Here is a 55,948-nt window from a genome sequence, read left to right as displayed (position 1 = left end):
GGTCGAGCATCTGCTGAGCGGCGGCCTGCGGGTCGAAACGCGGTGTGCCTTCGGCACTGCTGCTCATGGACGTCCTTTGAGGTGGAGAGGGCGAACGGACCCTACGGCAAGGGCGTCGTCGACGATCTTTTCATTCCGGGTCTGCTGCCACGGCCGGGCGTAGCCGGCGACACGGACAAGGCGGTCACGAATGGCGGCGTGGTCCAGATGCCCCGCCCCGACAAGGCCGCCGGCGGTATAGGCGGCTCGGTTCAACTTCTCGGTGAAACCAGTCCCTTCCGGAGCGGCCGCGCATTCGGCGACGACAGCGATCAGAGGCTCGATGAGCAGCTCGGCGGAGGCGGTACGACGCTGTCGGCGAGTGGTGGGGATGAGGGCGGGGGTGGGCGCGGTGCGGGTGCCGTCGGTATCGATGCCGGTCTCTATGCCGGTGTCGGTGGGGTGAGGGTGGGTTGGGACGGGAGCTGTCGAGACAGGGGCTGCGGTGGGCCGGGGCTCGAGCACGTGTCCCGTACGGCGGAGCTCGCGGCGGAGCCATTCCGGCAGGGGGGCGGGGCGACGAGCTGTTCCCTCCGCACGGTAGACGCCCTGGGGGGTACGGGTGCCGGGGGCCACGATGTAGCCGCCGTCGGCGCGTACGTCGACCTGCCAGGCCAGGGCCGTGTGCCGGGCCGACCCGGTGGAACACCTGTAGCGCGTCGAGGGGTTCGGATTGCAGTACCAGACGTGCAGGCCGCCCGAGGGGGTGCGCACGCGCAACGTGGTCTCGTCCTCGGCGGGAGAGGTCTCACGCCGGTAGGCGGCCAGCAGCGCAAGCGTGTCGAAACCTGAGGCGAGGCCGGCCAGCTGGACCTGCGCGGGGATGTCGACACCGGGCAGGAGGCGTCCTCTGTCCGGCACGGGGGCCTCGTGGGCGTCGATGTCGATGACGACGAGGTCGGCAGGACCGCAGGCGACTCCGACTCCCGCGGCCGGAGTCTCTGCCCACCAGCGCTCGACGCGGTCGGGGTCCGTCGTAGCGGCGTGGAAGCCGTGACAGGGGCGTCCTGCGGGCAGGCAGGGGCAGGACGCGGGCTCGTGTCTGCGTCCTGCGCACGCGGGGCAGTTCGCGACAGGAGTCTTCCGCCCGGGAGTGAGGGGGTGGACCGGCCAGCCCTGCGCGGCACACCAGCGGGCGACGGCGCGCGGCGACCCGGGCGCCACTCCGGCGGCACGGCGGCGGCTGTCGTCTTGGCGCGGCACAGGGATCGTCCTCGTCACTTCTCGTCTGCCCGATCACTTCACACACCTGGCACGGAGGTTGGCCCGGCCAGGGACCGAAGGGACTCTGATGCGAAAGGAGTCTAAGGCCCGCTCATCGAAAAGGGAGTGTCTCTCCGACCCGCGTGCCGTTCTATCAGCTCCGTGGGTCCCTTGGGTCCCTGGGGAGGGGCGGGGCGGGTGGAGGGGAGAGCAGCGGGGAGGGACTGACGGTGGATCGGCGCGGGACCGGCTTGGGGCGGGGGCTCAGGGCTGCAAGGGACCGGGGCTCGAGGGACCAAAGGGGCCAGGGACCGAAGCGCAGGGGCTGGAAAATCGGGCAGTCCCTGCGGGGTTGGCGGATATCTGTGCAGGTCAGAGCGTTTTCCTGAGATCAGCCAGGGACTGGAGGGACTTAACTTGGCAATTATGAGCTGTAGTAGAGAGTTGTGTTGTATGCGCGCGCGTGTACGAATACATGTCTTCTCTACGTCATAATTGCGGAGTTGAGTCCCTACAGTCCCTCTCAGTACGTGTCACAGGCCTCTGACCTGCGAAAATGCCAGGGACTGAAGGCCAGGGACGGAAAGAGCCGTAGTCCCTCGGCCCCTGTAGTCAGGCCCTGCCGGACGTTGAGTCCCTCGTTGCCGGGGGGCTTGGTGCGGGCCGGCGCCTGCACATCAGCTCTTGGGGTCAGGGACCGAACTGCTTGGTCCCTGGGGCACAGGTCTCTCGGCTTGGGACTCCAAGCCCCTCCCCTCCCTTGCCGGGTGCACCCTTCGCCTCGCCTAGGGACTGGAGCCTGGTGAGGACTTCGGTGCTCCGGTCCGCCCGCCAACTGCTACCCCAGTTCCCCGCCCGGCGTGAAAACGCTTGGCGGCAGAGTCCTCAGGGCGCTGGGCTATTACGCCGTAATAGCCCAGGGCGGGGGTCTCATGTCTCAGAGGACCCCCGATGTGGGAGCCTGTCCCCCGCCGGTGAGTGCTGGCGTTTCACATGCCGCGGTCTGGGCCGTACCAGGACTCGGGGCGTTCGTTCGCGGACATCGGTAGGTGGCGCAGCTTTACAGGCCCTGGATAGAAGGCGGAGCTGTTGGGGCCGGTCATGTCTTCGCCGATCAGGTAGCGGTAGAGCCATTCGGCGAAGTTCATGCGGTGCTCTGCCCAGGTTTCGTGATAGCTGACCACGAGCCTGGTGTTGTCGGCGGCTGCGTCGAGGAAAACCGTCTCTCCCCTGTCGGTGCACGCGATCGGCCACAGGCCGTTGCGGGTAAGTTCCTCAAGACCGGAGAGCTGGCGGGGATCCTCGTCGTCGTCCAGGTCGAGCTCGTCCCAGGGCACCTCTGACCAAGCCTGAGCGGTGTCCCGCATCCACTGGGCCAGGTTCCACCGCTCGGTCGCGGGATGCGACAAGTAGAGATGTCCGTTGAGTTGGATCGGGGCGTAGGCGTCGACGATCACCCGGTAGTCGGGCGGCAGCCGTATGCCGAGATCGGCGTGGAGGCGGTCCCATGCCGACGGCTCTGCATAGCGGCTCTGGGCCGGTCCGAGCATTGCCATGGTGGCAGCTAGGTAGTCGGTCATGGTGTTACCTCGTTGCGATGGATCGCGCTGAGCAACAGGCCAGCGGCAGGGTGGGATCACCGGAGTGCCTTATGGATCATCGCAGCCCGCCGTCCGCGCCGGTGAGGCCGCCAGCCTGCGTTAGCAGGTCAGCGGTGCGAGGCCGGCTGCTGAGGTACTCCCCGGCCCCGGGGCGCTGTGTGTGCTGGTCGGCCTCGGTGTCTCGAGCTATTACGGCGTAATAGCTCGCCGGTCTTGCATGGTCTTGCAGGAGTCGAGCCTTGCCGGAGCCGTTTGTCGGCGAGGTGGGTAGTCAGTCGAGGCTGTTGGCCCATGCTGTCAGCGTGGTGAAGTCGTCCGTGGTCAGGCCGCGTCGTGGGCCGACGCGGTGTAGGAGGGCGAGGCCGTTGTGGTGGTCCTTCACTCAGGTGCGGTCCGCCTCTGTGACTTCGTCATCGACCCAGGCGAACGCACGGCCTTGCGCCCACGCGACGGTCTCTGGCGTCTTCCAGAACACGCCGCTCCCGGGCTCCGGCCGAGGCGAGGGCCAGGGGATGAAGGGCAACTCGGGCAATCCCAGGACTGGTGCGATGAAGGTATTGGCTTCCTCCTCCCACGTCGTCGCCCACATGAGGTCGAAGGGAAGCGCCTCCAGGGCTGGGCCGTGATTCGGGTTGAGCCATACCCGCAGAGGCTTGACTGGTTTGTTAGGCAGTCCCCACTCAGTCAACCGACGCCGCTCGGCGGCCTCCCAGCGAGGGGTCAGAATGCGGTGCGTCTCGTAGCCCTCGGGCCGGCGATACGGCTTCGCGGCGTACGGGTTCAGCGGTCCGTCGACATCTATCAGCAGTACGGGGCGCACCCGGCTCCTCCTCCCCTGGTCCCGTGTCGCACGGTACCGACCGGCGTCGAGACCGCCCAACGCATTTCTTTCGAGCGTGCTCAGCCAGCGCTGAGGGAGGCCGTCTCGGCGGCTGGAGCTATTACGGCGTAATAGCTCCAGGTGCCTTGCAGAGCGCTTGCTTCCGCCAGAGCTGGCTGAGCCGTTCTCTGTACTGAGCGGCAGTAGTCGCGGGCGTTGTCATTGGACGAGGGCACACCCAGTGCATGAGCGCCCCCTCGTGCATCGCAGTCGGTGCGTCACCAGGCCTCCCTGCCTGGGTGGAGTCCGTGGGCGGCCCTTTGATCGTCGTTCCCGTCTCCGCCCTGGCTGCTTGGAGTGGCTGTGCTGAGAGCGGGGATACGGGGGGAGACGCCCCCGCTCCGGACGACTACGACCGGGCCTGTGCGGTGGACGATCTGGCCGGTGTGATCACCGTGGGCGAGAACGGTGCGCAGGCACTGGTGCTGGCGGATGAACCGGCCACCAGTTGCTATCTGCCCGAGCACCGAGCGTTCCTGCGGTGGCTTGCCGCCGAGTCCGAGGACGGACTGAGGGCTGCGGCAGATGCTCTTCTCGCCGACGTGGCCACAGTGTGGGAGGCGTGCGGCACCTGGGTGTTGGATGGTCCGGCCGTGCTCATGGACTCCGCTGAAGCGGGCTACGAACTCGGGGTGGGGTATCCCGGCGGTGGGGTGCCTGCCCAGGCATTGATCCCCTTGTCGGCTGGCCGTTGGAGGGTCCGCGCCACCAACAGCAAGGTGGGTGAGGAGAACTGGGTCGGTCTGGTCCAGCTGCTGCCCATCGAGTCCTGAACGGGCAGTGCTTCGGCCGGGTGCGGTCAGGGACGGCGGGCCAGGTTGTCCAGATGAGGCAGTGGGGCTATGTGGTCTGGGCGAGCGTCGGCACTCGGCGGCGAGCTATTACGGCGTAATAGGTGGGGGAGGGGGAGGGCCGGCTTGGGGCCGCCCCTCGGGCGTTTCGCGGTCTGCTGCTTGGGCGCGCGTCGGGGGTGGTCCGGTGAGGGGTCCGGATGGGGCGGCCTTGGGGGCGGGCGGTTTCTGTTTCCGTGGTTGAGGGAGTGTCAGCCGCTGTCCCGCAGCTGGGGTCCTGGAGGGGGATGACGTGGCTGGGGGCGGTGGGGGGCTGATGGAGGCATACGCGCGCCTGGTCGTTCGTGTACCGGTGCGTCGTGGCTGACTTTCTGTGGTGCGGGAGCAGTGGGGGAGTGGGGCCGGCCGAGTCAGTTTGGCTGTGCCTTGGACGGGCCTGAGGTGAAGGCGGGACCCCGGTCCGGCGGTGGGTTTAAGGAGAGAGAGCGTCAGCTTCCGCGCGCCTCTGACCTGCGGAAATAGGGGGACCAGCCCAGTTCCTGTGAACTGCCGGGCAGTTCCTGTGACAGCGGAGGCAGCTCTGCGGAACTGAGTGCCCGGTTCTCTTGATCGTGGTGGTCGGTTCTGCGGGACTGCCACCGCTGCTGTAAGAACTGCCAGGCAGTTCCTGGCGACTGCCACCACGTCTACAGGAACTGAGTACCGCTGTTCTGTAGCAGCGGTAGATTGACGTCACGTACATGTCTCACCGGGCGTGTGCCCGAGTGTCAGGGTGAGCGAGTCATGTCTCCGGTGCACGCGACACGGCCGACAGGCGGAGTTGATTGACTTCCTGCTCATGTACGTTAGGTTCATGAAGGCGGCTCAAGGTGCCGCCTTCAACGAACAGTGCGGCAATGACCCATGCACGGAGGGCCTGTTGGGAGCAGCACGCAGACTGGTCGACGCCGACACGGGCGAGCCGGTCATCTATGCGCCATACGCCTTCTCCGGCAAGCACACCCAGGTCGACAAAGCCAGGGTCGAGGCCATCACCGAGTCGACGGCCTTCACGCCCAGTCAGAAGTTCCTGGTGCTCTGGTGGATCGGTGTCTCCCCGGAGGGCATGGAGCCGCTGCGGGCTACGGGGGCGGACATCGCCAAACGGGTGGGCATGTCGACCGATGCCGTGGGGAAAATCAATAGGAAGCTGACCAAGCACCGCATCCTGGTCGTCCGTGGTCGTATCGGTAATTACAACCTCTACCGGATCAGCCCCTACATCGCGTTCCACGGCACAGGCGTGGAACAGCGTGAAGCGGTGAAATCATGTAATCCACCAGACATCCCGGGCTTCGACGAGAACACGCCAGCACGGTGGGAGGCAAAGTGACCAGCGACGACAGGCAGCAGAACCTCAAGCTGCTGGAGGCCACGGCCGGTATGACCGCCAACCAGCGCCTCGTCGTCATGCTCTACGCTCTGCATCCGACCGATCGTTCCGGTGCCGTACTGGAAACGGCCGCGCAGCTGGCCAAGCTGGTCGGCATGGCGCCGCCCGTCTTCTCGCGCACGCGCAAGCAGGTCATCGAGCTCGGTTGGCTCGAGCAGACGGAGAAGATCGGTCACATCAAGTACTACCGCCTGACCCCGGGACAGCTGGGGGAGCGGGTCGTGGTTCCCTTCCGTCGGGCCACCTGAAGCGGTCGGCGGATCGCCCCTCATGTACCTCACGTCAATGAGGGGCGATCCGTGGGACGTCATAGCCTGACGTCCCGGTAACCGCGTTGCTGCGTGGCGAGGCCGGCCTCTCCGTGCCTCCGGGCCTCGCCGCAGCTGGAAATGATCAGTGGCGCCTGCCGAGTGATCTATGCCCGCCTATATGTGACACGTAGGGCAGACACTTCCTTATCGCCGCTCTTTCGAACAGTTCGATTCTTCGCTCAGAACGATTCTCCGGTGCAGCCGCCTTGGCGAGGTACGGAGGATTTCGAGCCGAGACCGTACCGAGTGGAGGTGCGGCCGAGGTGGGGGAGGGGAGTGGTCAGCGTGCGGAGGTGGCCTTCTTGCGGGCGCGGTAGGCCTTGGCTTTGATCTTGTTGCCGCAGGACTCCATGCCGCACCACTGGCGTCGCATGCCGTGGGAGCGGTCGATGTAGATCCGGGTGCACTCCGGGTTGCCGCACTCCTTGAGCAGGGGGACGTCCGGGCCGCTGAGCAGTTCGATGGCCTGCCGTGCGACGGTCGCGAGGGCCTGCCCGGGGGTCGCCTCGCTGTGCCGGCCGGTCAGGGTGAGCTGGGGTGTCACCGGGGTCTCGCGGGCGGCGCCGTTGACGACGGTGAGCGCCTCGGGGTCGAACTCCTCGCCCAGGCGGCGGTCGGTGACGAGGCGGTAGACGGCCTCGCGCACCGTGGTCGCCGCCCGGACGTCTTCGTCGTCGGCGGGCGTGATCGTGTCCACGAGTCCGGACTCCAGGTACCAGGCGGTCAGCCGCTCCGGGGTCGCGAACATCTCGAACCGGGCCGAGCGACGTGCTCGCAGGGTCGCCGCGAAGTCGAGAGCCGGGTGCCCGCATACGAAGACATGGTCGAGGTTCACGTCACCATCCTGACAGGTGACTGTCCCGGCAGGCAAGAATCGTCCGCGGTCCGGAAGCAGTGCCTGGTCAGGCGGGTCGCCGCGCCGGACCTCACAGGTGGGCCGGGTGGTCGCGGGGAGAATCCGGCCGACGTGATCGGTGGTCGGCCCGCGCCGGGCACGGGGACTCGGACGCGGGCCACGTCACATGCGGCGGCTCACACCGCCGGGGCCCCGGTCTCCTCGAGCGTGCCGTCGGCCAGTCGCAGCCAGCGGTCGATCCCGATCCCGGCGAGGAACCGCTCGTCGTGGCTGACCACCATGAAGGCACCCCGGTAGGAATTGAGCGCGCTCTCCAGCTGGCCCGCGCTGACCAGGTCGAGGTTGTTGGTGGGCTCGTCCAGCAGGAGCAGATGGGGTGCCGGCTCGGCGCACAGGACGCAGGCCAGGGTGGCGCGCAGCCGCTCACCGCCGGAGAGGACACCGACGGGCAGGTGTGCGCGGGCGCCCCGGAAGAGGAAGCGGGCGAGCAGGTTCATGCGCTCCGCCTCGGGCCGTTCGGGCGCGAAGGCGGCGAAGTTCTCCGCCACGGTGCGGTCCACGTCCAGCAGGTCCAGGCGCTGTGAGAGATAGGCGATCCGGCCGTCGTTGCGCCTGATCTCCCCGCTGTCCGGGGTGAGATCGCCGGTGATCAGCCGCAGCAGGGTCGTCTTTCCCGCGCCGTTCGGCCCGGTGAGCGCGATGCGCTCGGGGCCGCGGATACTCAGGTCGACGCCCTGCCCGGCGAACACCGCCCGGCCGGCGTGGTGGACCTGCAGCCCCTCGCCGACGAAGAGGTGGCGCCCGGCGGGCACCTGGGTATCGGGCAGGTCCAGCGTGAGGCGCTGCTCGTCGCGCAGGGCACGCCCGGCCTCGTTGAGACGGGCCTTGGCATCGCTGACCCGGGAGGCATGCATCGTGCCGGACCTGCCGGCGGCCTCCTGGGCACCCCGTTTCATGGTGCCGGCGAAGATGCGCGGCAGTCCGGCGTTCTTGAGGTTCTTGGCGGCGTTGCTCGCGCGGCGCTCGGCGCGTTCGCGGGCCTGCTGCATCTCCCGCTTCTCCCGCTTGAGTTCCTGCTCCGCGTTGCGGACGTTCTTCTCGGCGACCTCCTGTTCGGCGCGCACGGCCTCTTCGTACTCGGTGAAGTTGCCGCCGTACAGGCGTAGTTCGTCGCTGCCGAGTTCGGCGATGCGTTCCATGCGGTCGAGCAGCGCGCGGTCGTGGCTGACCAGCAGCAGACAGCCGTTGAAGTCCTCGAGGACGTCGTAGAGCTTGTGCCGGGCCTTGAGGTCGAGGTTGTTGGTCGGTTCGTCGAGCAGCAGGATGTCGGGGCGCTTGAGCAGTTGGGCGGCGATGCCGAGGGAGACGACCTGGCCGCCGCTGAGCGTGCTCAGGCTGCGGTCCAGGGTGAGGTCTGCGAGGCCCAGGCGGTCGAGCTGGGCGCGGGTGCGCTCCTCGATGTCCCAGTCGTCTCCGATGGTGGCGAAGTGCTCGTCGCTCACGTCACCCGACTCCACGGCGTCCAGTGCGCGGATCACGTCGGCCACGCCGAGCACTTCGGCGATGGTGAGGTCCCCGGTCAGGGGGAGGCTCTGCGGAAGGTGGCCGAGGGTGCCGTTGACCGTCAAGGAGCCGGTGGCGGGCACGAGTTCGCCGGCGATCAGCTTGAGCAGGGTGCTCTTGCCGGAGCCGTTGGGAGCGACCAGGCCGGTGCGGCCGGTGGTCACGGTGAAGGACAGGTCGTGGAAGACGGGGGTGTCGTCCGGCCAGGCGAAGGAGAGGGCCGAGCAGACGATGGCAGCGTCGGACATGAGGGCGACCTGACCAGCATCACCGGCTGTACGGGTGACGGTTTCCTGCGGCGGCCCCCAAGGCTGGTAACGTCTGTTACCATCCTGGTATGGCCAAGACACAGCTGGGTGCACGCGTCGACGACGACATCGCGGAGCTGGCCAGGGCCCGCGCCAAGGACCGGGGCCTGAGCCTGGGGGACTACATCGCCTCCCTCGTCCGGGACGACGCCGACGGCATGCGCCGGCGCGGGCTGGACGCGGCGCGCCGCTTCCTCGACGAGCACCAGGCGCTGTTCGACGAAGCGGAAGAGGCCGGCCGGCGTCCCGCGGGACCCCACGCGGCCTGATGGATCTCCATATCGACGTCCCCTGGATCCTTCAGGTCGCCGAACTCGCCGGCGCGGACGACCCGGCCCCCGACGACTACGGCGTCCCCGTGGCTGCCGTCGCCTGTCACCGGGCCGAACTCCTCGACCAGCCCGTCTACGACGGCCCCTACGCCCGCGCGGCCGCCCTGGTGCACGTCCTCGGCCGCTGCCGCTGGCTGGAGCGCTCCAACATGGCCGTGGCCGCGGCGACCGGCGTCATGTATCTGGAAGCCTCCGGCATCCCCGTCAAACCCACCCGCGAGGACGCGATCGCGCTGCGCGACCTGCTGCGCGACCCCGCGTGCACCGCCGGGCGGATCGCCGCGCTCCTGCAGACCTGGTCGCCGTCCCGCTGACGGCGCGAGCGCGGCCTTGTCCACCCCCGGCCGTACGCCGCCCGTACACGTACACCGCCCGTACACGTACACCGTTCGTACACGTACACCGCTCCTACGCCTCTTGTGCGCGTACGACGAAGCCCCGCTCCGGTGTGTGGAGGAGCGGGGCTGACGGTGGTCCACCGGTCAGTCGGCCTGAGCGGCGATCTGGTCGACGAGGCGTTGCGCCAGTTCGCCGAGCCGGGCCGGGTCGCGTTGCAGCGCCTTGACGCTCAGGAAGTCGATGAGGTCGAAGAACGTGTCGTCGCTGGGGATCTTCTGGTCCAGCAGCATCGCGATGTACCCGGGCTCGTCGTACGGCAGGGGCCGGGCGGGCCGGGCGTTGGCGGCCGCCGACTCACTCACGCCGGAAGCGGCCTCGGCCGTGCGCGGTTCGGCGATCGGCTGAGCCGCCTTCGTCGGCACGGGCGGTGACGCGGTGTCGGACGCCTCCAGCGGTGCGGCTTCCCGGACCGGGTCCGCCGCGTCCGTCGGGTCCGTCGGGTCTGCCGCGTCCGTCTCGTCCATCGGCACGGGCGAGGGCTGGGCCGCGGAGGCGGTCTCCGCTCGGGGCTGCGGCTGGGGCGCCGGCACCGGATCGACGGTGTCCGCCTGGGGCGGCGGGGCCTGTACCGGCACCGTCGGTGACGGGGCAGGCACTGTCGGGGCGGCTGCCGCGGCGGCACCGGACGCGGACGTGTCGTCGTACGCGGCCGGGCCGGGACCGGGCGGCGGTTCCGTCTGGGCGGCGGCCTTGCGGGCCGCCTTCTCCGCTTCCTTGCGGGCGCGTTCGGCCTTGAGCGCTTCGAGGGCCGCCTTCTGCTGGTCGGCCGGCTTGTTGCCGACGGCGCGCAGCAGGTCGATGGGCTCCTGACCGATCAGTGCCTGGAGTTCGGGAGTGAGCGTGAGCAGCGCCAGCCGCTGGGAGACCCAGCCCTGGGAGCGGTGCAGCCGCTTGGCGAGGGCCGTCTGGCTGCCGTGGATGGCGAGCAGCCGCTGCAGAGCGCGGGCCTCGTCGAGTTCCTCGAGGTCCTGCCGGTGGATGTTGGCCACCAGGGCGGACTCCAGAAGCTCCTCCGACGTGCTGCCCTGGTCGTCGCTCACCATGACCTTGACGGTGGTGAGGCCGGCTTCGCGGGCGGCGGCGAGGCGGCTGCTGCCGTCGATGACGACATGCGTGGCGTTCGGCTCGAGGTCGTCCGCACGGTCCGGGTTGGCCGCCAGATAGGCATCGCGGTTCATGACCGTGATGGCCTGCTTCTGGCCGTGGGTCTTCAGGCTTCCCGCGAGGTCGGTGAGATCGCCCAGTTGCGAGCGCGGGTTGTCGGGGTTGGGGCTGATGCGGTGGACGGGCAGTTCGCTCGGCGGAGCGACTCCCTCGGTCGGCACGCCGGTCGCCGCGGCCACGGCCTGCCGGCGTGCGCTGACGGGCCGGGCGCCGAAGCGTCCGGCGCCCAGCTGGTCGGCCTTGCTCATGAGATCTCCCGGGCCAGTGCGCGCATTCCGATGGCCTGCTGGGACCTGGGGGCGTAGGACAGCAGCGGCTGCTTCATACGGACCGCTTCCTTCTGTTCCTTCAGGTCGCCGATCAGCCCCACCACCCTCGGATCCTTTATGTCGACCCAGCCCTGGAGCGAGGAGGTGGCGATGTAACCGCGGCGGGAGTCGTAGAGGTTGACGACGATGCCGAGGTAGCCGATGTCGATCTGGAGGTCGTCGCGCAGGTCGTCGATCTGCGTGGTGAGCAGCTCGTAGGCGTCGGCGGAACTGTCCTCGGCCTGCACCACGATGAGGGCGCCGGACTGCCCGGGCTTCTCGCCGTCGCGGCGCCTGCCGTAGTAGGCGGCGGCGTCCATGCTGAGGCCGAGGCTGGGCGGGCAGTCGACGATGATGACGTCGTAGTCGGACTCCAGCGGTGCCAGGGCCCGCTCCAGCGCGGCCTCGCGGGCCCGGACGGCGGACAGGCGCACGTCCAGCAGGAAGGCGTCGTTGCAGGCGGGCAGCAGGTGGAGGCGGCCGCCGAAGGTCTCCTCGTCGATGGGCACGATGAGGTCGCGCAGATCGCCCTTGGGGTCGCCCGCCATGTGGTTGGTGAGGCTGTCGCCGTTCATGGGCAGGGGAGCGGCGCCGAGTTGGTTGGTGAGGTGGCACTGCGGGTCGAAGTCCACGAGCAGGACCCGCATGCCCAGGCCGGGCAGGTTCTCCACCTCCAGGGGCCCGTCCTCGGCCTCCTCGCCCTCGTTCTCGCTCGCGCGCAGGGCCTTGGCGAGCGCCTTGGACACGCGGACGGAGTGCAGGGCGTTCGGGGACTCGGCGAGCGCCTCGCCGACGCCGGCCGTGATGGCGGTCTTGCCGACTCCGCCCTTCTGGTTGCAGACGATGATGCGGCGGGTGACGGTGGGCCGCTCGACCTCGGGTGCGGGGTTGGAGTCGAGCCACAGCTTCACCGACTGGGCGAGTCCCTGGATGAGGGAGACGTTGCGGTCGGCGGCGACCTGACGGAAGGTCTCCCACTGCCCGGGCGGCAGGAAGGTGGAGAAGGAGTCCGCGCCCGCGGTGTCGACGGTTTCGGTGGCCGAGGCGAGCGCGCACCAGTCCCTGATGCCCTGTTCCACGGCCGCCTGGATCTCGACGCCGTGCTGGGCCGCTCTGATTTTCAGGTCTTGCCGGATCTGGCTGGGCAGCTTGGAGACGACCTTGTCGCGATCGCCGGAGGAGGCTGGAGAACTCATGGGGATACCTTACTAACGCTCGTGATCGTTTGCGTCATTGACACGTTAGTTAGGTCGACTTCCTTGTGTCGCGGCGCGGTTGAGACCCCGTAATCGCCGCTGTCGTAGTGTCCGAATCGACACCAGTTGTCCCAACTCTGCGGTGTGCGGCGGGCTATTACGCCGTAATAGCCCGTCCGAGTCGGCCCGGTCGCGGGGTGCGCCGTCGCCGTGGGGCATCTGTCGGCGGTTGAGCCCGGAGGGACACTTTCGCGGCCTGTATTCTCGACGCGGCAGACGTGTGTGAGGGCCTTGCCACATGTGGACGGGTGAGGAGTCGAGATGCCGGATAGAAACATCGAGTTCGGCAGATACGGTGCTCGCGGCATCAAGGGCCACGAGGCAGTCGCCCGCCAGCTGGATGCGCTCGCCAACTTCGTCGCCACCCCTGTCACAGCGCGACGCGGCCTCCTGGCGCGTCTGCACTACCTGACCCGCACCCCGCATGCCCGGCAGGCGGCCCGTGAGGCCGGCCTGACGGTGACGGACCGGACCCTCAAGGCGTGGCTCGACGGCCGGCGCAGTCCGTCGAGGCAGAACCTCGAGCGGATCGAGACGGCGTACCGGACGGTGCGGCGGCACAACGTGGCCCGCTACCTGCTGGCGCGTCTCAACCGTGAGGGCCGGGGCACGAGGGTGGAGTTCCATCCGCTGGACCAGTCCCAGGTGTCGGGGCCCCGGCAGCGTCCGGTGTCCTTCCGCACGCTGAACGTGCGTCACTGGGACCGCATCGTCCAGGCCTGGGCCGACGACGACATAACAGCCCTGGACGACGTCTGGATCAACGACGCGGTGGTGGACCTCGGCTCCGAGTGGGGGCAGTACGAGTACGTCACCAATATCGGCTTCGCCGCGTGAGGTGCTGGCGCGCACGGTCCTGGCGCGCCGATCCGCTCGGTCCTGGCGCGCCGATCCGCTCGGTCCTGGCGCGCCGGGTGTGCACCGTCCTGGCGCGCAGGCGCGCTGAGTCCCGGCGCTTTACGTTCTCAGGCCCCGGCGTTGTGGCCGGCCAGGTCCGTCGCGCGATGCCGGAAGGCGGCTGCGACAGACGGCTCGCCGAGCAGGGTCAGGGCCTCGCCGAGATCGGCGTAGGCGCGGGCCAGTTCGACACGGTCGCCCGAGGCCCGCAGCAGGGACACCGCCCGGGACAGGGTCACCGGCCGGCGCGCCGGTCCCTGTGTGGCGGCGTACAGCCGCAGGGCCACACCGTGGGCCCGGGGGCCGAGCGGGCCGGGCTCGGTGAGCTGCTCGGCGAGCAGTTCGGCGGCGCGTTCCGGCCGTCCGAGGCCCAGCAGGGCCTCGGCGGCGCCGCTGCGCCAGACGGCGGCGTACGGCCGTGCGGGGCCTTGGCGAGGGGCGGACCGGCCCAGCCGTTCGAAGACGACAAGAGCCTCCGCGTGGCGGTGTGCGGCCAGGTGCAGGCGGCCCTGGGCGCCGAGATGCGCCAGGACCGGGGCCGGGCAGCGGACGGAATGCGGGCCGGCCGGGTCGGTGGCCGACGCGTCCAGCGCCAGGTGGCGGGCGGCCTCGTCGAGGCGGCCCTGCGCGGTCAGGGTCTCCGCGAGGACGGCGGCGGGCCGCAGGCGGTGCGCGGGGCCGAGGGGGTCGGCGGTGCGCAGGGTGGCGGCGGCCTGGTGTGCGGCCTTGGGGAGGTCGCCCAGGCGCAGCAGAGCCTCCGCGCGCAGCGCCCCGAAGTCCGCTTCCCAGCCGGGGCATCCTTCCCGGGCGGCGCGCCGCATGAGTCCGGCACTGCGGACGGCGGCCCGGTGCGGGTGCCCGGCGTGCAGAAGGTCGTCGATCTCCCGGAGCCGGGACCGGAACGGTGCCGGGCGCCGGGAGGAGTACGCGAGGCGAGCCATGGCCGTCAGTGAACGCCACGGCCCTCGGACGCGTCCATGTCGCTGAGGCGGGGCTCGAGCGGGAATGCGGCAGGTCCTGAGTGCGCCCAGCCGTGTGTACCGCATGCGGCCGAGATACCGGCTGCTGCCGTCCGCACGCCCGGGGGGCCGTCCGCGCGCCCCGGGCCTATGCCGCTTGGCCGTCGGAGTCAGGCGCTCGCCCGCTTCCCGGGCCGTGTCCCGGCGAGCCGGACGCGGTTCCGCCGCGGCGGTCCGCCGAGGCCCGTTCTCGGAGCTTCGCCCTGTGGGCGGGGGAGTGGCTGCCCGAGACGGGGACGGCGCTGGGGTGGTGCCCGGGCTCGGCCCCGCCACCGCAGGGGCAACGGCCCGCATCAACTCCACTCATCCGGGCAGCGCTTCGCGCCCCGCCGCGGCGCTGCCGAGTCGTTCTCCAGCGGGACTCCAGCGGAACCTGACACCTTCAGTTGCTCATGACCTCCACCGAGTCACAGGAGAGTGAGGCCTTCGTGTCCACCCCCGCACTGGACCGACCGCCGCCCCGTCCACAGCAGCAGGAGCGACCGGCGCCGGAACGTGGGCCGCGCGGTGCGCGCAACGGGAGACGCACGCGGCGTGAGGAGTTCCGGCTCGGCGCCCGGGGACGGAAGCTGACCCTCGCCGTGCACATCACGTCGTCGGTCGGCTGGATGGGCCTGTCCCTGTCGATGGCGACCCTCGCGGTGATCGGCTACACGACGACGGACCCCGGCGTCGCCGAGGGCGCGTACTACGCGATGTACGTCTTCGACGAGACAACGGTGTCGCTCGTCGGACTCACCAGCGGTGTCTCCGGCGTCCTGCTGGGGTACGGCACGCCTTGGGGGCTGCTGCGCCACTGGTGGGTGCTGGTCAAGTGGGTGCTCGCGCTGGTGGTGCTGGTGTTCGCGTGGGCGTACACGCACCCCTTGGTGCTCGCTGCCGCGCGGCGGGCCGGCGAGGCCGGTCAGGACGCCTACCGGCCCGGCTCGGACGCCACACTGCTGGTGTGGACCGTACCGCCGCTGTTCGCGGTGCTGGTCTTCCTGTCCGTGGTGTCCGTGTACAAGCCGTGGGGGCGCACCGCGCGCGGCCGGCGGTACGTGGCGGCGGGCCGGGCCCCGAAGACCCCGGCCGCCGGGGCGGGCCAGGACGTGCCGGTGACGGTCGCCGCCGTCGAACGCCTCGCCGACGGTGTGGCGGGGCTGCGGCTGGAGCCCGTCTCGGGCGAGGCCGTCGCTTTGTGGGCGGCGGGCGCGCACATCGACCTGGTGCTGCCGTCGGGCCGGGTGCGCCAGTACTCCCTGTACGGCGATCCGCAGGACCGCTCCTGCTACCGGGTGGCGGTGCTGCGGGAACCGGCGGGCCGCGGTGGTTCGGTGGAGGTGCACGGGCTGAAGGCCGGTGACCGTATCGCCGTGCGCGGTCCGCGCAACCACTTCCCGCTGGCCGACGCGCAGCGGTACCTGTTCGTGGCGGGCGGGATCGGCGTGGTGCCGTTCCTGCCGATGATCGAGGAGGCCGAACGGCGCGGAACTGACTGGCAGTTGGTGTACGTGGGGCGCGGCCGGGCCTCCATGGCGTTCGTGGCTGAGCTGGAGCGGTACGGCTCCGAGCGGGTGCGGGTGTGCCCGCGCGACGAGGAGGGGCGGCCCGATCTGGCGGCGCTGCTGGCCGGCTTGCCCGCGGGTACGGCCGTTCACTGCTGCGGCCCGGACCGGCTGATGGGCGCCGTGGAGGAACTGATGGGCACCGCCTGCCCGCAGGGCACCCTGCATCTGGAGCGGTTCACGCCCAGCGCCCGGCAGTCCGCGCCCGGCGAGGACCGGCCCGTCGAGGTCGAGCTGCGCGCCACGGGCGAGGTGGTGTCGGTGGGCGCCGGCCAGTCGGTGCTGGAGGCGCTGCGCACGGTCGCGCCGGGACTGTCCGCGTCCTGCGAGGACGGCCTGTGCGGCAGTTGTGAGCTGCGGGTCGTCGAGGGCGTACCGGATCACCGTGACGACGTGCTGTCGCCGGGTGAGCGGGACCGCACCGACGTGATGTATCCGTGCGTGTCGCGTGCGCGCACCGAACGACTGGTCGTCGATCTGTAGGAGTCCTGCGCACGGCTCTTCCACGCCGTGGCACGCCCCGTGAGGGTGTGCCACGGCGCACGTGCGCACGGGCCGCCGGGTGTGCCGGCACCGGTCCCGTAGGAGGCGTGTTCGAGCCATTCTCCAGGTCGATCGGCGACGCTCGGACGGTAGCCGAGGTGGTCGTGACACCTGGAGGACAACTGTGAGGAACAGCCGATGAGACGGGTTGTGATCACCGGTATCGGAGTGGTCGCCCCGGGCGGGGTGGGGACCAAGGAGTTCTGGTCGGTCCTCACCGCAGGCCGCACGGCGACCCGAGGCATCACCCTGTTCGACCCGGCCCAGTTCCGCTCGCGTATCGCCGCCGAGGTGGACTTCGATCCCGAGGCGCACGGGTTCGACGCGGCCGAGGCCGCGCGGCTCGACCGGGCCGCGCAGTTCGTGGTGGTCAGCGCGCGGGAGGCGCTGGCGGACAGCGGGCTGGCCGGGGAGCTCGAACCACTGCGTACGGGCGTCACGCTGGGCAGCGCCGTCGGCTGCACCACGGGCCTGGACCTCGAGTACGCGGCCGTCAGTGACAACGGGGCGAACTGGCTCGTCGACCACACGCGGGCCGTCAGCCATCTGTTCGACTACTTCGTGCCCAGCTCGCTGGCCGTCGAGGTCGCCCACCGGGTCGGTGCGCAGGGGCCGGTGTCGCTGGTCTCGACGGGCTGCACCTCGGGCCTGGACTCGATCGGGCACGCGGTGGAGCTGATCCGCGAGGGCAGCGCCGACGTCATGGTCACCGGCGCCACCGAGGCACCGATCTCGCCCATCACCCTGGCCTGCTTCGACGCCATCAAGGCCACCAGCCCCCGTAACGACGAGCCGGAGACGGCCTCGCGGCCCTTCGACCGCACCCGTAACGGGTTCGTGCTCGGCGAGGGTTCGGCCGTGCTGGTCGTCGAGGAACTGGAGCACGCCCGCCGGCGCGGTGCGCATGTGTACGCCGAGATAGCGGGCTTCGCCAGCCGCAGCAACGCCTACCACATGACCGGGCTGCGCTCGGACGGCCGGGAGATGGCCGAGGCCATCACCGCCGCCCTGGACGAGGCCCGGCTCGCCCCCGGCGACGTCGACTACATCAACGCGCACGGCTCGGGCACCAAGCAGAACGACCGGCACGAGACGACCGCGTTCAAGCGCAGCCTGGGTGAGCGCGCCCACGAGGTGCCCGTCAGCTCCATCAAGTCGATGATCGGGCACTCGCTCGGCGCCATCGGCTCCCTGGAGGTGGCGGCCAGCGCCCTGGCCATCGAGCACAACACGGTGCCGCCCACGGCCAACCTCCATGAACCCGACCCGGCCTGCGACCTGGACTACACCCCCCTGGTGGCGCGTGAGCAGGTGACCGACACGGTCCTGACCGTGGGCAGCGGCTTCGGTGGCTTCCAGAGCGCCATGGTCCTGACCCGCCCGCATCTGGGAGTGAGCGCATGACGACCCGTACGTCCCCCGCCCCGGCCCGTACCGGCGTCGCCGTGGTCACCGGTATCGGTGTCGCCGCCCCCAACGGGCTGGGTGCCGAGGCCTGGTGGGCGGCGGTGCTGCGCGGGGAGAGCGGCATCCGGCCCTTGACGCGGTTCGACGCCTCCCCGTACCCGGCACGGCTGGCGGGCGAGGTGCCCGGCTTCGTCGCCGAGGACCACGTCCCGAGCCGGCTGCTGGCGCAGACCGACCAGGTGACCCGGCTGTCGCTGGTGGCGGCCAAGGAGGCCCTGGACGACGCCGGGGTGGACCCGGCCGAGATGCCCGAGTACGCCGCGGGTGTGGTCACCGCCAGTTCCGCCGGCGGTTTCGAGTTCGGGCAGCGCGAGTTGCAGGCCCTGTGGAGCAAGGGCAGCCAGCACGTCAGCGCGTACCAGTCGTTCGCCTGGTTCTACGCGGTGAACACCGGCCAGATCTCCATCCGGCACGGGCTGCGCGGCGCCAGCGGGGTGCTGGTGACCGAGCAGGCAGGCGGGCTGGACGCGGTCGGGGAGGCTCGCCGCCAGCTGCGCAAGGGCTCCTCCCTCGTCATCACCGGCGCGGTCGACTCCGCGCTGTGCCCGTGGGGCTGGGCCGCGCACCTCGCGGACGGGCGCATCAGCGTCAGCGACGACGCCGGCCGCGCCTTCCTGCCGTTCTCCGCCGACGCGAGCGGGTACGTCCCCGGTGAGGGGGGTGCCCTGCTGGTACTGGAGGACGCCGAGGCCGCACGCGCCCGGGAGGCCCGGGTGTACGGGACGGTCGCCGGGTACGCCTCCACCTTCGACCCGGCCCCGGCCGCCGGGGGAGGGTCGCGGCTCGCGGCGGCCGCCGAGCTGGCCCTGGCCGACGCCGGCGTACGCCCCGACCAGGTCGACGTGGTCTTCGCCGACGCCGCCGGGGACCGGGCGGCCGACCGTGCCGAGGCGCAGGCGCTCACCGAGCTGTTCGGGGAGCGCGGGGTGCCGGTGACCGCGCCCAAGAGCATGACGGGCCGCCTCGCCGCCGGAGGGTCCTCGCTGGATCTGGCGGCGGCCCTGTTCTCGGTGCGGGACCAGGTGATCCCGCCCACCACCGGCACCGTGCGCCCGGCGGACGACTGCCCCGTGGATCTGGTGACCGGTGCGCCGCGCCGTGACGTCCCGGTGCGCACCGCGCTGGTGCTGGCCCGCGGGCGGGGCGGTTTCAACGCGGCCGCCGTGGTCCGCGCCTGAGCCCACGCCGGCGTCACGGCGTGACGTCCGCGCCTGAGCCCTGCCCGGTCGCCGAGCCGTGACGGGCCCGATGTTTCGAGCAACCCCCACCGATGAAAGAGGTATGCCGTGAACCGGCTGGAACTCACCGATCTGACCACGCTGCTGCGCGAGTGCGCAGGCCAGGAGGAGGGCGTGGACCTGGACGGGGACATCCTGGACGTCCCGTTCGTCGACCTCGGCTACGACTCGCTGGCGGTGCTGCAGACCACCGGGCGTATCGAGCGTGACTTCGACCTGGTCCTGGACGAGGAGGCCATCGACCAGGCCGACACCCCGCGTGCCTACCTGGAGCTGGTCAACCGGGCGCTGTCCGAGCGCGCCGCCGTCTGAGCGGGGGAGTGATGACTGCTCCGAACCGCAGGCGTTTCGTCACGGGGACCCTCGCCGCTGCGGCGACCACGGGGGTCGCCGCGGCCGCCGGGAGCGCCGTCGCGGCGCCCGCCCCGGCGCGCGCCTCGTCGACCGCCGGGGCGGGCGGGGCCGGCCCGGTGGTCGTCGGCCCGTCGGACCCGCGCTACGAGGACCTCGCCGTGCGCGGCAACAACAAGAGGTTCTCCGCCCGCCCGGACTCCTTCCACCTGCTCACCACCACCGACCAGGTGGTGCGGGCCGTGGGTGCGGCCGTGCGGGACGGCAAGCGCATCGCGGTGCGCAGCGGCGGCCACTGCTACGAGAACTTCGTGGGGGACGCTTCCGTCCGCGAGGTCATCGACCTGTCCGGGATGGACACGGTGCGCTGGGACGCGGCGCGCGGGGCGTTCGAGGTGGGCGCGGGCGTCCGCCTCTCGGACCTCTACCGGACGCTGTACTTCGGCTGGGGCGTGACCGTTCCGGGTGGCGCCAGCGCGACCGTCGCCGCCGGCGGGCATGTGCAGGGCGGCGGTTACGGCCCCCTGTCGCGGCGCCACGGCGTCTCCAGCGACCATCTCCAGGCGGTGGAGGTGGTGGTCGTGGACGCCTCCGGGCGGGCCCGTGCCGTCATCGCCACGCGGGAGCCCGGCGACCCGAACCGGGAGCTGTGGTGGGCCCACACCGGAGCGGGCGGCGGCAACTACGGTGTCGTCACCCGCTACTGGTTCCGTTCCCCCTCCGCAGGGCGGGATGATCCGGCCACCGCGCTGCCGCGCCCGCCGGGCTCCGTGCTCACCTCCAGCGTGATGTTCCCGCGCGAGGGCATGACCAAGGCCGCGTTCCGCACCCTGGTCGGCAACCACGGGCGCTGGCACGAGCGCAACAGCGGCCCGCGCTCCCCGTACCTCGGGCTGTTCAGCGGGCTGGTGCTGCTCGGCCGTCAGGCGCAGAACGACCAGGGGCTGAGCGCGATCGCTTTCACGCACCTGGACGCGACGCTGCCCGACGCCGAGCGGCTGCTGCAGAACCACATCGACGCCGTCACCGCGGGCGTGGGCGTCGAGGCGTACACCGCGCCGGCGCAGACGCTGCCGTGGCTGGAGTCGGTGGAGGCGCTGGCCACCGCGCAGGACACGGAGAAGGGCCGGCAGAAGATCAAGTCGGCGTATCTGCGCCGGGCGTTCACCGACGAGCAGATCGACGTCCTGTACGACGTCCTGGGCAGCACTGAGCACAGCAACGACAGCAGCTCGGTGTCGATCCAGTCGTACGGCGGGCAGGTCAACACCGTCCATCCGGCGGCGACGGCGTCCGCGCAGCGCGAGTCGGTGATGAAGGCGCTGTTCATGAACACCTGGCAGAACCCGGAGCACGACGCGGCGAACGTGGACTGGCTGCGCCGGCTGTACGCGGGTGTCTACCGGGGCACCGGCGGGGTGCCGGTGCCGGGGGAGCGCAGCGAGGGCTGCTTCATCAACTTCCCGGACGTCGACATGGCCGACCCGGCGTGGAACACCTCCGGGGTGCCCTGGCACACGCTGTACTACGGGGCCAACTACCGGCGCCTGCAGGCGGTCAAGGCCGTATGGGATCCGCGGAACGTCTTCCATCACCCGCTGTCGGTGACCGCGGCGCGCTGAGGGTGCGCACACGAGAGCGGGCGGCCCCTGTGTGCGCAGGGGCCGCCCGCTCTCGTATGCCTGGCGCGGGGCGCTCAGGCGTCCTGGGGGGTGGCGGTGCGTTCGAGCACCGTGGCGTACAGGTTCGGCTCGCTGGTGCTCAGCGTGCGCAGGGCGGCCGCGTGCGGGGCGAAGCCGGGGTCGCTGACGGCCGCCCGGAAGGACTCGGCGTCCACCCACTCGGCGACGTTGACGTAGCTGCCGGGCCGGTCGGTGTGGCGCAGCAGCCGGTGGCTGACGAATCCGGGACGGTCGCGGAAGAAGGCCGACGTGTCGTCGAAGAGCCGCTCGAACTCCTCGGTGGGGCCGGTGACCGTGAAGCGGTTGATGAAGGTGACCACGTGCTCCTCCGGGACGGTGGGCGTGCTGTGACGTCCCGACGCTTCCGCCCGTGGGTCGAGCGGGACTCGAAGGCGGACCGAGCGGCGCCCTCCACACTGCTCGGACACGTCATCCACCCCCAGGGAAGGACATTCATGGGATCCGAACACGCGATCCTCGCCGAGAACCTGTGCAAGCGCTACGGCGACGCCCCGGCCCTGCACGGGTTCGACCTGCGGGTGCCGGAGGGCACCGTGCACGGGCTGCTCGGGCACAACGGTGCCGGTAAGACCACCGCGGTACGCATCCTGTCCACGCTGGCCCGGCTCGACGAGGGCCGCGCGGAGGTCGCCGGCTTCGACGTGGTCCGCGACAGCGCGAAGGTCCGCTCCCGGATCGGGCTGCTCGGCCAGTACGCGGCGGTCGACGAGGTGCTCAGTGGCCGGCAGAACCTGGTGATGTTCGGCCGGCTGTACCACCTGGGGAAGCGGGCGGCGGGGGAGCGCGCGGACGCGCTGCTGGAGCAGTTCGGGCTCGCCGACACCGGAAACAAGCAGGTCAAGGACTACTCGGGCGGTATGCGCAGGCGCCTGGACCTCGCGGCCAGCTTGATCCTCGCGCCGCGGGTGCTCTTCCTCGACGAGCCGACGACCGGTCTGGACCCGCGCAGCCGCAACGAGGTGTGGGCGGCGGTGCGTTCACTCGTCGACGACGGCACCACCGTGCTGCTGACCACGCAGTATCTGGACGAGGCCGACCAGCTCGCCGACCGTATCTCGGTCATCGCCTCGCCGCGCGGCGCCGGCGGCCGGGTGATCGCCGAGGGCACGCCGGACGAGCTGAAGTCGGCGATCGGCGGCGACCGGCTCGACGTCACGGTCCGCCACGACGCGGACCTGGCGGCCGCGGCCGCGGTCCTGGCGCGGATCTCGGGCCGGGAACCCGACACCGATGCGGAGAACCGGCGCGTGGGCGCCCCGGTCCAGGACCGGGTCGCCGCGCTGACCGAGACGGTGCGCGCGCTCGGCGACGCCGGGGTGGAGGCCGAGGACATCGCGCTGCGCCGCCCGACCCTGGACGAGGTGTTCCTGCACCTCACCGGGACGGAGATGGACGCGGACGCGGCGACGGGCCGCACGGCCCGCGACAAGAACAAGAAAGAGGTGACGGTGTGACCACCGCAGCCCCGCAGCCCCGGGCCGCAACGGGCGGCGCCCGCTGGGCCCTGTCCGACTCCTGGGTGCTGACCTGCCGTTCCCTGGCCCACTGGGCCCGCAACCCGGCACCGGTCGTGATCGGCCTGCTCTTCCCGATCATGATGGTGCTGATGTTCGGGTACCTGTTCGGCGGCGCGATGCAGGTGCCCGGAGGCGGCAACTACCGCGAGTTCCTGGTGCCGGGCATGTTCGCCATGACGATGGTCTTCGGCATCGAGGTGACGATGCTGGCCGTGATCGGCGACGCCGCCAAGGGCGTCACCGACCGGTTCCGGGCGATGCCCACGTCCTCCGCGGCGGTGGTGACCGGCCGCAGCATCGCCGACATGCTCAACTCGGTCCTCGGCCTGGGCGTGATGATCCTGTGCGGTCTGGCGGTCGGCTGGCGGGCCGACAGCGGGCTGGGGCAGGCGCTCGGGGCCGTGGGCCTGCTCCTGCTGCTGCGCTTCTCGCTGCTGTGGGTGGGCATCTATCTGGGGCTCGTCTTCACGGACACGGCCGCCGTGACCGCCGTGCAGACCCTCGTGTGGCCGCTGGGGTTCCTGTCGAACGCGTTCGTCTCGCCGGACACCATGCCGGGCTGGCTGGCCGCGATCTCCGAGTGGAATCCGCTGTCGGCGACGGTGACGGCGGCGCGCCGGCTGTTCGGCAACCCGGGTTGGGACACGGGGACATGGGCATCGGATCAGGCCATTGTCATGGCCGTGGTGTGGCCGTTGATCATTCTCGCGATCTTCTTCCCCCTGTCCGTGCGACGCTACCAGCGGCTCGGCCGCTGACACCGGCCACGCCGGACGGACGAGAGGAACCGACAGGCACATGGCAGTGATGACGGGCGAGCGGACCGGTGACCTCACGCGGTGCGCGGTGCTGTTCGAGGCGGCCGATCCGCCCCGCACCGGACGGGTGGTGTTCTGGGACCCGCAGGGCGGCTCACCGCCGGCCGGACCGGGCGGGGGAGGGGACGCGGGCGAGGCGGACGTCGTCACCGTCGAGGACGGCACACCCGTGGTGCGCACCGTCCCGGTCGTACGGCTGACGGTCGCCGACGCCCTGCCGGTCCTGGCCCGCGCGGCCAGGCCGGCGGCGGACGCGCAGGCGGGGTCCAGGGCGCAGGGGGAATCCGGGGCGCAGGCGGAATCCGGGGCGCAGGCGGAATCCGGGGCGCAGGCGGGATCCGCCGCGCATCCGGCGGCGGCCTTCTGGGGCGGGGCGGCCGCGATCGCCCTGCACCTGGCGGCCCGCGAACGGCTGCTGCCGGGCGTGACCCGGGGCGGCTACGACGCCTGGCGCACCGGCCCACTGGACCTGGATGACGTGGGGCGTGTGCGGGAACTGGCAGCGGCGGCGCCCCCCGAGGCGTATGCCGCCCCGCTGCCGGGCACGGGCGGCGCGCGCGTACGGCTGGCCGAACCGGAGGGCCTGGTACGGGCGTTCCTGGACGCCGTCGCCGACACGCTGCCGCGCACCCCCGCCGCGCACGCGGCGACCGGCCGGGCCGCGTTCGCGGCCGTCGAGCCCCAGCACGTGCCGCAGCTGCGGGCCTGGGCCGAGGAGATCTCGGCCGGGCTGGACTCCGGGGTGCGGGTGTCGCTGCGGGTCGAACTCGCGGACGGCGAAGGCAACGGCGGGGCCGTGCGGCCTCCCGCGTTGCGGCTCGTGCCGCGCGTGCACAGCCTCGCGGACCCGACCCTCGCGCTCGACGCGGGGGAACTGTTCGCGAGCATCGACCACGCCCTCGGCCCCCGCGCCCAGTCCGACACCGTGCTCGCCGTGCGCCGCGCGGCCGGCGTATGGCCGCCGCTGGAGCGGCTGCTGCCCGTGCCGCGCGCCCTCGACCTGTCCGACCGGGACGTCACCGACCTGCTGGGCGGCGGGGCCGGCCGGCTGCGCGCCCACGGCATCGACGTGGCGTGGCCCGAGGACGCCCACCGGTCGCTGAGCGCACGGGCCGTCGTCGGCGCCGGCCTGGAGCCGCCCGCCGACCTGCGCTCCTTCTTCACCGGCGACGGCACGGTCGGCCTGCGCTGGCAGCTCGATCTCGACGGCGACCCGCTGTCGGAGGAGGAGATGGCGGCGGTCGGCTCGGGCCGGCCCGTCGTACGGCTGCGCGGCCGGTGGACCCTCGTCGGCGCGGACCTCGCCCGCAAGGCGCGTGAGCGCAAGGTGGGCTCCCTCACCGCCATCGAGGCCCTGGCCGTCGCGCTCAGCGGGCACACGCGGATCGGCACCGAGCAGGTCCCCGTCGCGCCCACCGACTGGCTGCTGGCGCTGCGCGCCCGCCTGTCCGACCCGGACGGCGGCAGCGAGCCCGTGCAGCAGCCCGCCGCGCTCACCGCCACGCTCCGCGACTACCAGCTGCGCGGCCTGCGCTGGCTGGACCGCATGACGTCGCTGGGCCTGGGCGGCTGCCTCGCCGACGACATGGGCCTGGGCAAGACCCTCCAGCTCATCTCTCTGCACCTGCTGCGCCAGGAACACAAGGACACCAGCGGCCCGACCCTCGTCGTCTGCCCCGCCTCGCTGCTGGGCAACTGGCAGCGGGAGGTGGGCCGGTTCGCACCGGGCACCGCCGTACGCCGCTACCACGGGCCCGGCCGCACCCTGGCCGGCGCGGACGAGGGGTTCGTGCTGACGACGTACGCCACCATGCGGCTCGACACCGAGCAGCTCGCCGGGCACCGCTGGAGCATGGTCGTCGCCGACGAGGCCCAGCACGTGAAGAACCCGCACTCGGGCACCGCGAAGGCGCTGCGCCTCATCCCCGCCGACGCGAAGGTCGCGCTCACCGGCACGCCGGTGGAGAACAGCCTCTCCGAGCTGTGGGCACTCCTGGACTGGACGACGCCCGGACTGCTCGGCGGATACGGGGAGTTCCGCCGGCGCTGGATGGCGCCGATCGAGGCGGAGCGCGCCGAGGGGACGGGGGAGCGGGCCACGGCCCGGCGCCTGGCCGGTCTCGTCCGCCCGTTCCTGCTGCGCCGCCGCAAGTCGGACCCGGGTATCGCGCCGGAGCTGCCGCCCAAGACCGAGACGGACCGGCCGGTCTCCCTGACCGCAGAGCAGTCGGCGCTGTACCGCACGCAGGTACGCGAGGTGATGGCGCAGATCCGCGGCAGCGAGGGCATCGCCCGCAACGGGCTGGTGCTGAAGCTGCTCACCGGGCTGAAGCAGATCTGCAACCACCCCGCCCAGTTCCTCAAGGAGGAGGGCGCCGCACTCGCCGGCCGCTCCGGGAAGCTGGAGCTGCTCGACGAACTCCTCGACACCATCACCGCCGAGGACGGCGCCGCGCTCGTGTTCACCCAGTACGTCGCCATGGCGCGGCTGCTGGAGCGGCACCTGCGGGAGCGGGGCGTGCCCGCGCAGCTCCTGCACGGCGGGACGCCCGTGGCCAAGCGCGAGGAGCTGGTGCAGCGCTTCCAGGACGGCGAAGTGCCCGTGTTCCTGCTGTCGTTGAAGGCGGCGGGCACCGGTCTCAACCTCACCCGGGCCGACCACGTCGTGCACTACGACCGCTGGTGGAACCCGGCGGTGGAGGCCCAGGCCACGGACCGCGCCTACCGCATCGGCCAGACCAGACCGGTCCAGGTGCACCGGCTGATCGCCGAGGGCACCGTCGAGGACCGGATCGCCGCGCTGCTGGAGTCCAAGAAGGAGCTGGCCGACGCGGTCCTGGGCTCGGGCGAGCAGGCGCTGACGGAGCTGACGAACGACGAGCTGGCCAACCTGGTCGAGCTGAGGAGCGAGTGATGGCCGAGGCACAGCACAGCGGTGCACGGGGCTTTCCCCCCTTCGCGGCGCGCAAGGGCGGCCGCGCCCGCGGCCAGTCGTTCTGGGCCAAGGCGTGGACCGAGGCCGTGGAGGACACCTGGCCGGAGGAGGAGGCGCTGAAGAAGGGCCGGGCCTTTGCACGCAGCGGACGGATCGGCCCGATCACCCTCAGCCCGGGACGGATCGCGGCGGAGGTGTACGGGGGCGAGGTGGCGTACACGACCGTGGTCACGCTCGCGGAGCTGGACGACGGCGAGTGGGAGCTGCTGTGGGAGCGGGCCGCGGACCGGCCGGGCGTCGCGGAGCAGCTGCTCGCGGGCGAGCTGCCGGAGGACCTCCTGGAGGCCGTGGAGGACGCCGGGGTGCGGATGCTGCCCGGGTACGGCGACCTGGACGCGGACTGCGACTGCGACGCCCTGGAACACCCGTGCCCGCACGCCACGGCGCTGTGCTACCAGGTGTCCTGGCTGCTGGAGACGGAGCCGTGGCTGCTGCCGCTGGTGCGGGGCCGCGACGCCGAGGAGGCCGTCGAGGAGCTGAAGTCGGAGCTGCTGCTGCGCGCGATGACGGGCGCGGAGGACGACTCCGACGACGAGGACGACCAGGACGACGCGGAGGACGCGGACGGTCACGGCGGTGAGGGTGACGGCGAGGACGCCGGGCCGCTGCCCGGCGTCGACCCGGTGGCGGCGTGGACGCGTGACACCTCGGCGCTGCCCGCCCTGCCGCCGCTGCCCGCCGCGAACACCGGTACCGGCGAGCCGGCCACCGGCATCGAGGCCGACCCCCTGGAGCGGCTGGTCGCCGACGCGGCCGTACGGGCGCGCGCGCTGCTCGCGTACGCCCTCGGGCTGACCGAACGGCCGGCGCCACCGCTGGACCTGTGGCAGGACACCGTGCGGATCGCCGCCACGCACCCCGACCCGAGGGTCGCGGCACGGCTGCGCGAGAGCTGCGGCAGACCGCCCGGGGAACTGGACCGTGCGGCCGCCGCCTGGCGCACCGGGGGCGCGGCGGGCCTGGAGGTGCTGGAGCGCACCTGGTCCCCGCCTGCCCAGGAGAGCGCCCGGGCGCGGGCCGCGCTCTCGGCGGGCTGGGAGGCGGACGAACTGCCCGAGCCGGAGGTCCGGGACAACCACTGGACCCTCGCCGGCCAGGGCGTGCAGCTGCGCCTGGGCCGCGACGGACGGTGGTACCCCTACCGCGAGGAGGCGGGCACGTGGTGGCCCGCCGGGGCGCCGCACGGCGATCCGGCGGACGCGCTGGTGGAACTGACCGGCGGCTGACCGCCGCGGGACCCGAGGGGGCCGCGTCACCTGCCCGGTGGCGTGGCCCCCTCGCGTGTGCCGGGCGGGAGTTCAGTGCCGCTCCATCGATGCTCCAGACGGCGAAACCACCATCGGTACCCACAGCATCGCGAGGCGAGCCGGGGGAGGAGCCGTGAGCGCAAGCGTGGGCGCCGTACAGGGCCGTCACCAACTACTCGAGGGCATCGTCGGGCAGGCGCGGCGGACGCCGCGTGCGACGGCCCTGGTGTGGCGGGACGAGGAGATCAGCTACGGGGCGCTGCTGGAGCGTACGGCGCGGGAACGCGCCCGTATCGCGCGGCTGACGGGCGACGAGCCGGTCGGGGTGCCCGCCGTGAAGTCACCCGCGACGATCGCGCTGGTCCTGGCCTGCCTGCTGGAGCGCCGTCCGGTGCTGCTGCCCGCCGCGACGCTCGGACAGGACGCCCTGGACCGGCTGCACGAACAGGCCGGCGTACGCGAGGTGCTGCGGCCCTCGGACGCCGTCGAGGGGGACGAGACCGCGACGGCACCCGCCGCACCGGCACCCGACGCGCAGTCCCCCGCCGGGACGGCGCCCGCCGAGACGGCGCCCGTGGCGCCCGCGACGCCCCCCGGGCGGCCCGCACTGCTGCTGACCACCTCCGGTTCCACCGGCATGCCGAAGATCGTCCCGCTGGAGCTGGACGCCCTCGACGCCTTCACCGGCTGGGCCGCGGGCGCCTTCGGCATCGCGGAGGGCACCAGTGTCCTCAACTACGCGCCGCTCAACTTCGATCTGTGCCTGCTCGACGTGTGGACCACCCTCGCCCACGGCGGCCGGGTCGTCCTCGTCGACCCCGACCAGGCCCTGGACGGGGCGTTCCTGCTGCGCCTGATGCAGCGGCACGAGGTGCGGGTCGTGCAGGCCGTGCCCATGTTCTTCCGGCTGCTCGCCGACGCGGCCGAAGCCGCCGGGGCGACGCTGCCCGCCGTACGGCACGCCATGTTCACCGGTGACGCGCTGCCCGGCCCGCTGCTCGAGCGGCTGCCCGGTCTGCTGCCGGGGGCCCGGCTGCACAACATCTACGGGTGCACGGAGACCAACGACAGCTTCGTCCACGAGATCGACACCCGTTCGCCCGCGCCGGTTCCGCTGCCCATCGGCGTCCCGCTGCCCGGGGTCGAGGCGCTCCTCGTCGACTCCGAGGGCGCGGTGCTGGAAGGACCCGGCACGGGTGAGCTGCTCGTGTCGACACCGTTCCAGACACGCGGCTACCTGGGTGCCGCGGCCGCCACGCCGGTCTTCGTGACCCATCCCGCGCGCGACGACGGCCGGCGCTACTTCCGCAGCGGCGACCTGGTGCGCAGACACCCGGACGGCTCCCTGACCCTCGAGGGCCGCACCGACCACCAGGTCAAGGTGCGCGGGGTACGGGTCAACGCCCAGGAGGTGGAGCACGTCCTGCTCGGCCACCGCGACGTCACCGAGGCGGCCGTCCTGGCGCTGCCCGACCCCGTCGCCGGGCGCCTGCTGCACGCGGTCGTACGGCGCTCACCGGACTCGGGCCTCAACAGCCTGACGCTGCGCGGGCACCTCGCCCGCCGGCTGCCCCGTGCGGCGGTCCCCTCCGAGCTGCGGATCACCGACGATCCGCTGCCGCGGACCTCCACCGGCAAGGTCGACCGCGACCGGGTCGCCTCAGCCCACTTCCCCAAGGAGAACTGACATGCAGTACGCCCAGGCCGTCAGGGAGTTCATCGTCGAGGAGTTCCTGCCGGACGTGCCCGCCCACGAACTGGCCGACGACTACGACCTGATGGAGAACGGCGTCATCGACAGCCTCGGGCTGCTCAAGGTGATCGCCTGGCTGGAGGACCGCTACGGCGTCGACACCGACGCCGTCGACCTCGACCCGGAGTCCTTCACCACCGTCGCCGCGATCGCCGCGTTCCTCGCGGCCGCGCCGCGCGAGCACGCGGGGGCCGCGTAGCCATGCACGAAGCCGTCGTCTCGCTCCTGGGCCGGCAGGCTCCGGTGGAGCTGCCGGTGTGGCGGTCGTTCTGGGACCGGCTGCACGCGGGCGACCTGCGCCGGGGCGAAGCCACGGCTCTGCTGGCGTCCCTGGCCACCCGGATGCCCGACCGGACCACCCTGTGCGCGTTCCTCGACTCGCTGGCCGAGCGCCGTCCCGCCCGCCCGGCGGGCGACGGGTTCGGGGCGGCCGTCAACATCGTCGGCACCGGGGGCGGACCGCGCACCTTCAACATCTCCACGGCCGCCGCGTTCGTCGGGGCGGCGATGGGCGTGCGGGTCGTCAAGACCGGCTCGCGCGCCTACACCGGCTCCTGCGGCTCCCTGGACCTGCTGGAACGGCTGGAGATCGCGCCGACGACGTCGTACGAGCAGACCCAGGAGGTCCTGGAGCGCCACGGCATCGCCTTCGCCGGGTACTTCGTGTACCCGCAGGAGATCGCGCTGCTCGCGCGGGCCGTCGCGCCGCTGGACATGCGGCGGCTGGGCTCGTTCGTCAACACCCTCGGCCCGTTCCTGGCCGACATGCCGGTGGCCGCGCAGGTGACCGGCGTGTCCCGGCCCGAGGCGCTGGAGGCCCTGCGGCACGCCGCCGAGCACACCTCCCGCGCCACCGGCCGCACGGTGTGGCTGGCCGGCAACGACGCCGGCGCCGACGAGTTCCTCGCCTTCACCGCCAACCGGGTGCGCGCCTACGAGGACGGCGGCGAGGAGGAGTTCACGCTCACGCCCGCCGCCCTGGGGCTGGGCGCCGGCCGGCTCGCGGACCTGGCTCCGGCCGAGGACGGGACGCGGGGGGCCACCGAGCTGTTCCGGAGGGTGCTGGCCGGGCGCGGCGGTGCGGCGGCGACGCAGACCGTCTGCCTGAACGCCGCCGCGCTGGCCGTCGCCGGCCGGCTGACCGGCGACTGGCACCAGGCGCTGCGCGCCGCGCAGGCCACGCTGCACGACGGCTCGGCGCTTGCGCTGGTCGACCGGATGCGGACGCGGGAGGCAGCCCATGCCTGAACGACTCCTCAACGCCGCCCCGGCGTCCGGCCCGCCGCCCCTGCCGGGCCTCGCCCCGGACGCCGTCAAGGGCGTCGCGGCCCTGTCCCTGTCGTTGTGCGGGGACGGGGCGGCGGGACCGGTGGAAGCGGCGGGACGGGTGGAAGCGGCGGGACCGGTGGAAGCGGCAGGGCCGGTGGAAGCGGCAGGGCCGACGGGAACGGCTGGACCTGCGGCGCCCGGTGCAGCAGCGGCCGGTGCGGCGATGGGCCGCCCCGCCGAGCCCGGCGTGGTGGCGAACCCCGCATCGGCCGGGTTCTTCGCCCACCGCCGGCCCGGCCGGCCCGGGCTGGCCGTGTTCGTCAACGCGGGTGATCCGCCGCTCGGCGCGCTCGCGGACCTCGCCGCGATGCTCGACGAGAGCGACGTCGACTGCCTCGAACTCGCCGTCCCCTTCCCCGACTCCGTGACCGACGGCCCCGTCATCCGCCGTTCCGCGGACCGGGCGCTGGCCGCCGGGGTCACCGCGGCCGCCGTCCTGGACGCGGTCGCCGCCGTACGGCCGCGGCTGCGGCGGCTGCGGATCGCGCTGCTCGCCGACTGGAGTCACACCGTCAAGGGCCGAGACCTCGGCGACTTCGCCCGGTCCGTCGCCGACGCCGGCTGTGACGGGCTGCTGCTGCACGGCCTGCCGCCGCGGCTGCGCGGCGCCCACTACGAGGCCGCCCACCGCGCCGGGCTGCCCCTGGTCACCACCTGCTACGCCGTCTCCGGGGCCGCGACCGCGGCCGAGGCGGCCCGGCACGCCTCCGCGTACCTCTATCTGGTCGCCCACTACGGCCGCAGCGGCACCACCGCCGCACCCGACCGTGAGCGGCTCGCCGCAGCCCTCCGCCGGGCGCGTGCCGCCACCCGTGTCCCGGTCGCCGTCGGCTTCGGCGTCCGCACCGGGGCCGACGTCGCCGCGCTGGAGGCACTCGGCGCGGACGCCGCGGTCGTCGGCAGCGCGGGCGTGGCCCGCATCGAACAGGCCCTGGACGCAGGGCGCGACCCCGTGGAGGAGTTCGCCTCCTTCGTCGCGCAGCTGCGCCGGAGCACCCCCTCCCACCCCATGAACGAAGGGAACCCCTCATGATCATCCGCCGGCTGGACAACGTCCGCAGCGTCGACTGGGGCAACGGCCTCAGCCGCCGGTTCCTCACCGAGTCCGACGGCCTCGGGTACACCGTCACCGACACGATCGTGCGGGCCGGCACCAAGTCGCGCCTGGAGTACCGCCGCCACCTGGAGGCCTGCTACTGCATCGAGGGCAGCGGCGAGGTCGTCGACATGGCCGGCACCTCCCACCCCATCACCCCCGGCACCCTCTACGCCCTCGACCAGCACGACGCGCACTGGCTGGTCGCCAGTCCGCACGAGGACCTGCGCCTGGTCTGCATGTTCACCCCGGCGCTGCGCGGCGACGAGCGTCACAACCTCGACTCGTCCGAGTTCTCCCAGTACTGATGATCACGTGGACCGATGACCAGCAGCGGCTGCGCGACGGCCTGGCGCCGCTGCTGGACAAGCTCAGCGCCGGGCACGTCGAGCGGGACGCCGAGGCCGCCTTCCCGCGCGAGCAGTGGGACCTGCTGCGCGCCTCGGGGATCCTCGGCCTGCCCTTCGACGAGCGGTGGGGCGGGCTGGGCCAGGACCTGCTGACCACGATGTACGTGCTGGAGGGCCTGGGCCGGGGCTGCCGTGACGCGGGGCTGAACTTCTCCGTGTGCAGCCATCTGGTCAGCACCGGTGTCCCCCTGCACCGGTTCGGCTCGCCCGAGCTGAAGGACCGCTATCTGCCCGGGCTGTGCTCGGGCGAGCTGATCGGCGCGCACGCCATCAGCGAGCCCGGCAGCGGGTCGGACGCGCTGGCGATGCGCACCCGTGCGGTGCGCGACGGCGATCACTTCGTCCTCAACGGCAGCAAGGCCTTCGTCAGCAACGGCCCGGTCGCCGACCTGATCACGGTGTACGTCCGCACCAGCGACCGCCCCGGCCCGCTGAGCATCACCGCGCTCCTCGTCGAACGCGACACCCCCGGCCTGACCGTCGGGCGGCCCGTGGCCAAGATGGGGTTGCGCACCTCGCCGCTGTGCGAGCTGTACTTCGACGACTGCCGCGTCCCCGCCGCGCAGGTCGTGGGCCGGGTGGGCGGCGGCTTCCTGGTCCTGGACCACGTGATGCGCTGGGAGATCCTGTGCTCCTTCGTCATCAACGCGGGGGAGATGCGCGACCGGGTGGAGCGCTGCGCCGACTACGCCCGCACCCGCACCCAGTTCGGGCAGCCGATCGGCTCCTACCAGGCCGTGTCCCACAAGATCGTGGACATGGAGATCGGGGTGGAGACGGCCCGGCACTGGCTGTACTCCGCCGCCCGCAAGATGACGGCGGGGGAGAACGTCACCCGGGACATCGCCGTCGCCAAGCTCGTCACCAGCGAGGCCAACGTCGCCTCCGCGCTCGCCGCCGTCCAGATCTTCGGAGGCAACGGCTACATGGCCGAGTACGGCATCGAGAAGGAGCTGCGCAACTCGGTCGCCGGGACCATCTACTCCGGCACCTCCGAGATCCAGCGCAACCGCATCGCCTCGATGCTCGGCCTCTGAGCACACGTCGACACCCAACGGAAGCGGACCACGCCACCATGACCCTCCAGCCCGCACTGGCAGCGACCGAGTTCATCGACCACCACAGCCCCGAGGTGCGCGACTTCGTCGCCCGTGCGCTGCCGGCGAGCGCCACCACCCCCACCGAGCAGGCCGTGGCCCTGTACTACGCCGTGCGCGACGGCATCCGCTACGAGGTGTACGGCGCGGACCTGTCCCGCGCGGGGCTGCGCGCCAGCCAGGTGGTGCGCACCGGCTCCGGCATGTGCCTGCACAAGTCGGTGCTGTACGCGGCCGGGCTGCGTTCGCTCGGGATCCCGGCACGCCTGGTCCTCACCGACGTACGCAACCACCTCGCCTCCGAGCGGCTGACGCGGCTGCTGGGCGGTGACGTCTTCCACCAGCACGGACTGACGTCCCTGTGCCTTGAGGGCCGCTGGGTGAAGGCCACGCCGGTCTTCAACAAGACGCTGTGCCGGCTGTACCGGATGGCGCCGCTGGACTTCGACGGCACCGCCGACAGCCTCCACCACCCCTTCGACCTCAAGGGGCGGCGCCAGATGGAGTTCCTGCGGGTGCACGGCGAGTTCGACGACCTGCCCTACGCATGGGTGATCGACGACCTGCGCGCCGCGCACCCGCGGCTGTTCGAGGGCGAGGGGGAGCGGTTCGCGGAGGGCTCCCTCGTCGGGGAGGCGGCGTAGTGCTCGTCAAGATCTGCGGTGCGACGACCGCCGCCGAGGTGCGCGGCGTCGCCGACGCCGGGGCGGACCTGGTCGGGCTGTGGCACGCGGTGCCCGGCGGGCGTGCGGATCTGTCCGCCGAGCGGCTGGCCGCGCTCGCCGGCGAGGCGCGGGCCACCGGCCGCCTGGAGGCGGTGCTGGTGACCTTCGGCGCCGACCCGGAGGCACTGGCCCCGCTCACGGGCGCGCGGGGAGCGTCCTGGATCCAGCTGCACGGCTACCAGACCCCCGGCATGGTCCGCGCACTGCGGGCACTGGTCCCCGACGGCGTACGCATCGTCAAGGTGCTGCACGTGCAGGACGGTTCCTGTGTGGAGGCGCGGCTGATCGGCGCGTACGAGCGGGCCGGTACGGACTGCTTCCTGCTCGACGCGGTCGGCGCCGGCGGACGGGTGGGCAGTACGGCGCTGACCCTGGACGACGCCACGGTCACCGGCCTGGCCGACCGCATGCAGCGGCCGTTCCTGCTCGCGGGCGGGCTGGGCGCGGACAACCACGACCGGTTCGGCGGGGCCCGTGCCCATCCCCGGTTCCTCGGCATCGACGTGGACTCCGCCGCCCGCGGCGAGGACGGACTGCTCGCCGCGGCGAACGCGGCGGCCGTCACCCGTGCCTGGAGGGGGGCGTCATGAGGTTCACGGACGCGCTGCTGGCGGCGCCTCGGCCGGTGATCATGGAGGTGAAGCGCCGGGACGCGGACGGCACCGACCTGCTGGGTGCCCGCTCGCCGGCCGAGGTCGTCGCCGCGTACGAGGAGGCCGGGGCGCCGTGTGTCTCGGTGGTCACCGGCCGCTGGTTCGGCGGCAGCGAGGAGTTGCTGGGCGAGGTCGCCGCGCTCACCTCGCTGCCGGTGCTGCGCAAGGACTTCCTCACCAGCCGGCGCCACCTGGAGCGCAGCCGTGAACTGGGCGCCTCGGCCGTGCTGCTGACGGTGAAGCTGCTGCCGGCCGGCGTCCTGGCGCGGTTGGTGGACCACGCGCTGGACCTCGGGCTGACGCCGTTCGTGGAGGTCGCCGACGCGGCCGAGGCGGCCGCGGTGCCGAGGGCGGCGCAGTGCGTGGTCGCGGTCAACAACAAGGACATCGCCACCCGTGAGCGGCTGCCCGGTGACCTGGACCGCAGCGCCGCGCTGCTGCCGGCCGTGCGGGCCACCGGCACCTGCTGCGCGGTCAGTGCCAGCGGCATCGCCGACCCCGCCGACGCGGCCCGGCTGCTCAACGCGGGCTTCGACGGACTGCTCATCGGCACGGGCCTGCTGCGCACGGCGCATCCGGCGTCCTGGTGCGCCGCACTGGACGCCGCCCGGGAACGGGAAAGCGAACGGCAACGGGAACGCGAACGGGCCGGGGCGGTGGCGTCCCGGTAGGCCCCTGAGGGGGCGCGTGAACGGGCCTGTCCGCGGCGGCCCGCCTGTCCGGGGCTCCTGCGCGGGCCCGTTTTCGCCTGCGCGGGGCCCGGTCGCGCCCCGGCTACGGTCGACCGCCTCTCCGGGAATCCTCCAGGGCGGTTCCCGACGCTGGCAGCACTACTGGCGAACGAACTCGTGGAGCAGGCGTGACAGTTCTGGTGACAGGTGCAACAGGATCGGTCGGCCGTCATGTGGTCGAGCGGCTCGTGGCCGCGGGCGTCACGGTGCGGGCGCTGACCAGGAATCCGGCCACCGCCGGACTGCCGGAGGGCGTGGACGTCCACGAGGGCGACCTCACCCGCCCCGACACGCTGCGCGCGGCGCTGCGCGGGGTGGAGCGCCTCTACCTCTTCCCGGTCCCGGAGACGGCCCGTGAGGTCGTCGCGGCCGCCGCGGAGGCGGGGGTGAGCCGTATCGTCGTACTGTCCTCGTCCTCCGTCCTGGACGAGTCCGGAGACAACCACAGCGGCGAGTACCACCGCACCGTGGAGCGGGCGGTGGAGGAGTCCGGGATCGACTGGACGTTCGTGCGCCCCGACGAGTTCGCCACCAACGTCCTGTGGAAGTGGGGCCACTCGATCCGCACCGAGGGCGTCGTGCGCGCCCCGTACGGCAACGCCCCGCGTGTCCTCGTGCACGAGGCGGACGTCGCCGCCGTCGCGGTGACCGCGCTGCTGGAGGACGGGCACACGGGCAAGGCGTATGTGCTCACCGGGCCGCAGGCGATCACACAGGCCGACCAGGTGCGGGCCATCGCCGGTGCGCTGGGCCGGGAGATCCGCTTCGAGGAGATCACGCCCGACCGGGCCCGTGAGCTGATGGGGCAGGCCATGCCGGCACCCGTCGTGGAGATGGTGCTGGGCTACCTGGCCGACGCGGTGGCCAACCCGCCCGCGGTCACCGACACCGTCGAGCGCGTCACCGGCGCGCCCGCCCTGACCTTCGCCCGCTGGGCGGCCGACCACGCCGCCGACTTCGCCCCCGTCTTCGAGGAGCTGGCCGCATGAGCACCGACGCCGGAATCGGCACCGGGACCCCCAGGGGGACCCGCACCGAAAAGGACACCGGAAAAAGCACCGGGACCGATGCCGCGCTCAGCGGCGCGAAGGTCAGCATGACGGGCAGCGGTGAGCCCGAGGACCGGCTCGTCACGGCTCGCGAGACGCTCGCCCCGGCGGGCCGCGGCAAGGTCGTGGTGCGCGTCGAGGCGGCGGGCGTGTCGTTCGCCGAGGTGCAGATGCTGCAGCACCTGCACCCCTTCCCGCCCCGCTTCCCCTTCGTCCCCGGCTACGACCTGGTCGGGCGGATCACCGAGGTCGGGGAGGGCGTCACCGGGTGGCGCGCCGGCGACCGGGTCGCCGCCATGCCCCGCTACGGCGCCTGGCAGGAGTACGTCGAGACGGCCGCCAAGGACCTGGCGCCGGTGCCCGAGGAACTGGACGCCGCCGAGGCGGTCGCGCTGGTCACCAACGGGGTGACGGCGTATCAGATGCTGGACCGGCTGACCGCCCTGGCGCCCGGCGACACCGTGCTGGTGCACGGGGCGAGTGGAGGTGTCGGCTCCCTGCTGACCCAGCTGGCCGTCCACCGGGGCCTGCGGGTCATCGGCACCGCGTCGCCCGCCAAGCACGACTCCGTACGGGCGCTGGGTGCCGAGCCGCTCGACTACCGCACGCCCGACCTGCCGGCGGCGGTGCGCGCGCTGGCGCCGCAGGGCGTGGCCGCCGTCTTCGACCACATCGGCGGCCGGGGCCTGGACGCGAGCTGGGCGATGCTGGCCAAGGGCGGCACGCTCGTGTCGTTCGACTCCTCCGTCGCCGGCTACCGGCCCGGGCAGTGGTTCCGGCCGCACGTGCCGGCGCTGGTGCGCACGGCGCGCCGTTTCGTCGCCCGCCTGCTGGGCCTGACGGGCGGCCGGCGGATGACGATGTACTACGTCAAGCCGGGCCCGGCCTTCAACGACGCCCTGGGCGCGCTGTACGAGCTGCTGGCGAAGGGCGTGCTGAAGCCGGAGATCGCCGGCCGCCACCCCCTCGACGGTGCCGCCGCCGCGCTGCGCCTCCTGCTGGAGGGACGCTCCGTCGGCAAGCACGTCCTGCTTCCCTGACCTGCCGCGCCCCACCCCACCCGACCACACGAAGGAACCACCATGTCCACGACGCTGACCGAGCCGTCCGTCCAGGAGCGCAACAAGCAGATCGCGCTCGACTGCGCCGCCGCCTGGAACCGCTGGGAGCTGGACGGCATCCTCAAGCACTGGGCGCCGGACATCCGGCACTTCTCCGAGGACCGCCCCGTCGACACCCAGCAGATGATCGGCGCGATGCAGGGCGGTCTCGCCGCCTTCCCCGACCTGCACCTGGACGTCAAGAGCGCCGTCTCCGAGGGCGACCGGGTGATCCTGCGGATCACCGTGACGGCGACCCACCTCGGCGAGTTCATGGGCAAGGCCCCCACCGGCAAGAAGGTCAGCTGGTTCATGCTGGAGGAGCTGCGCTTCGACGACGCCGGCCGGATCATCGAGCACTACGACGTCTTCAACTACCTGCCGATGCTCAAGGAGCTGGGCTTCGTCCCCTCGGACGTGCTGTGAGCACCGCCGTCGCTCTCGCGGGGGAGCTGAGCGAGGTCGCTGACGGGGTGTACGCCTTCGTACAGCCCGACGGCGGCTGGTGCCTGAACAACGCGGGCCTGATCACCGGTGACGGCGGCCGCGGTGTGCTCGTCGACACGGCGGCGACCGAGGCCCGGGCGCGGCGGCTGCGCGAGGAGGTGCTGCGCGTCGCCCGCGCCGCGCCGCGCACGCTGGTCAACACGCACTTCCACGGCGACCACACCTTCGGCAACCACCTCTTCCCGGAGGCCGTCGTCATCGCGCACGAGCGGACCCGCTCCGACATGGCGATGGCCGGCCTGCACCTGACGTCCCTGTGGCCGGACGTGTGCTGGGGCGACATCGAACTCGCCCTGCCCGAGGTCACCTTCCGTGACGCGCTCACCCTGCACGCCGACGGGGTCCGGGTCGAGCTGCTGCACCTCGGCCCGGCCGCGCACACCACCAACGACACCGCGGTGTGGCTGCCCGAGCAGCGGGTGCTGTTCACCGGTGACCTGGTGATGTCGGGCGTGACCCCGTTCTGCGTGATGGGGTCCGTCAGCGGTTCCCTGGACGCACTGGAGCGGATGCGCGGTCTTGACCCGCTGGTGGTCGTGCCCGGCCACGGACCGGTCGGCGGTCCTGAGGTGCTCGACGCCAACGAGGCGTACTTCCACCGGCTGCGCGACCTCGCCCGGCAGGGCGTCGCCGACGGGCTGAGCCCGCTGGAGCTGGCCCGCGCCGCCGGGCCGGGGCCCTTCGCGGACCTGCTGGACGCCGAACGGCTGGTGCCGAACCTGCACCGGGCCTACGCGGAGGAGCGCGGCGCGGCGCCGGGGGAGGCGCTGGACATCCCGGCCCTGTTCCGGGAGATGACCGCCTACCACGGCCGCCTGCCGACCTGCCGCGCCTGACGGCGCGAGGCCGCGCAGAGCGAGCAAGGCCGCCGCAGACCGCGCAAGGCCGAGCAGGCCGAGCAGACCGCGCAGGCCGAGCAGACCGCGCAGACCGTGCAGACCGCGCAGACCGCGCAAGACCTGCGCGGAGCGCGCACCTGAACGCCGGTGGCCCCTTCCCCGTCGGGGGAGGGGCCACCGGCGCGCACGCAGGCGGAGACGGTCAGACGTCGATGCCCTTCAGGTAGGTCGCGAACGTCTGGAGACCGGGGTGCGCGGCCCGCAGCGCGGGGATGTCCGCGCGGTAGCCGTGCTCCTGGAACCACTCGAACATCAGGGCGATCTCAGGGCCGTTCGGGATGTACGGGTTGGCCGCCACCGCGTCGAGCGGCAGTTCCTCGAAACGGGCCGGCAGACCACTGCGGGCGGCGTACGCCTCCGCGATCTGGGTGGCCGTCAGCTCGTCGCCCGCCAGCTCCACGGCCCGCCCCAGGTACTCCTGCGGCCGGTCGAAGGCCTCGGCGGCGAAGTAGCCGATGTCGTCCACGGCGATGAACTGCACCCGGGTGTCCGGCTTCAGCGCCAGCTGCACCACGAGCGTGCCGTCGACGTTCCGCGGGCCGTGCGCGGCGAAGTTGTCCATGAAGAACGTCGGGCGCAGCACCGTCGTCGGCACGCCCAGGTCGGCCAGGTAGCGCTCGATGTGCCGCTTGGAGTCGAAGTGCGGCACACCGCTGTCGCGTTCCGCGCCGCCCACCGAGCTGTACACCACGTGCGCGATGCCGGTGGCCTTCGCCGCCCGGGCCACCGCGCGGCCCTGCCGGACCTCGCCGCCCAGACCCTTGGGCGTCATGAAGTTCTGCACGGAGAACACCGCGCGCACGCCCTCCATGGCCGCGCGCAGCGACGCCTCGTCGTCCAGGTCACCGGTGACCAGCCGCACCCCGAGCGCGGCGAGCGCGCGGGCCCCGGCCGACTGCGGGTCACGCACCAGCGCCACGGTGTCGCGGCCGCGCCGCACCAGTTCCCGTGCGGTGGCGCCGCCCTGCAGTCCGGTGGCCCCGATCACCAGGACGGGGCCGTTCGCCTCGGTCGTCGTCATGTCGTACGCCTTTCCTCAGCGAAACAGCGCGGCGTTGGCGGCCGCCCAGGCACGGTAGGGACGGGGGTCGCGGCCGGTCAGGTCCTTCACGGCCGTCGTGGGCTTCGCCCACGGCACCTCGGGGCTGTGCAGCGCCGCCACGTTGGTGACGGCCGCCGGGCGGTCACCGGTGATGCCGGCGAACACCTCGACGACCTCCTCCTGCGGTGCCACGGAGAAGCTCAGTTCGCGGCCCAGGACCTCGCCGAGGATGCCGGCCTGCTCCCGGGAGGTGAGGACCTCGCCGCCGGTGAGGACGTACGCCTTGCCGCGGTGCCCGTCCCGGGTGAGCGCGGCGACGGCGGCGGAGGCGATGTCGTACTCGTCGATCGGCGCGCCCGGGTTGTCGCCGATCCAGCAGCGCACCGAGCCGCTGTCGCGGATCGTCCTGATCCACCAGGAGGTGTTGGCGTGGAAGGGGCCGGGGCGCAGGAACGTGGTGGCGGCACCGGAGGCGGCGATCGCCTCCTCGGCGGCCCGGTGCTCCTCGGCGATGCCGTGCGGCAGCGGGTGCAGCACGCTCGCCGAGGACAGGAACACGATGTGCTCGACGCCCGCGGCCGCGGCGGCCCCGGCGACGTTGCGGGCCTCACCGGCCACGTCGCCGGAGAGCACGACCAGCGCGGAGGTGACGCCGGCGAACGCCGCGGTCAGCGAGGCGGGGTCGGCCGGGCTGCCGGCCACGACCTCCACACCCTCGGGCAGACCCGCCTCCTCGGGCTTCCTGCTCAGCGCCCTGACCCGCAGGCCCTGCGCGGTGAGCTGCTCGACGGCCTCCCGGCCGACCTTGCCCGTCGCTCCGGTGACGAGGATCATGGTCACGCCCTCCAGCCCTGCGGCTGCGGCCACGGCGAGCCGAGCTGACGGTACGTGCCCTGGTAGTCGGGCCAGTCACGGTGGTCGCGGATCTTGCCGTCGACCAGGCGGATGAGGTGGATCTGCTCACCGGAGAAGCGGCGGCCGGTCGGCGCCATGCCCACCAGGTCGCCGACGTGCCGGCCGTACAGGACGAGGTGCGCGCGGACCCAGTCGCCGCGCTCCTCCAGCAGCACCTCCTCCAGGTGCGCCTCCTCGGAGAACGTCATGCGCAGCCACTTGACCGCCATCGCGAAGGAATCGGGACCGCGCAGGTCCATGTGCTCCATCGTCGCCGGGTTGAGGTATTCCGGGTGAATGTATTCCGCGACGTCCTCGGTTCTACCGGTGTTGTACGCCTCGATCATGCGGCGCACAGCGGTTATGTGGCTACTCATCGAATTCCCTCCACGGCGGCCTGGCAAAAGCGGCGGCTCATGGCCGTATTCTGTGTGCGAACGCCGGGGCCGGGCAAGGGAAGAATGGCCGGGTCCGGCCGAATCCCTTTGTTTTCCAGGCGGGATGCGGCCGCCGTCCACCGATCCTCGAAGAATTCTCCAGCTGTACGCGGGGCGTGGGCCCCAGCATGTGGCACATGGACACGGACACAACGACCTACAAGACGAAAGTCACCGCCGCCTTCAACGGGGCCGCGGCCACCTACGACCGGCTGGGAGTGGAATTCTTCACGCCGATGGGCGAGCGGCTGGTGGAGATCGCCGCCCCCCGCCCGGGCGAGCGGCTCCTCGACGTCGGCTGCGGCCTGGGCGCCACCCTGCTCCCCGCTGCACGGCTGGTGGGCCCCCACGGCAGCGCGCTCGGCATCGACATCGCCGAGGCCATGATCGAGGAGGCCGGGCGTGAGGCGACGCGGCAGGGCATCGGCAACGTCGAACTGCGGGTGATGGACGGCGAACACCCCGACCTGCCCGCACGCACCTTCGACCTCGTGCTCGGCAGCTACAGCGTGATCTTCCTGCCCGACGCCCGCGCCGCGCTCGCCCGTTACGCCGGCCTGCTGCGCGACGGCGGCCGGATCGCCTTCACCAGCCCGGTGTTCACCCGCGACACCTTCCCGTTCCTGCCGCCGCTGTTCACCGACCTGATCCCGATGTCCCTGCTGCGCCACCTGCCGCCCGCCTGGCACCCCGAGCAGCTCCAGCGGCAGCTCCACTCCTGGCTGGAGGACCCGGCGGACCTGACGGCCGCGCTGCGCACGGCCGGCTTCGCCGACGTCCGCGTCGTCGACGAGTCGGTCGACATGACGGCCCGCTCCGGCGAGGCCTGGGTGGACTGGTCCCACACCCAGGGCATGCGCCTGCTGTGGCAGCACCTGCCGGCCGACGAGGCGGCCGCCCTGCGCGCCCGGCTCATCGCGGCGCTCGACGCCCTGCGCGGAGCGGACGGCCTGGTCCACATCGACGTCCCCGTCCGCTATGTCACGGCCACGGTCGCCCGCTGACGCATCCACGGCCCCCCGCACGCACCGTCGGCCGGCCGACAGACACCGAAAGGCCCCCGGAAAACCGGGGGCCTTTCCGCACGACCGCGCCGCGGCTCAGGTCACGGACAGCGCGCCGTCCACCGCCAGGACCGTGCCGTTGGCGTAGGCGGCCTCCGGCCGGGTGAGCTGGACGATCCACCAGGCGATGTCCTCGGGCCGGCCGACCCGCCCCGAGGGGATCCGCCCGGCCATCTCGCCGAGGAACGCCTCGTACGCCTGCGCGGGCATCCCGGCCCGCACGCCGACGCCGGTGTCCACGACGCCCGGCGCGATGCCGACCGAGCGGATGCCGCGCGGGGCGAGCTCCACCGCCCAGGTGCGGGTGAGGAAGTCGAGGGCGACCTTCGCCATGCCGTACACGGAGTTCTCCGGCCACGCCCGGCGGCCCAGCGAGCCCGCCGAGCTGACGTTGACGACGACACCGCCGCTCGCCTCCAGGGCGTCCAGCGCCCGCTGGGTCAAGAACACCGGGGCCATCAGATTGGTGCCGAGCTGGGCGCGCACGGAGTCGCGGTCCAGATCCCCAAGGGACGCGAATCCGGTGACGGCCGCATTGTTCACCAGGACGTCGAGCCGACCGAATGCACGCAGTGCCGTATTCACGATGAGTTCGGGCGCGTCACGGTCGTGAATGTCCGCCGCCAGGACGCGGATGTGGTCATGACCGTCCGCGGTTTCCTTGAGCGTCGACTCTCTGCGGCCGACAATGAGCACATGAGCACCGCTGTCGGCGAAAGCACGGGCCGTCGCGGCACCGATTCCCGTACCGCCGCCCGTGACGACGACGGCCTTTTCGACAGCCCTTTCCGCGGAATCCGTCACCGTGACCTCACGAGCACAGGGCGATGTTGACGCCGCGGATGACGGCCTGCTCGGCGTCGGGCCCGAAGTCCTTGTCGCCGATGGTGAAGGACAGCTGCACGCGGGCGCTCAGGTCACGGGTGGTGGCCGCGAAGGTCGCGTAGCCGGGAATGCCGGCGCCGTGGCCCCACAGGTCGAGGGCGTCGTCGTTCTCGAGCTTCATGATGCCCAGGCCGTAGCCGATGCCCATCGGCAGGTTCTCGATCATCTCGGGCGGCAGAGGGGTGGTCATCTCGGTGAACTCCGGCTCGTTCAGCAGCTTGCCGCTGAACAGCGCGGAGAAGAAGCGGTCCAGGTCCGCGGTGGTGGAGATGATCTCGCCCGCGCAGCCGGCCTCGGAGGGGTTCATCAGCGTGACGTCCACCGGCTCGCCGCCGATCTGCATGTAGCCGCGCGCGTGGGGCTCGGGGATGTTGGGGTCGTCCCCGGGCAGGACGGTCTCCTTCAGCTCCAGCGGCTCCAGGACCCGCTCGCGGATCTCGTCGCGGTAGGAGCGGCCGGTCACCTTGTCGATGAGCAGGCCGATGATGAAGTAGTTGGTGTTGCAGTAGGCGAACTTGCTGCCCGGCTCGAACTCCAGCGGCTTGGCGGCCGCGATGGCGATCAGGTCCTCGGGCTCGTAGTGCTTGTAGCGGTCGCGCAGGAAGCGGTCGCCCGGCTTCTGGAACGAGTCCATGTAGTTGTACAGGCCGCTGGTGTGCTGCAGCAGGTTGCGGATGGTGATCTTCTCGCCGTACGGCAGCAGGCCCGGCAGGTAGCTCTCGACGGTGCGGTCGAGGTCGACCTTGCCCTCGGCGACGAGCTGGAGCACCACGACGGCCACGAACGGCTTGGTGATGCAGGAGATGCGGAAGCGGCCGTCGGCGGGAACGGGACGGTCGGTGCCGAGCTCCGCGATGCCGGACGTCACCACGAAGGATTCGTCCCCCCGGGCGACCCGGAACTGCACGCCTGCGGCTCCGGCTTCGACGAGCCGGTCAGCGGCGCCCTGGACGGCCTGCTGAAGGGCCGAGACCTCCGGCCGGGCGATCGTCGTCTGCGTCATGTCGGGAAACCCCCATCGGGTGGCAGTCGGTTCTTAGGGCAGAGGCTGACCGGCCGGAGTGGAGAGGCGGCCGGGTGCCGGTGGAGCGGTGCTCAGGCGAGGTCGTCACGGGTCACTGTGCGGGCCTGGACCCGCAGTCCGCCGTCGCGGCGCACCAGGACGTCCTCGCAGACGCACACACGGTGCACCCGCGACTCGCCGCCGATCTGCGAGGCGTACACGATCGCGTAGGAGCGGACGTCCACGGCGCCGTCGGGCCGGGGACGGACGTCGAACATGCCGATGAAGTGGCGGTGACGCTGTCCGGCCGCCGCGAGCTCGGACGCGCTGCGGCTGGTCGCCGCGATCAGCCCGGCGTGCCCGCGCACCGGCTCGGGCAGGGTCGGCACGGCGAACGTCGCGTCCTCGGTGAAGGTCAGCGCCCACTGCTCGGCCTCACCGAGGTCGAGCAACTGCATCTGGTGCGCGTAGAACTGCTGGACCTCCGCGTACAGCGGGGCGGACCAGGCGGTGCTCGGGGCGAGTTCGGGGGCGAGCGTCATGGGTGCTCCTTCTGCTGGATACGGCCGGCTGGATACGGTCGGCCGCCAGCCTGGAGGGGAGCGGTCGCATGCGGTTGGAAGATCCCTCAAGCCGCCTGCGATCGACGGGCGGTGGAGGCCCGGCCGGGCGGCGAACCGGCGGCGGCCGCAGGGCAGTTGAGTGCCCTTCCGTCGGACCTCGAGTGGGGGCGGTCACGGTCGAGGTCACCAAGGCGCTCCCGGAAGGAAACCGATGACGACAACGACGAAGCCCGTCGCGCTGATCACCGGCGGAACGAGCGGTATCGGCCTGGCGGTGGCCCGCGAACTGGGCCGCCGGGGCCACCGGGTCTTCCTGTGCTCGAGGACCGAGCAGCAGGTCAAGCAGACCGTGGAGGACCTGCGGGAAGAAGGCATCGACGCCGACGGCATCGCGGCCGACGTCCGCTCCCCGGAGTCGGTGACGGCGCTCGTCGCCGCAGCCGTCGAAGCCTACGGCCCGATCGGCATCCTGGTGAACAACGCCGGGCGCAGCGGAGGCGGTCCCACGGCCGACATCTCCGACGAGCTGTGGGACGACGTCATCGACACCAACCTCAACAGCGTGTTCCGGCTGACGCGAGAGGTGCTGAAGAAGGGCCGCATGAGCGAGGCGCCCTACGGCCGGATCATCAACATCGCGTCGACCGCCGGCAAGCAGGGCGTCCTTCTGGGCGCCCCGTACAGCGCCTCCAAGCACGGAGTCGTGGGCTTCACCAAGGCGCTCGGCAAGGAGCTGGCCCCCTCCAACATCACCGTCAACGCGGTCTGCCCCGGCTACGTCGAGACGCCGATGGCCGAGCGGGTGCGCCAGGGCTACGCCGCGGCGTGGGACACCACGCAGGAGTACGTGCAGGAGCAGTTCGAGGCGAAGATCCCGCTCGGCCGTTACTCCACTCCTGAGGAGGTCGCGGGACTGGTCGGCTACCTGGCCACGGAGACCGCCGCCTCGATCACCGCGCAGGCCCTCAACGTCTGCGGCGGACTGGGCAATTTCTGAGCTTCGGGGCCTCGGCCCCGACCACGAGAAGGGTAGTGAAGGTGCCGGCTGAACAGGTTCACCGCACAGCGCACGACGTGGAGATCGCCGCGCCGGCGGCTGTCGTCTACGGGTTCATCGCGGACACGGAGCGGTGGCCGCTGTTCTTCCCGCCGAACGTGCACGTGGAGCGGCTGGAGTTCGACGGAACCAGCGAGCGGCTGCGCATGTGGGCGACCGCCAACGGCGCGGTCAAGTCCTGGACGTCGCGCCGCACGCTGGATCCCGCCGCGCGGCGCATCGAGTTCCGCCAGGAGATACCGGCCGCCCCGCTCACCGGGATGGGCGGCACGTGGATCGTCGAGGAGCTCGGGGACAACTCCTCGCGGCTGACGCTGCTGCACGACTTCACGGTGGCCGGTGACCGGCCCGAGGACGTCGAGTGGGTGGAGCGGGCCACGGACGGCAACAGCGGGGCGGAGCTCGGCCGGCTCAAGGCCCTCGCGGAGCGGTGGGGTCGGCTGGACGAGCTGGTGCTGTCCTTCGAGGACTCCGTGCGTGTCAACGGGCCCGCCGAGCTCGTCTACGACTTCCTCTACCGCGTCGGCGACTGGCCCGAGCTGATCCCCCACGTCTCCCGCCTGGACCTGACCGAGGACACCCCCGGCGTCCAGGAAATGACCATGGACACCACCACCGCCGACGGCAGCACCCACACCACCACCTCCGTCCGCGTCTGCTTCCCCCACGCCGGACGCATCGTCTACAAGCAGACCGCCACCCCCGCCCTCATGGACGCCCACACCGGCGAATGGACCGTCACCCCCGACACCACCGGCGTCACCGTCACCTCCCACCACAGCGTCGTCATCCGCGAAGACACCATCACCACCGTCCTCGGCGAACACGCCACCCTCGAACAAACCCGCCACTACCTGCGCCAAGCACTCGGCCGCAACTCCACCAACACCCTCCACCTCGCCAAACAACACGCGGAGTCGGCCGCCGTCAGCCGCTGACCCGACGTCATCACGGGGCAGTGAGGCGCCCCCGGGGACCTGATCCTCGGGGGCGCCTCACTGCCCCGGCTTGTGTCTGCGTCGGTAGCGACCCAAGCGACCGAACTCGGGGGGCGTCTGCAGATCCGCTCCACCTTCGCTCCACTCTCGCTCGAGGTGTTTTCGGTCGCTGACGGGGTTCGGAGAGCGTCGGTCGCTGTTCGGTCGCTGGGCCCGGAAGGGGCCGCATAGGGCGCAGCGACTGAACATCAGCGACCCAAGCGCGTGTCGGTCGCTCGTCGGTCTCAGGGAAACGTGCAGGTCAGAGGGGGTCTGTCGGTCGATCAGCGACTGAAGCGACTCAAGGTCCGGGTATATCAAGACATTCGCGCGTGCGCGTGTGTGCGCGTGCGCGTCATATATAGGGACCTTGAGTCGCTTCAGTCGCTGTTCTGGTTTGCCTACGGCGTCTGACCTGGTGTTTCCTGGAGCTGCTGACGGAGCGACCGAAGGAACTCCAGTCGCTGGCCGTTCGTTGCTTCAGTCGCTGGCGTATCCCCACCGGACGCGGCGGGATGTTTCTTCCCCAGGAAGCCCTGGATCACCACGGCTTCGCTAATCTGTGTTCGTCGTTGAGTCGCTTCAGTCGCTGACGGGGGGATGCGAATGGCTCATGACCTGTGGCTTTCGCGCAGCGACTCAGTGCGGTCCGAGTCCTCGCCCGCAGGTGCCGCGCGGAACCTGGCCATCGCCAGGTGGTGCGCCGGCCGTGGGTGGCCGGTCCATCCGCTGGCACCGGGACGCAAGACGCCCGCGGCGAACTGCGAGGCGTGCCGTCGGCCCGGCCACACCCGTCAAGGGTGCGCGTGCCTCGGAGCCGGCCGCTGGTGTCACGGCTTCCACGCGGCCACCGTGGACTTCTCCCGCATCGAGCAGTGGTGGTCGCGCGTCCCCGCTTTCGGCGTCGGGGTCGCCTGCGGTCCGGCCGGCCTGGTCGTCATCGACATCGACGCGCACGAACAGCAGTTACCCGACCGCGACCGGCTGCTCCCCGGCATCCCCATTCCCACCGCCGTGGACCTGGCGGGACTGGCCAACGGCTTCCACGTCCTCGGCGTACTGGCCGCCCTGCGGGGCGCCCCCAGCCCGGCGGACGACGACACCACGTTGCGGGTGCGCACCCCCTCCGGAGGGCTGCACGTGTGGTACCGGGCGCAGAGCAGCCACCGCTGGCAGTGCTCCACCGGGTCGGGCAGCGGCCGCGCCCTGGCCTGGCAGGTCGACGTCCGCGCCCACGGCGGGTACATCGTCGCTCCCGGGACCACCACCACGGCCGGCACCTACACGCCCGTCGGTCCGGTCCGCGAGCCCGCGCCCCTGCCCTCCTGGCTGGCACACGAGCTGGACCGTACGGGGCACCAGCCGCCCGCCCATGTGCCCGCGCCGCGTCCCGTGCCGCCCCGGGCCCGCCAGGCGGTCCTCGCGGCCGGAGGCGGGCAGGACGCCGCCGGCCGGGCCCTGGCCGCCGTACTGAGCGAAGTGGCGGCCTGCGCGGCCGTCCCCGAGGGCGCGGCGTTCTCCATGAAACTCAACCGCGCCGCCTACACCGCCGGTGGCCTGGTCGCCGCCGGGCACCTGACGGCCGGAGCCGCCGAGCAGGCCCTCAGGGACGCCGCCGAGCAGGCCCGCCCCGGACAGCAGCGCCGCTACGGCGCCATCATCCGCAGCGGGCTGAACGCCGGTTCCCTGCGGCCGTTCTCCCCGGGAGGCCGCGCATGACCTCCCAGCAGGACAACGCCCTCTTCGACGCCCAGGCGGTCGCCGCGCAGATCCTCGCCCACGTTCCCGCCCCGCTGCCCGCCCAGGCAGGCGAGAGCGGCGCACGCCACCCTGCGCCGCCCGTCCAGGCGTCACCCGACGGCGAGGCGACCGCCGCGGGCCTGCTGCCGGACACCCTCACCGACCGGGGCAACGCCAAGCTGTTCGTGAAGCTGTACGCCAACGACTACCGGCACGTCCCGGGCCTCGGCTGGTACCGCTGGGACAGCACCCGCTGGCAGATCGACGAGGACGACACCGTCCTGTGGGCCGCGGGCGACCTGGCCGAGAGCATCGCCTCCAGCGACCCGCGCGGGGTGTTCACCAGTGCCGCGCTGCAGCAGCACCGCCGCCGCGCCCTGAGCACCAGCGGCATGAACGCCATGCTCACCCAGGCCAAGAGCGCCCCCGGCATGGTGCTCAACGCCGCCCGGCTGGACGCCGACCCCTACGCCCTGTGCACCCCCGCCGGGGTCGTCGACCTGCGTACGGGCCTGATCCGTACCCCCGACCCCGACAAGGACTTCCACTCCCGTTCCACCAGCGCGGCCCCGCAGCCCATGCCCACACCGCGCTGGCACCGCTTCCTCGCCGACACCTTCGGCGAGGGACCCGACGGCGCGGAGATGGCCGGCTTCCTGCATCTGCTGCTGGGCTACTCGATCACCGGAGATGTCGGCGGCCAGGTCATGCCGTTCCTGTTCGGCTCCGGCAAGAACGGCAAGTCGGTCCTGCTGGACGTCCTGATGAAGCTGCTCGGCGACTACGCCGACGCCGCGCCGCCCGGCTTCCTGATGTCCCGCCCCTACGAGGGCCACCCCACCGATCTGGCCGAACTCCACGGCCGCCGGGTCATCGTGTGCAGCGAGGTGAAGCCCGGGGACAAGTTCGACGAGGCCCGCGTCAAGCTCCTCACCGGCGGCGACCGCATCAAGGCACGCCGGATGCGGCAGGACTTCTTCAGCTTCCAGCCGACGCACAAGCTGTGGCTGCTGGGCAACCACCGCCCGGAAGTAGGCACGGGCGGTTTCGCGTTCTGGCGCCGTATGCGGCTGATCCCGTTCGAGCGCGTCGTCTCCGACGACCGCAAGATCGACAACCTCGCGGACATCCTGGTGACCGAGGAGGGCCCGGGAATCCTCAACTGGCTCATCGAGGGCGCCCGCCGCTACCTGGCCGGCGAGAAGGACCTCACCGGTCCCGAACGGGTCCGGATCGCCACCACCGCGTACGCCGAGACCGAGGACCACACCGGCCGCTTCCTCGGCGAAGCCTGCCGGATCCAGCCGGAGCTGCGCGCGGAACAGGCGGCGCTCTACGCGGCCTACAAGACCTGGTGCCACAATGAGGGGGCACCGGCCATCTCCTCCCGGGCTTTCGCGGCCAGGGTCCGCGAAGCGGTGGGGCTGGCCTCGCCCAAGGAGATGATCCTGTCCAACCAGCGGAAGTACTACCCGGGCATCGGACTGCTTGCTGACCAGGAGACGGCATGAGCGCCCTCATCGCAGAGGACGAGATCATCCATGAGATCGACCTCATCTGGCTCGAGGACATCGGCGAACTGGACTACGTACGACAGAGCCTGGACCGGTTGCCGACCCGTCGGGGAAAGCCCGCCTACCACCGCGACGGCCGCATGGTCGGATACGCGCTGCTCGGCCCGAGTGCCAAGCCCTCACGCTCGTCCGGTACGTTCCGCCGCCGGGTCTTCTGGCTGCTCCCGCACGACCGCGACAGCTCCCCCGAAGGGCTGTACGCCACCGGGGCTCCCGCGGAGGCGGTGGACCCGCGCACGCTTGCGCCGGGCAGCAAGGGCCGCAAGACCGCTCGCTCCGAAGGCGGTCCGCCGTCGTCGGCGATGCCGGAGCTGGGCCTGAGCCTGCCGCTGTGAGCAGCAGGAATCCCGGCCGGATCGGCCGGGCTTCCCCCGTGCGTACTGTTCGTGCGAGCGGCGCTCAGTAACTGTCGACGAGGCGGTCGAAGTCGGCGGCGCAGGAGCTGTTGGCGAGCGGGACCGAGGCGAGGTATTCGGCCGGCAGGTCGAAGGCGTCCACCAGGGTCATCATGTGCGGAGTGAGCTCGGCGGTGACGGCATCGACGGCGGCGGGCAGAGCGCGCACCTGATCCGCCGTCATATGGCCGTCGGCGAGCAGGTCGCCGGTGTGCCCGGCGAGCTGGTGCAGCAGGAACAGCCGGCACAGCTGCTGCAGCAGGGTGTGCGCGGTCGGGTCCAGCGCCCGGTCGATCGCCTCGAGGAAGGCGTCGGCGGCCTGGAGCGGGGCGTGGACGGAGACCATCTTCAGGGCGGAGGACGACGCGGTGTTCCAGCGGCCCAGGGAGTTGCCGGCGGGGCCCTGACGCAGCTGTGCGCGGGCGCGTTCCTGCCACAGGGCCTCCGCCTCGGCGAGCAGGTCACGCAGGAAACGCAGGTCCGTCAGGTCCTTCTGCCGGCCGGGGTGCCGGTCCTGGCCGGCCGCGCCGGGCCGGCGCGTGCGGTGCTGGAAGAGCATCTCGCCGGCGGCCTTGAGCCAGATGACGAGGTTGTCGCCCTCGGCGGTGATGGTCCCCTCCAGGTTCAGGGGGAAGTCGGCGAGCGCGTTGACCGAGAACAGACCCTGGGCGCCGCACCGTTCACGGCACTCCAGGGTGATGCTGCGGGCCTGCCAGGTGATCCAGCCCTTGGCGATGGCCACCATCCGCTCGACGACGTCCCGGTCGGTGGCGTCGTGTCCCACCCAGCGGGTGACGACGGCGCGGTGCAGGAAGGTCATGGCGTACGCGGTCGCGAGCCCCTGCAGCAGCGGGCCGGAGTGGCTGCGGTGCGCGGCCAGCGGTATGCGCTCGCCGGCCTTCGGTCCGCCGATGTGGCGGTGGTGGGCGTGACGTACGGAGATGGCCAGGGCGGCCCTGGTGACGCCGATGCCGGCGCCGCTCATACACAGTTTCCCTGCGGTGACCCGGCCGATGGAGTGCAGGAACCGCTTGCGCCGGCTGCCCAGGGGGCTGGCGAGCTCTCCCTCGGGGTCCAGGCGTCCGTGCTCGGCCTCCAGCAGCGCCTCGCGCGGCAGCCGCACCTGATCGAACGAGGTCAGGCAGTGGTCGACGGGGCTGCCGGTGCGTGCGGGAAGGCAGCGGACCCGGATGCCGGGCAGCATGCCGCCGGCGCCGCTGAGCGGGGTGAGGAAGAGGAAGATGCCCTGGTCCTGCCCGTCGACGAGGAGCCGGGCGGCCACCAGGGCGCTCTTCGGGCCGCCCGCCAGGCTCGTGTTGGGCATGAACTTCTGCGCGCCCGGGGTCGGCGTGTGCAGGATGAACCCGCCGCTCTCGCGGTCGAGTGTGGCGGTCGTCTGCAGGCACGAGGCGTCGTTGCCGTGGTCCAGCTCCGTGCAGAGAAACGTTCCTGTACGCCGCATCGAGGAGAACTCGGAGAGGTCGCGGCCCTCGGCGCCGTCGTGGTCCAGCAGACTTCCGAGGAACAGGTTGTAGTGGATGCCCGCCAGGGTGCCCAGCGCGCCGTCGACGACCCCGGTCCACTCGTGCAGGCTCGCCAGCCGCTGCGGGTCGCGGGCCAGGTCGGCGGCGTGGTCGACGGCGTTGTTGAGCTGACGCAGCCGGTTGTAGGAGAGGGCGGTGCGCTGAGCGGGCGTCAGTCCGGGCCGGTAGCGGAAGTCCTCGCCGGCGATGAGCCGGCGCCAGGGGGTGTGGACGCGGTCGCGTTCACCGCGGTCGAAGAGCAGGTAGGTCAGGTCACCCGTGGTGGGGTCCGCGGAACCGGGCGCGAGGCGGGCGGCGTCCTGCCGGGGCAGGGCGTCGAGCACGGCAGGGGCGGTGCCGGGTCTCTCCTCGGGAAGGGTGATGTCCGGGTGCTCGACGACTCCCGCGCGTCGGGGGGCTTGCTTCTGGAAAGTGAGCAGGGTCATGAGGCCTCTCCGCATACGCTGGTCCGGAAAAAGCACGAAGCGCAGGGCCCTTAAGATACGGACCCACCGGTTTTCTTTCAATGAATCGTCACGGTTTCCGAGTGGCCTGTGTCACAGGAGACCGGGATCCCGGGGCGTTGATCGCCCGGCTCGCCAGAAATCGGCGACAGCCATTCCGCTTGCGCTACGGGGCTGTTGGCGGGTCGCAACGGTGTGGAGCCGACGCGGGACCGTGCGGACCATTGCTAAACCGGCTGGATGGTTTTATTCTTGACCTGTCCCTACGCGGTCCCTCGGGGGCATGGTGCGCCGGGCACATGACAACGGCAGGTTGAGCGAACCATGGAGGCTTCCGCCGCTAAGATACGTACTCGCCGGTTTAGTTCAGTCGGCCGGCCGATAGTCGTCAGGAGGTCAACCATGGCGCGGCAGGAGCGAGCCATTCGGACTCGACACGCGATCGTCGCCGCATCCGCCGAAGTCTTCGACGAGGTCGGATACGAAGCCGCGACCATTGCGGAGATCCTCAAGAGGTCCGGAGTCACCAAGGGTGCTCTCTACTTCCACTTCACGTCCAAGGAGGAACTCGCCCAGGAGGTGCTGGCCAGCCAGCTCAGGGCGGTGCCCGAGGTCCGCAGGGGCGATCTGACCCTGCAGCAGATCGTGGACGAGTCCTTGCTGCTGGCCTACCTGCTCAACCGGGGCGATCCGCTGGTCCGGGGCAGCATCCGGCTCACCGTGGACCAGGGCTCCCCGGCGGACGGGCTCGACCGGCGGGTGCCGATGCAGGCCTGGATCGACCACGGGGTGAGCCTCTTCGGCAAGGCGAAGGCGGACGGAGAACTCCTTCCGCACGTCGACGTCGACTCCGTCGCCAAGATGTTCGTGGGCGGTTTCACCGGCATTCAGATCCTGTCGAACATCCTGACCCGGCACGCGGACATCACCGAACGTGTGGTCGATCTCCACCGGACCCTGATGACCGCGATCGCCGTGCCCGGAGTGCTCGTCCGGCTGGACTTCTCACCGGACCGCGCGGCGAGGGTGTACGAGGCGGCCATGGAGCAGCGCCGGGAGCAGGGAGCCCTGGAGGCGGCCGGCGTGGACGGCTGACGGCCGCGGGCACATGATCCATCACGGGGGGGATGGGAACGGGGTACAGCGGTCCCCCCGTGCGCAAATGCATTGGAACGTGACATCACGACGAACCGATCGGAGTGCACGGATGGAAATGACTGCTTGCCCGTACGCGCTGGACGCCACGGGCCGGGACCTGGCCGGCGAGGCCGCCATGCTCCGCGAGCAGGGTCCCGCGGTGCAGGTGGAACTGCCGGGAGGCGTGAGGGTCTGGGCGGTCACCGGTCACCGGTACGTCAAGCAGTTGGTCGCCGACCCGCGGGTCTCCAAGGACGCCCAGCACTGGCCCGCCTTCGTCGAGGGGCGCATCACCGAGGAGTGGCCGCTCTATTACTGGGTGGCGGCGCAGAACATGCTGTTCGCCTACGGGGAGCGGCACGCCAGACTCCGCCGCCTGGTGGCGGGCGGCTTCACCATGCGGCGCACCGAGAACCTGCGGCCCCGGATAGCTGAGGTCGTCGGCGCCCTGCTCGACGACCTGGCCTCCCGGCCCGCGGGGGAACAGGTCGACCTGCGGGCCTGCTTCGCCAAGCTGCTGCCGATGAAGGTGATATGCGCGCTCTTCGGCGTCCCGGAGAGCGACACGGACACCTTGTGTGCCGCGGTGGACACCACCTTCAACACCGCGGCGACGCCGGAGGAGACGACGGCGTCCCAGATGAAGGTCTTCCAGATGCTCGGCGAACTGGTGGCCCTCAAGCGGGAACAGCCCGGGGACGACCTGACGTCCGCCCTGATCGCGGCCAAGGACCAGGGGAAGGGGCTGACCGAAGAGGAACTGGTGGGCACCCTGAACCTCATGATCGCCGCGGGGATGGAGTCGACCGTCAACCTCATCGGCAACGCCGTGGCCGCCCTGCTGTCCCACCCCGAGCAGCTCGCACACGTCCGCTCCGGACGCGCGGACTGGGAGGACGTCGTCGCCGAGACCATGCGGACCCAGAACCCCGCCGCCTACCTTCCCCTCCGGTACGCCCTGGAGGACATCGACCTCGACGGGGTGCTGATCGAGAAGGGCGACCCCATCCTCGTCTCCTTCGGCGCGCCCGGCCTGGACCCGGAGCAGTACGGCGACGACGCCGAGGTGTTCGACCTGCTGCGCACCGACCGCCGCGAGAACCTGGGCTTCGGGCACGGGGTCCACTACTGCCTGGGGGCGCCGCTGGCCAGGCTGGAGGCCACCGTGGCGCTCTCGGCGCTCTTCGACCGCTTCCCCGGCATGGAACTGGCGGTCCCCGTGGAGACGCTGGAGCCCGTGGCCTCCTTCATCGTCAACGGGTACACCGCGCTGCCCGTGATCCTGGGGCCGGCCGCGGGCTGACGGCGCTGCCACCCGGACCGCTCACCAGAACTCCGCGCTCCCTTTGGCGGATTGCCTCGTGTTCCTTCGCCCCGTCGCTGTGCGGCGGGGCGAAGTGCTGTTTCCGGGCCCCGCCGGTCGCCGCGCGGCCTTCTGTGCCGTTCTTCGAGCGCTGTCCGAGTGTTCCTTGAGCGCCGCGGCGGACGGTGGTCGCAGACCGAGGAGGCGCTGTGAGCGGTGTGAAGCACACGGAGACCGTGCTGCGCGTGGAGCGCGGACAGCCGACCGACGAGGAACTGGCCGCGGTGGCCCTGACCCTGGTGTCCCTGCTCGGCGACCGGGGGGAACGGACCCGTCCGGCCGCGGAACGCGAGACCGCCCACTGGCGGCCGACGGACTACCGGCCCCCCCGCAGCTGGCACTGACCCGCAGCCGGCACCGACCCGCGGCCGGCACCGACCGCCCGGACGACTGACGGCCGGTTCGAACGGACGACACCATCAAAGGCGCGACGGACCCTTAAAACCGCGTAGGCGGTTTGTTATGGTGAGGCTCTGTGATCCGCCGCGCCCGCGCTGACGGACGGAACGGAGTTGTCGTGACGATCATGATGAACCTCCCCGAGGGAGGCGCGGTCAGCCCGGCGGACGCCCGTGGGCGGGTCGCAGAACTCGAAGCCCTGCGTGCCCAGGCGCTGGCCGGTCCGAGCGAGAAGGCGACCGCGGCGCAGCATGCGAAGGGCAAGCTGACGGCTCGGGAGCGGATCGAGCTGCTCCT

53 protein-coding genes and 1 pseudogene (1 of these 54 cut by a window edge) are annotated in these 55,948 nt (G+C 71.9%); 37 read left to right on the top strand and 17 right to left on the bottom strand.

The genetic code is table 11. The features are described from left to right. The 4 genes and pseudogenes from ACZ64A_RS34205 to ACZ64A_RS34190 form a co-directional block, all read right to left on the bottom strand. Positions 1-67 carry the beginning of a DNA primase family protein gene (locus ACZ64A_RS34205; protein WP_469815833.1) on the bottom strand. 1,487 nt of this gene lie to the left of the window's left edge, so the window shows 67 of its 1,554 coding nt (coding positions 1-67); the start codon lies at positions 65-67; the stop codon falls past the left edge of the window. Beyond that, complete coding sequence (locus ACZ64A_RS34200; RefSeq protein WP_469815919.1) at positions 64-1,203, bottom strand: bifunctional DNA primase/polymerase; 1,140 nt, start codon at positions 1,201-1,203, stop codon at positions 64-66. The genes ACZ64A_RS34205 and ACZ64A_RS34200 overlap by 4 nt, the downstream gene beginning before the upstream one ends. 1,028 nt (positions 1,204-2,231) lie before the next feature. Beyond that, a complete protein-coding gene (locus ACZ64A_RS34195) occupies positions 2,232-2,822 on the bottom strand; it encodes an SMI1/KNR4 family protein (RefSeq protein ID WP_469815832.1) in 591 nt (196 codons plus the stop codon). Positions 2,823-3,114: 292 nt separating this feature from the next. Then, positions 3,115-3,663, bottom strand: a pseudogene (locus ACZ64A_RS34190) (hypothetical protein). 245 nt (positions 3,664-3,908) lie between these two features. On the opposite strand from ACZ64A_RS34190, the gene ACZ64A_RS34185 reads away from it, so the two are divergent. From ACZ64A_RS34185 to ACZ64A_RS34175, 3 genes are all read left to right on the top strand, one after another. Beyond that, positions 3,909-4,496 carry an Imm21 family immunity protein gene (locus tag ACZ64A_RS34185; protein ID WP_469815831.1) on the top strand — a complete coding sequence of 196 codons (588 nt, stop codon included), beginning with the start codon at positions 3,909-3,911 and terminating at the stop codon, positions 4,494-4,496. 937 nt (positions 4,497-5,433) lie between these two features. Continuing rightward, positions 5,434-5,886: a MarR family transcriptional regulator gene (locus ACZ64A_RS34180; RefSeq protein ID WP_469815918.1), complete on the top strand. Its 453-nt coding sequence runs from the start codon at positions 5,434-5,436 to the stop codon at positions 5,884-5,886. Beyond that, positions 5,883-6,194 carry a cyclic nucleotide-binding domain-containing protein gene (locus tag ACZ64A_RS34175; protein WP_361621145.1) on the top strand — a complete coding sequence of 104 codons (312 nt, stop codon included), beginning with the start codon at positions 5,883-5,885 and terminating at the stop codon, positions 6,192-6,194. Before ACZ64A_RS34180 ends, ACZ64A_RS34175 begins: the two co-directional genes overlap by 4 nt. 343 nt (positions 6,195-6,537) lie before the next feature. Here ACZ64A_RS34175 and ACZ64A_RS34170 read toward each other — a convergent pair whose 3' ends face one another. Both ACZ64A_RS34170 and abc-f read right to left on the bottom strand, forming a co-directional pair. After that, a complete protein-coding gene (locus ACZ64A_RS34170; RefSeq protein ID WP_469815830.1) occupies positions 6,538-7,092 on the bottom strand; it encodes a CGNR zinc finger domain-containing protein in 555 nt (184 codons plus the stop codon). A gap of 197 nt (positions 7,093-7,289) precedes the next feature. Beyond that, positions 7,290-8,924 (bottom strand): ribosomal protection-like ABC-F family protein, encoded by a 1,635-nt coding sequence (gene abc-f, locus ACZ64A_RS34165; RefSeq protein WP_469815829.1) that lies wholly within the window; start codon positions 8,922-8,924, stop codon positions 7,290-7,292. Between the two features lie 89 nt (positions 8,925-9,013). Here abc-f and ACZ64A_RS34160 point away from each other — a divergent pair, with 89 nt between their 5' ends. Together ACZ64A_RS34160 and ACZ64A_RS34155 are read left to right on the top strand one after the other, a co-directional pair. Further along, positions 9,014-9,253 carry a hypothetical protein gene (locus ACZ64A_RS34160; protein WP_469815828.1) on the top strand — a complete coding sequence of 80 codons (240 nt, stop codon included), beginning with the start codon at positions 9,014-9,016 and terminating at the stop codon, positions 9,251-9,253. Further along, on the top strand, positions 9,253-9,630 hold the full coding sequence (locus ACZ64A_RS34155) for a fic family toxin-antitoxin system, toxin component (RefSeq protein ID WP_469815827.1): 378 nt from the start codon (positions 9,253-9,255) through the stop codon (positions 9,628-9,630). Before ACZ64A_RS34160 ends, ACZ64A_RS34155 begins: the two co-directional genes overlap by 1 nt. A 168-nt stretch (positions 9,631-9,798) precedes the next feature. Here the strand turns inward: ACZ64A_RS34155 and ACZ64A_RS34150 are convergent, their stop codons facing one another. Together ACZ64A_RS34150 and ACZ64A_RS34145 are read right to left on the bottom strand one after the other, a co-directional pair. Beyond that, positions 9,799-11,127, bottom strand: coding sequence for a ParB/RepB/Spo0J family partition protein (locus tag ACZ64A_RS34150; protein ID WP_469815826.1), 1,329 nt, complete (start codon positions 11,125-11,127; stop codon positions 9,799-9,801). Continuing rightward, positions 11,124-12,383, bottom strand: coding sequence for a ParA family protein (locus ACZ64A_RS34145; RefSeq protein ID WP_469815825.1), 1,260 nt, complete (start codon positions 12,381-12,383; stop codon positions 11,124-11,126). The genes ACZ64A_RS34150 and ACZ64A_RS34145 overlap by 4 nt, the downstream gene beginning before the upstream one ends. Positions 12,384-12,704: 321 nt before the next feature. Between ACZ64A_RS34145 and ACZ64A_RS34140 the strand changes: the two genes are divergently transcribed. Continuing rightward, positions 12,705-13,280 carry a transcriptional regulator gene (locus ACZ64A_RS34140; RefSeq protein ID WP_469815824.1) on the top strand — a complete coding sequence of 192 codons (576 nt, stop codon included), beginning with the start codon at positions 12,705-12,707 and terminating at the stop codon, positions 13,278-13,280. Positions 13,281-13,408: 128 nt separating this feature from the next. Here the strand turns inward: ACZ64A_RS34140 and ACZ64A_RS34135 are convergent, their stop codons facing one another. Beyond that, complete coding sequence (locus ACZ64A_RS34135) at positions 13,409-14,281, bottom strand: hypothetical protein (protein WP_469815823.1); 873 nt, start codon at positions 14,279-14,281, stop codon at positions 13,409-13,411. Between the two features lie 659 nt (positions 14,282-14,940). On the opposite strand from ACZ64A_RS34135, the gene ACZ64A_RS34130 reads away from it, so the two are divergent. The 5 genes from ACZ64A_RS34130 (at position 14,941) to ACZ64A_RS34110 (ending at position 21,127) form a co-directional block, all read left to right on the top strand. Next, positions 14,941-16,389, top strand: a complete 1,449-nt coding sequence (locus tag ACZ64A_RS34130; RefSeq protein WP_469815822.1) for a PDR/VanB family oxidoreductase — start codon at positions 14,941-14,943, stop codon at positions 16,387-16,389. A 198-nt stretch (positions 16,390-16,587) separates the two neighbouring features. Further along, on the top strand, positions 16,588-17,853 hold the full coding sequence (locus tag ACZ64A_RS34125; protein WP_469815821.1) for a beta-ketoacyl-[acyl-carrier-protein] synthase family protein: 1,266 nt from the start codon (positions 16,588-16,590) through the stop codon (positions 17,851-17,853). Then, entirely contained in the window at positions 17,850-19,094 is a 1,245-nt protein-coding gene (locus ACZ64A_RS34120) for a ketosynthase chain-length factor (protein WP_469815820.1), read from the top strand. The genes ACZ64A_RS34125 and ACZ64A_RS34120 overlap by 4 nt, the downstream gene beginning before the upstream one ends. Before the next feature lie 108 nt (positions 19,095-19,202). After that, entirely contained in the window at positions 19,203-19,466 is a 264-nt protein-coding gene (locus ACZ64A_RS34115) for an acyl carrier protein (RefSeq protein WP_469815819.1), read from the top strand. An 11-nt stretch (positions 19,467-19,477) separates the two neighbouring features. Then, positions 19,478-21,127: an FAD-binding oxidoreductase gene (locus ACZ64A_RS34110; RefSeq protein WP_469815818.1), complete on the top strand. Its 1,650-nt coding sequence runs from the start codon at positions 19,478-19,480 to the stop codon at positions 21,125-21,127. A 74-nt stretch (positions 21,128-21,201) separates the two neighbouring features. Here the strand turns inward: ACZ64A_RS34110 and ACZ64A_RS34105 are convergent, their stop codons facing one another. Continuing rightward, positions 21,202-21,507, bottom strand: coding sequence for an antibiotic biosynthesis monooxygenase family protein (locus ACZ64A_RS34105; protein WP_469815817.1), 306 nt, complete (start codon positions 21,505-21,507; stop codon positions 21,202-21,204). Between the two features lie 135 nt (positions 21,508-21,642). Between ACZ64A_RS34105 and ACZ64A_RS34100 the strand changes: the two genes are divergently transcribed. From ACZ64A_RS34100 to ACZ64A_RS34020, 17 genes are all read left to right on the top strand, one after another. Beyond that, entirely contained in the window at positions 21,643-22,662 is a 1,020-nt protein-coding gene (locus ACZ64A_RS34100) for an ATP-binding cassette domain-containing protein (protein WP_469815816.1), read from the top strand. After that, entirely contained in the window at positions 22,659-23,483 is an 825-nt protein-coding gene (locus ACZ64A_RS34095) for an ABC transporter permease (RefSeq protein WP_469815815.1), read from the top strand. Before ACZ64A_RS34100 ends, ACZ64A_RS34095 begins: the two co-directional genes overlap by 4 nt. 40 nt (positions 23,484-23,523) lie before the next feature. Then, entirely contained in the window at positions 23,524-26,457 is a 2,934-nt protein-coding gene (locus ACZ64A_RS34090; protein WP_469815814.1) for a DEAD/DEAH box helicase, read from the top strand. Beyond that, positions 26,457-27,764 carry an SWIM zinc finger family protein gene (locus ACZ64A_RS34085; RefSeq protein ID WP_469815813.1) on the top strand — a complete coding sequence of 436 codons (1,308 nt, stop codon included), beginning with the start codon at positions 26,457-26,459 and terminating at the stop codon, positions 27,762-27,764. The genes ACZ64A_RS34090 and ACZ64A_RS34085 overlap by 1 nt, the downstream gene beginning before the upstream one ends. A 154-nt stretch (positions 27,765-27,918) precedes the next feature. Further along, entirely contained in the window at positions 27,919-29,472 is a 1,554-nt protein-coding gene (locus tag ACZ64A_RS34080; protein ID WP_469815812.1) for an AMP-binding protein, read from the top strand. 1 nt (position 29,473) lies between these two features. Next, on the top strand, positions 29,474-29,737 hold the full coding sequence (locus ACZ64A_RS34075; RefSeq protein WP_469815811.1) for an acyl carrier protein: 264 nt from the start codon (positions 29,474-29,476) through the stop codon (positions 29,735-29,737). A gap of 2 nt (positions 29,738-29,739) precedes the next feature. After that, positions 29,740-30,786, top strand: a complete 1,047-nt coding sequence (locus tag ACZ64A_RS34070) for an anthranilate phosphoribosyltransferase (protein WP_469815810.1) — start codon at positions 29,740-29,742, stop codon at positions 30,784-30,786. Further along, positions 30,779-31,900: a tryptophan synthase subunit alpha gene (trpA, locus tag ACZ64A_RS34065; protein ID WP_469815809.1), complete on the top strand. Its 1,122-nt coding sequence runs from the start codon at positions 30,779-30,781 to the stop codon at positions 31,898-31,900. The genes ACZ64A_RS34070 and trpA overlap by 8 nt, the downstream gene beginning before the upstream one ends. Continuing rightward, positions 31,897-32,271: an ectoine synthase gene (locus ACZ64A_RS34060; RefSeq protein WP_469815808.1), complete on the top strand. Its 375-nt coding sequence runs from the start codon at positions 31,897-31,899 to the stop codon at positions 32,269-32,271. Before trpA ends, ACZ64A_RS34060 begins: the two co-directional genes overlap by 4 nt. After that, positions 32,271-33,410 (top strand): acyl-CoA dehydrogenase family protein, encoded by a 1,140-nt coding sequence (locus ACZ64A_RS34055; protein ID WP_469815807.1) that lies wholly within the window; start codon positions 32,271-32,273, stop codon positions 33,408-33,410. Before ACZ64A_RS34060 ends, ACZ64A_RS34055 begins: the two co-directional genes overlap by 1 nt. Positions 33,411-33,448: 38 nt before the next feature. After that, a complete protein-coding gene (locus ACZ64A_RS34050; protein ID WP_469815806.1) occupies positions 33,449-34,114 on the top strand; it encodes a transglutaminase-like domain-containing protein in 666 nt (221 codons plus the stop codon). Continuing rightward, positions 34,114-34,785, top strand: coding sequence for a phosphoribosylanthranilate isomerase (locus ACZ64A_RS34045; protein ID WP_469815805.1), 672 nt, complete (start codon positions 34,114-34,116; stop codon positions 34,783-34,785). Before ACZ64A_RS34050 ends, ACZ64A_RS34045 begins: the two co-directional genes overlap by 1 nt. Then, positions 34,782-35,519 carry a beta/alpha barrel domain-containing protein gene (locus tag ACZ64A_RS34040; RefSeq protein WP_469815804.1) on the top strand — a complete coding sequence of 246 codons (738 nt, stop codon included), beginning with the start codon at positions 34,782-34,784 and terminating at the stop codon, positions 35,517-35,519. Before ACZ64A_RS34045 ends, ACZ64A_RS34040 begins: the two co-directional genes overlap by 4 nt. A 188-nt stretch (positions 35,520-35,707) precedes the next feature. After that, on the top strand, positions 35,708-36,568 hold the full coding sequence (locus tag ACZ64A_RS34035; protein WP_469815803.1) for an NAD(P)H-binding protein: 861 nt from the start codon (positions 35,708-35,710) through the stop codon (positions 36,566-36,568). Beyond that, the gene (locus ACZ64A_RS34030) at positions 36,565-37,668 is read left to right on the top strand and encodes a zinc-binding dehydrogenase (RefSeq protein WP_469815802.1); all 1,104 of its coding nucleotides are present in this window, start codon (positions 36,565-36,567) and stop codon (positions 37,666-37,668) included. The genes ACZ64A_RS34035 and ACZ64A_RS34030 overlap by 4 nt, the downstream gene beginning before the upstream one ends. 42 nt (positions 37,669-37,710) lie before the next feature. Further along, a complete protein-coding gene (locus ACZ64A_RS34025) occupies positions 37,711-38,154 on the top strand; it encodes an ester cyclase (RefSeq protein ID WP_469815801.1) in 444 nt (147 codons plus the stop codon). Beyond that, a complete protein-coding gene (locus ACZ64A_RS34020) occupies positions 38,151-39,071 on the top strand; it encodes an MBL fold metallo-hydrolase (protein ID WP_469815800.1) in 921 nt (306 codons plus the stop codon). Before ACZ64A_RS34025 ends, ACZ64A_RS34020 begins: the two co-directional genes overlap by 4 nt. 205 nt (positions 39,072-39,276) lie before the next feature. Here ACZ64A_RS34020 and ACZ64A_RS34015 read toward each other — a convergent pair whose 3' ends face one another. From ACZ64A_RS34015 to ACZ64A_RS34005, 3 genes are read right to left on the bottom strand one after another with little or no spacing between them, the layout of a single operon-like run. Continuing rightward, entirely contained in the window at positions 39,277-40,155 is an 879-nt protein-coding gene (locus ACZ64A_RS34015) for an NmrA/HSCARG family protein (protein ID WP_469815799.1), read from the bottom strand. Positions 40,156-40,170: 15 nt separating this feature from the next. Then, a complete protein-coding gene (locus ACZ64A_RS34010; RefSeq protein ID WP_469815798.1) occupies positions 40,171-41,043 on the bottom strand; it encodes an NAD(P)H-binding protein in 873 nt (290 codons plus the stop codon). Next, entirely contained in the window at positions 41,013-41,447 is a 435-nt protein-coding gene (locus ACZ64A_RS34005) for a SnoaL/DnrD family polyketide biosynthesis methyl ester cyclase (RefSeq protein WP_469815797.1), read from the bottom strand. The genes ACZ64A_RS34010 and ACZ64A_RS34005 overlap by 31 nt, the downstream gene beginning before the upstream one ends. A gap of 197 nt (positions 41,448-41,644) precedes the next feature. Here ACZ64A_RS34005 and ACZ64A_RS34000 point away from each other — a divergent pair, with 197 nt between their 5' ends. Then, positions 41,645-42,511: a class I SAM-dependent methyltransferase gene (locus ACZ64A_RS34000; protein ID WP_469815796.1), complete on the top strand. Its 867-nt coding sequence runs from the start codon at positions 41,645-41,647 to the stop codon at positions 42,509-42,511. A 96-nt stretch (positions 42,512-42,607) separates the two neighbouring features. On the opposite strand, the gene ACZ64A_RS33995 is transcribed toward ACZ64A_RS34000, so the two are convergent. The 3 genes from ACZ64A_RS33995 to ACZ64A_RS33985 all read right to left on the bottom strand — a co-directional run bounded on the left by ACZ64A_RS33995 (position 42,608) and on the right by ACZ64A_RS33985 (position 45,001). Further along, positions 42,608-43,375 (bottom strand): SDR family NAD(P)-dependent oxidoreductase, encoded by a 768-nt coding sequence (locus tag ACZ64A_RS33995; RefSeq protein WP_469815795.1) that lies wholly within the window; start codon positions 43,373-43,375, stop codon positions 42,608-42,610. 7 nt (positions 43,376-43,382) lie between these two features. Further along, positions 43,383-44,459 carry a serine hydrolase domain-containing protein gene (locus tag ACZ64A_RS33990; RefSeq protein WP_469815794.1) on the bottom strand — a complete coding sequence of 359 codons (1,077 nt, stop codon included), beginning with the start codon at positions 44,457-44,459 and terminating at the stop codon, positions 43,383-43,385. 92 nt (positions 44,460-44,551) lie between these two features. Further along, positions 44,552-45,001, bottom strand: coding sequence for a nuclear transport factor 2 family protein (locus tag ACZ64A_RS33985; RefSeq protein ID WP_469815793.1), 450 nt, complete (start codon positions 44,999-45,001; stop codon positions 44,552-44,554). A gap of 232 nt (positions 45,002-45,233) precedes the next feature. On the opposite strand from ACZ64A_RS33985, the gene fabG reads away from it, so the two are divergent. The 5 genes from fabG (at position 45,234) to ACZ64A_RS33960 (ending at position 50,705) form a co-directional block, all read left to right on the top strand. Then, complete coding sequence (gene fabG / locus ACZ64A_RS33980; protein WP_469815792.1) at positions 45,234-46,019, top strand: 3-oxoacyl-ACP reductase FabG; 786 nt, start codon at positions 45,234-45,236, stop codon at positions 46,017-46,019. Between the two features lie 41 nt (positions 46,020-46,060). Continuing rightward, the gene (locus ACZ64A_RS33975; RefSeq protein WP_469815791.1) at positions 46,061-47,017 is read left to right on the top strand and encodes an aromatase/cyclase; all 957 of its coding nucleotides are present in this window, start codon (positions 46,061-46,063) and stop codon (positions 47,015-47,017) included. Between the two features lie 645 nt (positions 47,018-47,662). Further along, entirely contained in the window at positions 47,663-48,775 is a 1,113-nt protein-coding gene (locus tag ACZ64A_RS33970; protein ID WP_469815790.1) for a bifunctional DNA primase/polymerase, read from the top strand. Further along, complete coding sequence (locus tag ACZ64A_RS33965) at positions 48,772-50,307, top strand: DNA primase family protein (RefSeq protein ID WP_469815789.1); 1,536 nt, start codon at positions 48,772-48,774, stop codon at positions 50,305-50,307. Before ACZ64A_RS33970 ends, ACZ64A_RS33965 begins: the two co-directional genes overlap by 4 nt. Then, on the top strand, positions 50,304-50,705 hold the full coding sequence (locus ACZ64A_RS33960; protein WP_469815788.1) for a DUF6009 family protein: 402 nt from the start codon (positions 50,304-50,306) through the stop codon (positions 50,703-50,705). The genes ACZ64A_RS33965 and ACZ64A_RS33960 overlap by 4 nt, the downstream gene beginning before the upstream one ends. 64 nt (positions 50,706-50,769) lie before the next feature. Here ACZ64A_RS33960 and ACZ64A_RS33955 read toward each other — a convergent pair whose 3' ends face one another. After that, entirely contained in the window at positions 50,770-52,734 is a 1,965-nt protein-coding gene (locus tag ACZ64A_RS33955) for an acyl-CoA dehydrogenase (protein WP_469815787.1), read from the bottom strand. Between the two features lie 420 nt (positions 52,735-53,154). Between ACZ64A_RS33955 and ACZ64A_RS33950 the strand changes: the two genes are divergently transcribed. The 3 genes from ACZ64A_RS33950 to ACZ64A_RS33940 all read left to right on the top strand — a co-directional run bounded on the left by ACZ64A_RS33950 (position 53,155) and on the right by ACZ64A_RS33940 (position 55,596). After that, complete coding sequence (locus ACZ64A_RS33950) at positions 53,155-53,847, top strand: ScbR family autoregulator-binding transcription factor (protein WP_469815786.1); 693 nt, start codon at positions 53,155-53,157, stop codon at positions 53,845-53,847. Between the two features lie 112 nt (positions 53,848-53,959). After that, positions 53,960-55,192: a cytochrome P450 family protein gene (locus ACZ64A_RS33945; RefSeq protein WP_469815785.1), complete on the top strand. Its 1,233-nt coding sequence runs from the start codon at positions 53,960-53,962 to the stop codon at positions 55,190-55,192. A 209-nt stretch (positions 55,193-55,401) separates the two neighbouring features. Beyond that, positions 55,402-55,596, top strand: a complete 195-nt coding sequence (locus tag ACZ64A_RS33940) for an acyl-CoA carboxylase subunit epsilon (RefSeq protein ID WP_469815784.1) — start codon at positions 55,402-55,404, stop codon at positions 55,594-55,596. The last annotated feature ends 352 nt before the right edge of the window (positions 55,597-55,948 follow it).

Source organism: Streptomyces sp. NPDC104814, from assembly GCF_055583185.1.
This window is presented reverse-complemented; position numbering and strand designations above follow the sequence as displayed.

What these genes read in the sequence shown, in the direction of transcription:
- ACZ64A_RS34195 (WP_469815832.1), bottom strand. Translation starts at nt 2,822, where the DNA reads ATGACCGACTACCTAGCTGCCACCATGGCAATGCTCGGACCGGCCCAG.
- ACZ64A_RS34185 (WP_469815831.1), top strand. Translation starts at nt 3,909, where the DNA reads ATGAGCGCCCCCTCGTGCATCGCAGTCGGTGCGTCACCAGGCCTCCCT.
- abc-f (WP_469815829.1), bottom strand. Translation starts at nt 8,924, where the DNA reads ATGTCCGACGCTGCCATCGTCTGCTCGGCCCTCTCCTTCGCCTGGCCG.
- ACZ64A_RS34160 (WP_469815828.1), top strand. Translation starts at nt 9,014, where the DNA reads ATGGCCAAGACACAGCTGGGTGCACGCGTCGACGACGACATCGCGGAG.
- ACZ64A_RS34155 (WP_469815827.1), top strand. Translation starts at nt 9,253, where the DNA reads ATGGATCTCCATATCGACGTCCCCTGGATCCTTCAGGTCGCCGAACTC.
- ACZ64A_RS34150 (WP_469815826.1), bottom strand. Translation starts at nt 11,127, where the DNA reads ATGAGCAAGGCCGACCAGCTGGGCGCCGGACGCTTCGGCGCCCGGCCC.
- ACZ64A_RS34145 (WP_469815825.1), bottom strand. Translation starts at nt 12,383, where the DNA reads ATGAGTTCTCCAGCCTCCTCCGGCGATCGCGACAAGGTCGTCTCCAAG.
- ACZ64A_RS34140 (WP_469815824.1), top strand. Translation starts at nt 12,705, where the DNA reads ATGCCGGATAGAAACATCGAGTTCGGCAGATACGGTGCTCGCGGCATC.
- ACZ64A_RS34135 (WP_469815823.1), bottom strand. Translation starts at nt 14,281, where the DNA reads ATGGCTCGCCTCGCGTACTCCTCCCGGCGCCCGGCACCGTTCCGGTCC.
- ACZ64A_RS34125 (WP_469815821.1), top strand. Translation starts at nt 16,588, where the DNA reads ATGAGACGGGTTGTGATCACCGGTATCGGAGTGGTCGCCCCGGGCGGG.
- ACZ64A_RS34120 (WP_469815820.1), top strand. Translation starts at nt 17,850, where the DNA reads ATGACGACCCGTACGTCCCCCGCCCCGGCCCGTACCGGCGTCGCCGTG.
- ACZ64A_RS34110 (WP_469815818.1), top strand. Translation starts at nt 19,478, where the DNA reads ATGACTGCTCCGAACCGCAGGCGTTTCGTCACGGGGACCCTCGCCGCT.
- ACZ64A_RS34100 (WP_469815816.1), top strand. Translation starts at nt 21,643, where the DNA reads ATGGGATCCGAACACGCGATCCTCGCCGAGAACCTGTGCAAGCGCTAC.
- ACZ64A_RS34090 (WP_469815814.1), top strand. Translation starts at nt 23,524, where the DNA reads ATGGCAGTGATGACGGGCGAGCGGACCGGTGACCTCACGCGGTGCGCG.
- ACZ64A_RS34085 (WP_469815813.1), top strand. Translation starts at nt 26,457, where the DNA reads ATGGCCGAGGCACAGCACAGCGGTGCACGGGGCTTTCCCCCCTTCGCG.
- ACZ64A_RS34075 (WP_469815811.1), top strand. Translation starts at nt 29,474, where the DNA reads ATGCAGTACGCCCAGGCCGTCAGGGAGTTCATCGTCGAGGAGTTCCTG.
- ACZ64A_RS34070 (WP_469815810.1), top strand. Translation starts at nt 29,740, where the DNA reads ATGCACGAAGCCGTCGTCTCGCTCCTGGGCCGGCAGGCTCCGGTGGAG.
- trpA (WP_469815809.1), top strand. Translation starts at nt 30,779, where the DNA reads ATGCCTGAACGACTCCTCAACGCCGCCCCGGCGTCCGGCCCGCCGCCC.
- ACZ64A_RS34060 (WP_469815808.1), top strand. Translation starts at nt 31,897, where the DNA reads ATGATCATCCGCCGGCTGGACAACGTCCGCAGCGTCGACTGGGGCAAC.
- ACZ64A_RS34055 (WP_469815807.1), top strand. Translation starts at nt 32,271, where the DNA reads ATGATCACGTGGACCGATGACCAGCAGCGGCTGCGCGACGGCCTGGCG.
- ACZ64A_RS34050 (WP_469815806.1), top strand. Translation starts at nt 33,449, where the DNA reads ATGACCCTCCAGCCCGCACTGGCAGCGACCGAGTTCATCGACCACCAC.
- ACZ64A_RS34040 (WP_469815804.1), top strand. Translation starts at nt 34,782, where the DNA reads ATGAGGTTCACGGACGCGCTGCTGGCGGCGCCTCGGCCGGTGATCATG.
- ACZ64A_RS34030 (WP_469815802.1), top strand. Translation starts at nt 36,565, where the DNA reads ATGAGCACCGACGCCGGAATCGGCACCGGGACCCCCAGGGGGACCCGC.
- ACZ64A_RS34025 (WP_469815801.1), top strand. Translation starts at nt 37,711, where the DNA reads ATGTCCACGACGCTGACCGAGCCGTCCGTCCAGGAGCGCAACAAGCAG.
- ACZ64A_RS34015 (WP_469815799.1), bottom strand. Translation starts at nt 40,155, where the DNA reads ATGACGACGACCGAGGCGAACGGCCCCGTCCTGGTGATCGGGGCCACC.
- ACZ64A_RS34005 (WP_469815797.1), bottom strand. Translation starts at nt 41,447, where the DNA reads ATGAGTAGCCACATAACCGCTGTGCGCCGCATGATCGAGGCGTACAAC.
- ACZ64A_RS34000 (WP_469815796.1), top strand. Translation starts at nt 41,645, where the DNA reads ATGGACACGGACACAACGACCTACAAGACGAAAGTCACCGCCGCCTTC.
- ACZ64A_RS33990 (WP_469815794.1), bottom strand. Translation starts at nt 44,459, where the DNA reads ATGACGCAGACGACGATCGCCCGGCCGGAGGTCTCGGCCCTTCAGCAG.
- ACZ64A_RS33985 (WP_469815793.1), bottom strand. Translation starts at nt 45,001, where the DNA reads ATGACGCTCGCCCCCGAACTCGCCCCGAGCACCGCCTGGTCCGCCCCG.
- fabG (WP_469815792.1), top strand. Translation starts at nt 45,234, where the DNA reads ATGACGACAACGACGAAGCCCGTCGCGCTGATCACCGGCGGAACGAGC.
- ACZ64A_RS33970 (WP_469815790.1), top strand. Translation starts at nt 47,663, where the DNA reads ATGGCTCATGACCTGTGGCTTTCGCGCAGCGACTCAGTGCGGTCCGAG.
- ACZ64A_RS33965 (WP_469815789.1), top strand. Translation starts at nt 48,772, where the DNA reads ATGACCTCCCAGCAGGACAACGCCCTCTTCGACGCCCAGGCGGTCGCC.
- ACZ64A_RS33960 (WP_469815788.1), top strand. Translation starts at nt 50,304, where the DNA reads ATGAGCGCCCTCATCGCAGAGGACGAGATCATCCATGAGATCGACCTC.
- ACZ64A_RS33955 (WP_469815787.1), bottom strand. Translation starts at nt 52,734, where the DNA reads ATGACCCTGCTCACTTTCCAGAAGCAAGCCCCCCGACGCGCGGGAGTC.
- ACZ64A_RS33950 (WP_469815786.1), top strand. Translation starts at nt 53,155, where the DNA reads ATGGCGCGGCAGGAGCGAGCCATTCGGACTCGACACGCGATCGTCGCC.
- ACZ64A_RS33945 (WP_469815785.1), top strand. Translation starts at nt 53,960, where the DNA reads ATGGAAATGACTGCTTGCCCGTACGCGCTGGACGCCACGGGCCGGGAC.